This is a genomic window from Gordonia gummivorans (assembly GCF_022513585.1).
In the GTDB taxonomy this organism is placed as follows: Bacteria; Actinomycetota; Actinomycetes; order Mycobacteriales; family Mycobacteriaceae; genus Gordonia.
Genome location: NZ_JAKWBF010000003.1, coordinates 1 through 57,671 on the forward strand (window position 1 = coordinate 1; position 57,671 = coordinate 57,671).

Below are 57,671 nucleotides of genomic sequence, written 5' to 3' on the forward strand. Positions count from 1 at the left end.
TCACCGACGATCTGATCCCGCTCTGCATCCCCTGCCACCAGTTCAACCCTTCGAGACGCTCGCAAGCTCGCTCCTCAGGGCGGCGCCACCTCGACATCTGGATACCCACCCTGGCCGAAGGCCGCGCAGTCATCTGGCAGCACGCAGCCACCGGCAAAACCATCATCACCTGGCCGTGAAAGCGGATACCTGCAGCGCAGCACTGCATACTCAATACATGAACAAGCACGTTCGGATCGCTTCTGATGACGACGAACCTCGGCAGTCGCAGGCCCGAAAACTGGCTGCCGTCCGAAACGCTCTCACGTACGAGTTTCCGACCGGTGACATCGACCAGATTCTCAGCGAGACCGAGGTTGGCTACCGGGAATGAGCCCCGGCCATGTTGACTGACAACTACGAAACCGGTTGCGCCAGTTCCTCGACCACCGACGCGACCACGTCGCGCATACTGCCGGTGCGTGCGTACACGGCACGCTGGCGCTGATAGCTGGCCCCACGCTCGATGATTCGTGAGACACCCGCCAACTCGTCGACGCACTCGAGGTCGCGTGCGATCGGCGCCAGCCGCTCCAGAACGTTCGATAGGTCCTCGGTCACCAGCCGTTCGGTGCAGTCCGAGTCGAGGATGACGATGGCCTCGAGGCCGTAACGTGCTGCGCGCCACTTGTTCTCCTGAACCAGCCACGGCGCCATCGTCGGCAGCGCCTCTCCCGCGGTCAGCCGCCGATCCAGATCGACGACGAGACAGTGGATCAGCGCGACCACCGCCGACAGGTCGGCCACGTTGGTCATCCCGTCGCACACCCGCACCTCGATGGTGCCCAGATGCGGCGACGGCCGGATGTCCCAACGGATTTCGTTGATGTGGTCGATGATGCCGGTGGTCTTCTGGTCGCCGACGAACGCCTCGAACTCCGACCACGTCGCAAACTGGAAGGGCAGACCCGCCGTCGGCAACTGCTGGAACATCATTGCACGGTTGCTGGCGTAGCTGGTGTCCTGCCCGGCCCACATCGGCGAAGACGCTGAGATCGCCAGCAGGTGCGGATAGTAGTTGAGCAGGGCGTCGAGGATCGGTAACACCTTGTCGCGGTGGCTGATACCGACATGCACGTGCAGACCCCAGATCAACATCTGGCGTCCCCACCACTGGGTCCGCTCGATCAGCTCCGCATACCGGTGCCCCTCGGTGAGCAGCTGCGTCGACCATTCGGCAAACGGATGCGTACCCGCGCCGTACAGGTCGACGCCCAGTTCGTCGGCGATCCTGCGCACCACCGCCAATGTCCCGGTGAGGTCGTCGACCGCCTCGGCTGTGGTCCGACAGATACCGGTCACCAGCTCGACGGTGTTGCGCAGCAACTCCTTGTGGACCTGCCCGGTCCGCTCGGGGTGCTGCTCGGCGACGGCCGCAAACAACGCCGCAGCCGAGTTCGAGAGGTCACCTGTTTGCTTGTCGGTGAGTGCGAACTCCCATTCGACGCCGAGCGACGGGGTCGGGGATCCCTGAAACGGGATGGACGTCACCACGTCTGGCCTCGGGGGTTGGTATCGCTACGCGCCGAGCTCGATGACGCCGCAGGCCAGACGAGCGCCCGCATCGCCGGTCTTGAGGGTGTTGGGGCTCGGGTTGGGCACGTTGCCGAAGTTGTCGGGCTTCTCGTGGATGATGATCGACTTGCCGATGATCTGCTGCAGGGTCACGGCGTCGGTGACGGTCACCGTCTCGCCGGTGCCGTCCTTGAGGATGTTCATCGAGATCAGGTCGCCACTGGACGGATGCGCGTTCGCGTCTCCGACCTGCAGGTGACCGCCCGCCGCGCTGAAGGCCTCACCGTCGGGGCCCGGCGCACACTGGCCGTTGGTGTGGATGTGCATGCCGTGGAATCCCGCCGGGATGTCACCACCGGTGACCTTCACGGTCACGGTCACCGGACCGCCCGCCCCGCGGGCCACGAACGTCGCCTCACCGACCCGGTCGCCGTCCTCGTTCTTGATCTCGGCCTTCGCCTGCTGTCCGGTCGGGACGTTGTCCTGGTTCTCGACCGAGCCCGGAGGCAGTGGGACGTCAGAGATCACCGGGGGCGTGGTGCCCTTCACGTCCGACACCGGCTCGTCGGGGGTACAGCCCGCCAGCACGACGCCGAGCGCACCCGCCGAGGCCAGTGCCGCGGCGATGCGCAGGGTGGTCGGACGAGATTTCCTACTGCCGGTCATGTCACTCCTTGGTCGATCCTGGTGAGGGCTGCGGGCGGCACCGTGGTGCGTGTTCGTATCGGGCCGCAATCGTACCGGGTCCGTTCATTCGGACCGCTCGAAGGCGATGACGGGGATGCCGTCCTCACATCGGCCGGCAAACGCGGGTGCACGTTCTTCCACGACGTAGCTGCCACCGAGTGCCGCGGCGATCTGGTCGGCCTGCGCCTTGGACGCGGCGTCGTCGTAGAAGATGGTGTTCTCGCTGAAGGTGCCGTCGGTGTAGGTCTGCGGCGCACGGGTCTGGAAACCCTTGGCCTTGAGCTCGTTGGTGACCTCGCGGCCGAGACCGTTGATGCCACCGGCGTTGTAGACGCACACAGGCTTTGCGGCGGCCGCCGCCGTGGTCGAGGTGGGTGCCGCCGACGTCGTGGTCTGGGTCTTGTTCGCAGCTTCCAGCGCGGCTTCCGGGTCGTCGGACGACGTTGCTGCCGAATGCCATCCCAGACCGATGAAGACCACGGCGACAGCGAGCAGCAACATGGCCCCGGCACGCAACGGAAGGCGATTGGGCTCACGATCTGCATTCATCAACGACGACCTTAACGCACTTCGCGAGGTGGCCCGGCGTCAGACGTCAGTGATATCCGCGGCACGCATTGAGAGCTCGCAGCCACGCATCACGTGATCTCGAAGCCCAGCCGACGGGCCGCGCGGGCCTTCTGCCGGGAGGCCCGAAGCCGACGCAGGCGCTTGACCAGCATCGGGTCTGCAGCCAGCGCTTCGGGGCGGTCGACGAGCGCGTTGAGTACCTGGTAATAGCGGGTCGCCGACAGGCCGAACAGCTCCTTGATGGCTTCTTCCTTGGCTCCCGCGTACTTCCACCACTGACGTTCGAACGCCAGGATGTCGTGTTCGCGCCGCGACAACCCGTCGGCCCCGACCTCATGCGGGTCCACCGCTGACTGATCGGCGGCAGCGTTTTCGGGGGTGGGTTGATCGCCCTGCTTCTGGCTACGCGCAGCTGCGCCGTCCATCTCGCTCCCTCACGATTCGCCCTACCGTCGACCCGCACGACCACCGCGTCGGGCAGCTCTGCCGGGAACACTTGGCCCGCTCGCTTCGCTCCCGGCGCCGCCGCCAAATCACAATGGTGTGGTTCGTAATCATCTAACCACGCACCCCAACCGCGAACGCGGTGTGACTCGCCCGGTTCGTGCGGCATCAATTCTCTCCCAGGTCGCCGCGATGCGGGCAACGAGAAAGGACGCGGAACCCACCCAGTAATCTGAGCCGCATGGCCATTCTCCCGATCTGCATCATCGGCGAGCCGGTGTTGCACGAGCCCACGGCTCCCGTGGCGCTCGACGATGCCGGCAAGCCGTCGGCCGAGACGATCACCCTGCTCGACGACATGTACGACACGATGGACGCCGCACACGGTGTCGGTCTGGCGGCCAATCAGGTCGGAGTCGGGCAGCGGATGTTCGTCTTCGATTGCCCCGAGGGTGAACGTTACGAAGCCCGACGCCGCCGCGGCGAGGTGATCAACCCGATTCTGGAGACCTCCGAGATCCCGGAGACCATGCCCGACCCGGACGACAACGACGAGGGCTGCCTGTCGGTCCCCGGCGAACAGTTCCCCACCGGACGCGCCGACTGGGCGCGAGTCACCGGCGTCGACCGCACCGGCGCCGAAGTCGTGGTGGAGGGCACCGGGTTCTTCGCCCGCATGCTGCAGCACGAGGTCGGCCATCTCGACGGCTTTCTGTACGTGGACGTGCTGATCGGGCGCAACGCCCGCGCGGCCAAGAAGTCCATCAAGAAGCACAAGTGGGGTGTGCCCGGTCTGACGTGGATGCCCGGCGAGGTCGAGGATCCGTTCGGCCACGACGACGACTGACCACGCCCACGGTGACCGAGCCAGCTGACCTCTTTGCGGGCGACCGTGTCGTCGTGCGCTATCGGCTCGGCGAGGCCACCCCTGCGGACTGGCGCGGTGACCGGGACGCGGCACGCTCGGATGTGACGGGCTTCCTCGTCGACGACGCGGACCCGCTCGTTCTCGAACGCGACGGCACACGCGAATCCATCCCCCGCTCGGCTGTCACCTCGGTGCGGCTGCTCTCGGCAAAGCCGGTACGCAACAGCGAGATTCGCAACCTCGAGCATGCCGCCGCGCTCGCCTGGCCCGGTGTCGAATCGGCGTGGATCGACGGCTGGCTCCTCCGGGCCGGCGGCGGATTCACTCGACGCGCGAATTCCGCACTGCCACTGGAGCCTTCGGCCCGATCGGCGCAGAGCCTACCGCAGATCGCGGCGTGGTATCGGCGTCGCGACCTGCCGGTCCTGCTGTCGTTGCCGGACCGCCTGATGACCGCCGGGGTGATCGACGGCGAACGCGGCGTCGAGGTGCAGGTCCTGACCGCCGACCTCGAAACATTGCTGGCGCGTGGAGCCTCCATGCCGAACCTCGAGATTCGCCTCGATGACGAACCATCGGATCAGTGGCTGCACGCCTACCGCCCCGACGCCGACGTTGAGCTCGCCCGGAGGGTGACGACGGCCGCCCGCGGACCGGTCAGGTTTGCGACGATCGGCACCGATGACATCTCGGCGATCGGGCGGGCCGCGGTCACCGCTGGGCCCGACGGCGTTGCACGGCTCGGTCTCACCGCGTTGTGGACCGCCCCGGACCGACGACGCTCCGGACTGGCCGGCGCAGTCTCGAGACGTCTGGTCGAGTGGGGTGCCGCAGAGGGCGCCGCGTCGGCCTACGTGCAGGTCGAGACCACCAATCGTGTTGCCGGCGCGTGGTATCGGCGCCGGGGCTTTGCCCTGCACCACACCGCGCACTACCTGACCCCGACCATCGAAGGAAACGCGATCTGATGCCACGATCGGCTCCGACTGCCGCGGCCCGACGACGCCAGGCACTCATCACCGCCATCGCCCTCGTCGTGATCGCAGCGGTCTTCGGTGTCACCTGGCTGATCAACAGACACGACGATTCCACCGCGTCGACAACGACTGCCGCCACGTCCGTGACCAAGTCGTCGGCAGCCAAGACGTCAACAACCAAGACGTCAAGGTCGGCCAAACGGTCCTCCACAGCAGCCGTGTCCACGTCGAGGTCGACGAGCACGTCGTCGCGGGTGCCTGCCCGAGTTCGACAAACCCTGGCGCTCATCGACTCCGGCGACTGGCCAGAAGCCGCCAACGCACCCGGCACACACGGCGGAGATGTGTTCCGCAACAACGAAGGAAAGCTTCCGCGCACCAACCCGGGCGGAACGCGCATCACCTATCGGGAGTGGGATGTGAACCCCAAGAAGCGCGGTCAGAGCCGCGATGCCGAGCGGATCATCACCGGCAGCGACGGTTCGGCCTACTACACCGCCGATCACTACGTCAGCTTTGTCGTCATCCGGAACCGGCGATGAACCCGGAGACGCTGCGCGACTTCCTCGCCGATGCCGGCGGTCACGGACCCGTCGTCGGCATGCTGCGCGACGACGCGCTGACCCGGACCCCGTCGGGCCTGCGAGTACGCAACGTCGACGCCACTGCGGCGACCACGCTCGACGACCTGTTCACCGCGTTCGCTGCGGCCTGGCATTTCCCGGATCATTTCGGCCACAACAAATCCGCCTTCGACGACTGCATGCGCGATCTCGACGGCTCCGCCGAACCCGGCTCGGCACCCGCCGGATTCCTGACGCTGATCACCGATGCACATATGCTGCTGACCGACGATCCCGACGGATTCGACTGGTTTGCCGAGTCGATGCCGTTCTATCGTGACCACTACCGCGACCACGACAGTCAATCGGTGTTCGCCGTTCTGCTGTGCACGCCTCGGCGCTATCGCGACACGGTCCGAACACGCTGGCGCGCAGCCGGTGTGCGGGTTGCCGAGGTGCGGTGACGATGCGAATCGCCACCTGGAACGTCAACTCCATCCGCGCCCGGTCGGAAGCGGTGGTCGCCTGGATGGACTCCAACGACATCGACGTGCTGGCCATGCAGGAGACCAAGTGCCACGATGACAGCTTTCCCGTGATGAGTTTCCTCGCAAGCGGTTACGACGTCGCACACATAGGTCAGGGGGCCTACAACGGCGTGGCGATCGCATCCCGCGTCGGGCTCGACGAGGTGGAGATCGGCTTCGAAGGGATGCCGACATTCCCCATCGACGGTCGCGAAACCGCCGAAGCGCGAGCGCTGTCCGCACGCTGCGCCGGCGTGCGGGTTTGGAGTCTGTACGTCCCGAACGGCCGAGCCCTCGACGACCCGCACTACCGCTACAAGCTCGATTGGCTCGACGCGCTCGCCGGCATCACGTCACTGCAGCTCGCCCACGACCCCGCCGCGGAGATCATGCTCGCCGGCGATTGGAATGTCGCCCAGCAGGACTCCGATGTCTGGGACCCGGGCTGCTTCGAGGGCAAACCACACGTCTCCGACGCCGAACGATCCGCTGTGCGCGCCTTCCTCACTGCCGGGCTGGCCGATTCGGCACTTCCCTACGCGCCGGGCTACACGTTCTGGGACTACACCGCGCTGAGGTTCCCCCGCAACGAAGGCATGCGCATCGACTACGCACTCTGCTCCCCCGCACTCGACACCCGCGTCATCGGCGCCACCGTCGACCGCAATGCCCGAAAAGGCAAGGGCGCCAGCGATCATGCCCCTGTGATCTTCGACATCACCTGACCGGTCGGGCGCACTGAAAGTAGGGGAAGAAACTTCTTCCCCTACCCTTGGAGTCCTCCCCCAGAAATTTCGCGGGGAGGACTTGGAACTTAGGGGACGAAGTTCTTCCCCTAGATTTTTCGGCACGACGCAAGCGCATTTGCGCAGGTCAGCCGGATTGGTCACCGAACTCTTCGGATCAGCGACCCACCCGCCGCCTGCGGTGTCGATCGTGGAGGCGGGAAGAGCGGAGCCGTCCAAAGCGGTCGTCCTCAGGTGCCTCCGAGGGCACGTTCCCCTCGGAGACACGTCACGGCGACCGTTTCAGACGCCAACTCCCGCAGCGATCCTCAAATTCTCCGTAGGTCGAGGAGCGATGCGCGCGGACCGTCGGCAACCCGGTCAGAGATGTGGTCGCCGTGCTCGTCGAATCAGATCGACCGCTGTGCGGCTTTGCGATAGCCGCGAACGGCGAGCACACCGAACACGACCGAAAGCCCTACGGTCCAGACAATTGTCAGCGCAAGCGGACGCGCGACGGGACCTCCTTCGGTGAGTCCGCTGAGTGCGTCGACCGCCGGACTCATCGGTTGGTACTCGACGATCGGCTGCAGCCAGCCCGGATACTCCGACAGCGGCGCGAAGCCGGTATTGAAGAACATCATGAACAGGAACGGGATCGCCGTCTCCTCCATCAACGACCGCGGGGCCACGGTCGCGCACGCGATCATGACGAACACGATTCCGGTCCCGGCGATCACCGGAACCAAGAGGGCGGCGACACCCGCGAGCCAGCCCTGAGTGAAGCGGAACCCCATGGGGATTGCCACTGCGAACAGGACCACCGTGGCGATCGTGATCCGCACGACCTCTGCCAGCACCCGGCCCAGAAGGTAGCCCGATCGCGGTACCGGCAGGGTCGACAGGCGGGCGAGCAACCCCGTCTCGCGTTCGCTGATCAGTTGCAGCCCGGTCATGATCGTCCCGAACATCGCGCCGACCAACGCGACCAACCCGGTGTTGCGATAGATGCTGTCGCCCAGACCCAGGTTGGTCGTCGACTGTCCGAGCACGAGGTGGAAGACACCGAGCAGAAATGCCGGGAAGACGAGCGTCTGCACCACCACACCCGGATCGCGAACCCAGGTGCGTAGCAACGCCGAGGCGTGCACGACGGCCTGGGTACCGAGCAGAACCGTCTGGCGCAGGTATGGATCGATGGCCGAATGGGCCGGAACGGCAGTGGCGGTCATCGTGACACCTCCCGACGGTTGGCAAGAACGGAAGCGAACAGTCCCAGTCCGATCAGGATCACCGACCACGCGACGACCGACGTGATGTCGACGTCGGTCCCGGCCGCGAGCGCGCGCATCGCGTCGACGAAGATCGTCACCGGATTGTTGCTCACAAATGGGTGCACCCACTCCGGAAATGACTGCACAGGAACGAGTCCCGTCGAGACGACGACGAGGATCAGCTCCGGGATCATCAGCATCTGCGCGATGCTGTCGGGATGATCGGCCACCGATCCCGCCGCATCCGCCATGAGACTGAGGCTGACGGCAAAGATGACCGCCAGCAACACGAATCCGACGAGATCCCACACAGATCCGTGAAAGCGGAAGCCGAGGGCCGCGCCGAGCGCACAGGTCGACGCCAACGAGATCGTCACGCGTATTGAGGCATTGATCATCCGGCTGATCGGCGGCGCGCTGCGCGCCATCGGCAGCGATGCCAACCGGCCCCGGACCCCGCTCTGCGCGGCCCGACCGGCGATCTCGCACGAGATGATCGAGACGAAGATGGCGGCCTGGATCACGACCAACGGCACGAGGTTTTGGGCATAGTCGATACCCATTCGGTCGAACCGGCTGTGCAGGGGTACATAGAAGCAGATGAAGAAGACGATCGGCGAACCCACGGCGAAGACGAACTGTCCCTCGCGTGCACCGGATTTCAGGCTCTGCCGAGTCAGTTCGCCGATCGCGACCAGCGCCGGGACCGCGGTTCGTATCGCATCACCGCCGACCGAGGCCGGACGAGCGATCAGCGGGGCGACGCTCATTCGGCGCCCTTCCCGGCCATCACCGCGTCGCCCGATTCCGACTCGTCGGCCGATTCCGGTGTCTGCCCGGTCAACTGGAAGAACACCTCGTCGAGAGACGGACGTCGCAAGGCGATTCGAAGACCGGGATCGACGCCCGCTGCAGAGTGGCAACCACGGTGCCGACCGTTCCCAGTTCGTCGGGCGCAGCGACGGACAGCCGCGGACGCTGGTCGCCACCACCGGTGGCCGCCTCGATCTCTTCGAACTCCCGCAGGGCGGTACGGGTCCGGTCGAGATCTGCGGAGTCGAGCAACGTGATCTCGCACACCGCCGATCCCGCACGCTGTTTCAGCTGCTCGGGAGTGCCCTGCTCGACCACTCGCCCGTGGTCGAGCAGGACGAGATCGTCGGCGAGGCGATCGGCCTCCTCGAGGTACTGCGTGGTCAGCAGCACGGTGATTCCCTCCGTGCGCAGCGTCGACACGGTCTCCCACACCGACGCGCGACTCCGCGGGTCGAGGCCCGTGGTTGGTTCGTCGAGGAAGAGCACCTTGGGCCGGGTGACCAGCGCCGCCGCGATGTCCACGCGTCGTCGCATACCGCCGGAGAGCTCAGAAACCTTGCGATCCATGAATTCCACGAGACCGAAGGTCTCGGCGACCTCCTCGAGCCGCGACCGTGTCTCGCGCCGCGGCAGGCCGGTGAGCCGACCGAACATCGCGATGTTCTCCCGCGTCGTCAGCGACCCCTCGAGCGCCGCATACTGACCGGTGAGCGAGATCAGTTCGCGCACTCTGCCGGCGTCGTCGACGACGTCGTATCCGGCCACCGAACAACGGCCCGCTGTCGGGCGCTGCAGCGTCGACAGGATCGAGACAGTGGTGGTCTTCCCACAACCGTTGGGCCCCAACAGTCCCAGCACCGAACCCTCGGGGATCTCGAAGGAGATGCCGTCGAGCGCGCGGACGTCCCGGTACGACTTGGCCAGATCTTCGACCACGACCAGCGACATGGTGGTCACCCCATCCTTGAATCGTGAGCATAGCTGACGGTATATGGGTCACCCTGACAAACGTCAGGTGATGGAACCAGAGAATTGTTGGTAGGCATCGAAATCCGGCTTCATCGATGCGGCCACGAGCTCCCACAGGACCTCGTCGGTGCCGCCGCCGACGCGCGCGAGCTTCATGTCCCGCCACCACTGCGCGAGCGGGGTCTCACCGGTCAAGAAGCCCGAACCGCCGAAGATGTGCATACATTCGCCGATGACCTCTTCGCCGAGCCGCGCCGCCGACACCTTCATGGCAGCAGCGCTGCGCAGATCGAGCTTGCCTCCCGCTGCGATACCGGTCAGCGCTAGGCGCAGCATGTCGACACGGGAGACGAGGTCGGCCATCCGAAGCCGCAGCGCCTGGTGGTCGATCAGTGTCTTGCCGAACTGGGTGCGCTCGTGCATCCGCGCAAGCGTGACACCCAGGGCCAGTTCGCATGACGCGGCGACCTGCCCGGCAATCGACAGCCGCTCGTGGGCGAGGCCCCAGCTCACCGCCGCCAGACCGGTACCGGCACGCGCGATCAGATGGTCCGCGGACACCACAGTGTCGATCTCCACCGCAGCGGTATCCAGTGGCCCGGCACTGACTTTCGCGTAGGGCGGCATGATCGTCACCTGATCGGTCGGAACCAGGATCAACGCCACGTTTCCGTGCCGGCTCTCGGAGTCACCCTCGACGGTGCGCGCCACCACCAGGATGTAATCGGCGATCGGCGACAGCGAGACGAACTTCTTGCGGCCTTTGACGCGGAATCCGTCGCCCTCGGTGGAGATCTCGGTCTCCACGATCTGCAGATCCGAGCCGCCCGACGATTCCGAGGCTGCCAGGCACAGCACCGCATCGCCGCGGATGGCGCGCTCGGCGACGTCGGTCAGCAGCGGCGAGCGCCCACCGAAGCGACGCAAGATCGCGATGGCCGAATCGTGCAGGCTCACGCCCACACTGATGCCCGCGGAACCCTGGCGACCCAGCGCGTAGGCGAGTTCGACGAGCTTGGCGACGTCGGGCGTCTTTCCGTCGCCCCACTTCTGGGCGAACACACCGGCAGCGCCGAGACGCTCGAGCAGCTTGCGCGGAAATCGCTCTGCGGCTTCGGCTTCGGCGGTCCATCCACGGACCTCGTCGTCGAAGACCGATTCGAGCAACGCCCGATACTCCTCGACGGTGGTCTGTTGCGTGATCGTGGCGGTCACTTCATCTCACCGACCTCGACGAGTCGCTTGGTCTCCAGTCGGCGAATCTTGCCGGAGGTGGTGCGCGGCACCGAGCCGGGAGCCACGAAGATGACATCCGACGGCATGACACCACACTGTGCGGCGACTTCGGCCTTGACGGCGCTCTTCGCGGATTCCTCGTCCTCACCACGGAATTCGGCCACGATCACCAGTCCGGGCCGGGCCGACTGCTCGTTGCGGGCCATCGCAACCACGCAACCGCTGCGCACTCCCGACACCTTGGCCGCGGCACGCTCTATCTCGATCGGGAACAGGTTGCGCCCGGCGACGATGACGATCTCCTTGGCCCGGCCGCAGATCACCAGCTTGCCGTCGACGAGGTAGCCGATGTCACCGGTGGGGAACCACTCGCCTGCTGCCAGCGGCGGGTGCCCCAGGTAGCCGTTCATCATCGAGGTGCCTCGGATCTCCACATGTCCGACGGCGCGGTCGTCGATCTGCGGAATCTCACCATCGGCAGGTTCGACGATACGAAGTTGCATTCCCCCCAGCGGTTTACCGAGGATCGCATAGCGGCGGCGGATCGGAACCGACCCGTCACCCGGCGGGGTCACCGTCACCTCGTCGTAGTTGGCGCCGCTACCGACCGACGGAATCGTGACGGCACACGTCGACTCGGCCATGCCGTACGACGGCGCCGCTGCCCCCGGGTCGAAGCCGAATCGTTCTGTGACTTCGAGGAACTTGTCGAAGGCATCGGGATCGATCGGTTCGCCACCGCTGATCGACACACGCAGCGCCGACAGGTCCGCGTCCTTGATGAGCGAGCCGTACTTGCCCAGGATGTCGTAGGCGAAGTTGGGAGCCGCGGTCAAGGTGGCCCGCGACTCGGTGAGCCACTCGAGCCACTTGAACGGTGCCGCAGCAAAGGCCGAGTTCGGCACCAGCCACAGCGGGAAGCCTGCGCCCATCGTGGCGAGCAGGAAGGTCAGGCCCATGTCGTGATACAGCGGAAGCCAACTGAAGCCGATGTCGCGGGTGCGATGCACACCGAGTCGCACGATCAGTTCGGTGGTGTTCGTGTGCACTGCCTTGGTCGACAGGACGGCGGTCTTCGGGTCACCGGTGGAGCCGGCAGTACCCTGCAGCACCGCGGGCGCATCCTCGCCCACGCGACGCGGCTCGAATCCGGTTGTGTCGATGCCGGCGCCGTAGACCGCGACCTGCTCGACGCACATCCAGCCATCGACCTTGGCCAGCAGGTCCAACTGAGGTCCGCTGCCGAGAACCGTGCCGACGCCGATATCGGCGAAGCGCGCGTACGTTGTCTGGGCCCAACGCTCTTCGTCTGCTCCTCGGATCGGACCGGGCAGGATCGACACGGCGACGCCGGCGAGCCATGCGCCCAGCACCGCGGCAACCAGGTCGAAGCTCGGGTCGCCGATCAGCCCGACGTGGTGCGGCTCCACGCGCTGGCGATCGGCGAGGATCTGCGCCGCGACCTCCTCGGCCCGGGCGTGTACATCCGACCAGGGTCGGGTATCCCATGTCCCCGTTTCCGGATCGAGGACCGACAGCGAACCGTTTCCGGACAGCATTCCTTCGCTGACCGATTCCGCCAGAATGCTGGCTGTGCCAGCCTCATCGAGCGCCGTTACCATGCCCAGCCTTTCTCTTCGAGCTTTGCGATGAATTCAGTGATCAGGTCGCCGATCTCGTCGGCGTTCTGCAGATGCGGATGATGACCATGCCCGGGCAGTACCCGCCGGGTGACGTCGCCGCCGGCCGCGCCGACGATCCGGTCGAGTTGTGCGACGCTGCCGTACTGGTCGTTCTCACCCTGTACGAGCAACAGCGGCGCACCGATCCGACGGCACTGTTCGGTGATGTCGAAGGTTGCGAACTCGTCCGACAGCCACACGCCAGACCATTTGCGGAACAACGCATCCGGGTCGTCGTGGAACAGTGCAAGCGAGGGCCGGACCTTCGTGTCGAGCGACTCGGCGGTCTGCCGGATGCCGTTGAGGGTGACGTCTTCGACGAAGACGTGCGGAGCGATCAGCACCGCGCCGGCCACCGGATACTCGCTCGCATAGATGGCGGCAATCGACGCGCCGTCACTGTGGCCGACGAGAAACGGACGCTCGATTCCGAGTGTCGACAACACCTCCGGCAGGACGGTGAGCGCCTCGCTGTGCAGATAGTCCGGACCCGTCGGCCCGTAGCCCGCCGAACTTCCGTACCCGTGGCGCGAATAGACGAGGGTGGACATCCCGGTCCGGGCGCTGATCAGCGCGGGCAGACGACCCCACTGCCCCGCAGAGCCGAGACCCTCGTGCAGGAGGACCAAGGTCGGGAGATCTGGGCGATCACCTTCGTACACAAGGTATTCGAGCTCACCTCGGTGGTGTGCGAGAACTGGCATCGCGCCCTACCAACTGTGGTTGGAGACGTCCAGCATGTTCGCACCGAGCTGGGCCCTCCCCACGTAGTTGAGGCAGTCGATCGGCTTGGCCGGCATGATGGAGCAGAACTGCACCTCCCGCAGCAGTCGCTGCATCGGCCCATCCACCGCCATCGACGCCGAGCCGACGAGGGCAACTGCCTGCGCGGCAAGGGATTGTGCAGTCTCACCCAGGTGATACTTGGCGGCATAGACCAGCGAGTTGGTTGCGGTGTCCGAACGGTTGTCGGCGACAGCTCGCGCTGCACCCAAGGTCAGCGCGCGAGCGGCCTGCAGGTCGACGGCCATCGAGCCGAGACGCTGAATGCTCGGCGCGTCGTCGCGGCGGCGCGCGTCGTCGCCGATGCGCTCGCTGGCGAAGTCGACGATCGAGGTCGCAAGTCCCAGGTATGCGCCGAGGTAGCCGGCCGCCATCCAATGCGGTTCGCGGACAGCCTTGAACAAGGACATGCCCTCCACGCCGAGGAACAGGCGATCGAGGGGAATCGGTGTGTCCGCCAAGAACATCTGGGCGGTGGAGGTGCCACGCAAGGCAGTACCGCGCCATTCCTCTGAGAACGACACCCCCGGATCGTCGGCGCGAACCACAAAGTGCGAGACCTCGTAGTCGCCGTCCGCGTCGTCGGGCCGCGCGGTCACGACGTAGTAGTCGGCGACCCCGGCCAGCGATACGAACGACTTGTGTCCAGACAGGACGAACCCGTTGGCCTCACGCCGATAGGTGGTGGCGATCCCGCGCAAACGGGCACCGGTGCTGGGCTCCGAGGCGGCCGAGGCGAACATCCGCTGCCCGTCGACCACCTCTCCGACGACCCAGTCCCGGAACGCAGCACCGGTCGCACCGAGAGCATCACCGTCGGCCTCGAACAGCGAGCCGATGGCGACGTTGTGCATGTTGTAGCCAAGGGCGATGGCGCCGTTGGCCTTGGCCAGTTCGGCGAGCACGGTGGTGTAGCCGGCGAAGTCCAGACCGAGTCCACCCCGGTCCGGCGGCACCATCGCCGCGAGCAGACCGGACTCACGCAGCAGCGCGTACGCCTTGGCCGGCGCCTGGGTTCCCTCGTCGATGGGACCGGCGAGATCGGCGAGCTCCGGCAGGATCTCACCTGCGAGATCGAGTGCCTTCTGCAACGGCTCCGAGGTGGTTGTGTTCATCTCAATTCTCCACTGGTAGACCGAGATCGCGGGCTATCACCACGCGCAGCAAGTCATTGGTCCCGGCGTAGATCGAGGCGGCGACGGCACTCGAGAAGTTGATGGCGTATCCCGAATCCGCGACCACTGCCCGGGCACCGAACAGCGGTGCCGCAGCGGTCTCGAATGCGACGAGATCCTGTGCACACGAGATCTTCACCTGCGCCGCCTCCGTGGCCAGTGCGCTCAGCGGGGTACCCGCATCGATGCGGCGAGCCATGTCGTAGACCAGCGTGCGAACGCGGTGCTCGATGATCGACAGATCAGAGACCCGAGCCGCGACAAGAGGATTGGAGCCGAGTCCACGGCCGAACTGCTTGCGTTCGCGCAGCCACGTCACAGCCCGCTCCACGGTTGCTCGCATCAGGCCGACCGAGTAACTCATGAGCAGCGCCCGTTCCCAGGCCGTGGTGCTCGACAGGAAGGCCAGGCCGGATCCCTCGGTAGTCACCATGTCCGCGTCGGTGGCGGCCACGTGATTGAAATCGATGGCGCCCATGGGAACCTCGGTGAGTGCGGTCTTGTCGAACGGCTCCGACCGCACCACCCCGGGCCGGTCGGCCGGAATCAGGAAGGCGCTCAACGCAAACGGATGGCGCTCGGCCTCGGTGCGGGCGAAGGCCAGCACGAGATCGGCGGCCGGTGCTGCCGTGACATAGGCCTTGCGGCCGTCGATGCGCAGACTGCCGTCGTCGAGCCGATGCGCCGCGGTGTTCATCGACAGGGGGTCGGACCCGCCGGTCTCTTCGGTGAGTGCGTGGCACAGCAGCATCGAACCGTCGAGAAGACGATCCGCATAGGGCGCCAGCGGCTGCCGAGGCAACGCCGACAACGGCCACTGGATGCCGAAGAGTTGGGAGGCCAGCGCATAGCAGAGACCGGCCGGCACACCGGCTCGTCCGGCTCCTTCCACCACGGCCACCGCATTCTGGACAGCGCCGTCGCCGGTCGTGCCACGCAAGGAATCGGCCATCGCGGACGATACCGATGCAGTGGCCACCAGCCGACGCCAGGCGTCCCGGAACGGCACACCGGTCAGTTCCGGTGCAATCTCCGCGATTTCGGCGGCGGCATTGGCAGCACGGTCCACCGGCGGCGCGACGAGGGTCATCGGGTCGATCCGTCCAGCACCTCGGCAACCGTGGCGTGCAGTTTCGCGGGAGTCCGGAAGTTGCGGGCAACCACGATGTCCTCGGGCAGCTTCTGTCCGATGCGCTGCTCGAGAACGGCGACGATGTTCACGAGGGTCAACGAGTCGAGCAGGCCGGTGAGCAGCAGTTCGCTGTCCGGCGTGACGGCGTCGGCATGACCGTGACGGCGCGCGATCGCCCCGGAGACGATCGTGCAGACGTCCTCGACGGAGACTGGCGCCGTATCGACGTTGTTACTGGTCATGAAGATTCCTTCTCCTCTGTGTGTCCTGGCTGCGCAGCCAATGTCTTCAGGTGCTCGCGGTCGATCTTTCCGCGCCGGTTCGTCGGCAACGGCGAGCAGATGACTATCGAATCCGGTTGTGAGGCAACGGGGAGTAGCGCGCGGATGGCTCCGTCGGTTGCGGTGATCGCGTCGGCCGACTCCGTGGTCTCGGCGCCGGCGCCGGTGTCGAGGAACAGGGTGATCCGGTTGTCGGGCCCGGTGGCCACCGCGGCCGCGGCCAGCACGGACGCCTCTTCGCAGGCGATCGTCTCGATGCCGGCCAAGTCGATGCGATATCCGCGGCGCTTGATCTGGCTGTCGACCCGTCCGGTCAACACCAGTTGACCGTCGGCGTCGCGATAGGCGTGATCGCCGGTGCGATAGGCCCGCCGCACACGACCGTCGGGGAAGGCCAGTGCGACTGTGGGATCGACTACCTCGCCGCCGATCACATAACCCGTCAGCAACGGTGCGCCTGCGACCACCAATTCGCCTGCCTCCGCGGCGTTGCACTCCTCGTCGACGAGGAGGATCTCGACACCCGGCAACGCTGACCCCACCGGGACGGGTTCTCCCGTACGCCAGTTCCGGACATCGGCCGCTGTGCACACGTTGGTCTCGGTGGGCCCATACCAGTTCCGCACGTGGATGCCCGGGAAGGTGTCGAGCAGTTCGCGCAGCGCCGCAGGCGGATAGGGTTCGCCGGCAAAGGCAATCGCACGCAGCGCCGACAACGGTTGTTCCTGGCGTCGAACGGCCGAGACGATCCCACGCAGCAGGCTGGGCACCGCGTAGATCACCGAGATCTCGTTGTCCGCAAGCCATTCGGCGGCATCCTGCGGAAATGCCTTCAGCCACTCGGGCAACTGCACCGCGGTGACTCCGGCGATGGCGGTCGAGAAGATGTCAAAGGTGCTCAGGTCAAAGGTGAGCGCCGCCTGAGCTGCCACCCGTTCTCCCGCACGAAGTTCGAGAGATCTTGCGGCCCACTGCGCGAAGAACGCCACCGCCGACGACGACAGCAACACTCCCTTCGGGAGTCCGGTACTGCCGGACGTGAACAGCAGGTAGCCGGGTTCCGCGGACGGACCGTGGGCGTCGTCCTCGCCGCGTGCCGCCAGCAGCAACCCGTCCTGGGGCAGCTCGACGACGCGGCCGGCCGGGTTCACCCGGTCGATGCCGGTGCGGTCGGAAAGGACGTGGGTGATGCTGGCCTGGTCGAGCAGTGCAGCCGTGCGATCGGGCGGATCGGCCACATCGATCGGTGCGACGACAGCGCCAGTGGCGATGACCGCGTGGATCGCGATCGTGGCCGGTGCGGATCGCGGCAGGTACACCGCGACCGCACTGCCGCCACCCACCCCGGCAGCGCGAAGTCCGGCCGCCAGCTCGGTGACGCGTTCGGACAGTTCCGCATACGACAGCTCACCGAGTTCGGTTCGGATGGCACAGCGGTCGCCGTGTTCGATGGACGCCGCGGTGAGGATGTCGGCAAGCGGATTCGACGCGTCGGCTGTGGTGGTGGCAGACGCGCATGACGTTGACAGTGTGTCCATGGTCCTCAGCCTCGTCGGAGCAGACTCACGCGCCGGCAAGCTGCTGCCGCAACGCGTTCTTGTCCATCTTTCCCAGGGGAGTGAGCGGCATCTCGTCGATGATCCGCACCACATCGGGCGCCTTGTACGCGGCGAAACCTGCTTCGTCACCGAGGAAGTCGGCGAGATCACGCCGGTTGGGCGCGGATTTGGTGCCGCTCTCGACCACCACGAAGGCAACCGAACGTTCGCCGAGGGTTTCGTCGGGCTCGCCGATCAGCGCCACCGCCCGGATTTTCGGGTGCCTCAGCAGCGCACCCTCGATCTCGGTCGCGGCGATCTTCTCGCCGCCCCGGTTGATCTGGTCCTTGATGCGGCCCGACACGATGAGGTGGCCACTCTCGAGACGACGCACCAGATCACCGGTGCAGTAGAAGCCATCAGCGGTGAACGACTTCCGATTGTGCTCCTCGGCGTCGAAATAGCCACGCGGAGTGTACGGTCCGCGGACTGTGAGCTCGCCCACCTCACCGGTCGGCACCTCGTTGCCCTCGGTGTCCACCACTCGAATCTCGTCGTAGACGGAGACCGGTACTCCTTGCGTGGTGGCCAGCAGCTCCGGTTCGTCGTCGAGATGTGTTGCGCAGAACAACCCTTCGGACATACCGAGGATCTGCTGCAGGGTTGCGTCGAACTCGTCGATGATGCGACGCGCTTCGTGATCGGACAGGCGCGCCGATCCGATCTCGATGATGCGCAAGGAACTCAAGTCATTGGAGGTCCATGACCGCTCATCGAGCCACAACGGCGCCAGTTGCGGGTTGATCGCGGTCATGGTGACCCGCTCGCGTTCGATCAGCTCGAAGCAGATCGCCGGATCTTGGTGTGACGCAAGGACAACCTTGCCTCCGACGCGGAGCGTGGCCAGGATGCCCGGGCAGTTCCAGGTGTAGTTGAAGGCGATCGGCAAGACGGCGAGGTACACGCTGTCCTTGTCGAGCCGGCTCCGCTCGCCGGCCGCGCGCGAGTTGTATTGGTAGTCATCGTGGGTGCGCCCGATCAATTTGGGCATCCCGGTGGTGCCGCCGGAGAGCAGCAGCAGCGCGATGTCCGACGGCTTGGCAACATCTTCGATCGGATCGTCGCCGGCCGTCGACAACGTCGAGTACGGGACAAATCGGTCATCGGAACCGTGGTCGCCGAGATCGCCTGCGACGATGACCGTGCGAAGCGACGGCGACGTATCCAGAATGTCGCGCGCAAGTTCACGGTGATCGAAACGATTGAACACACCCGTTGTCACATAAGCGACCGCGCCCGTGGCCCCCGCCAGGTGCCCGACCTCGGCGTGCCGGTGGCCGGGTTGTGTGTGCACCGGGATCGCCGCAAGTCGCTGAAGAGCGAACCACGTCACGATGAATTCTGCGGAGTTCGGCAACTGGAGCAACACCGCGTCGCCGGCCCGAATCCCAAGACTTCGTAAACCGTTCGCAACTAGCGTTGCTCGATTCGCAAGATCCCGGTACGAAATCCGTTGTTCACCATCGACAATCGCCGTCGAGTCACCATAGGCGGCAGCCCACTCGTCGACCCGGGTACCGAAAGTCTTTCCCTCCCAGAGGCCCAGCTCTCGATACCGCTCGGCGTAGTCGGCCGGCCAATTGGGTATCCGGTCACGGATCGAGGTGGTCGGCGTCTCCAGATTGCTTGTCGTCATGCGCTATCCCTCTACGTGCACTTGAAGTTTGGTTCAGCGGCGCGGTGGCGAACACCACACTCGCAAGAACTCTCCGCGATCCCCCAGAGCGCCTGATCGAGTTCTCTTGGCGCTCAACAGGAGGCCGGTGGTCGGTTCACCGAATATCGTCATTCGGGTGGCCACGGCCTGCTGATGAGGGTAGCCTAACATGAGTTGGTCCCCGAATTAAGCCGAGGTTCGAGGCCCCGCCCGGGTATCTGTGCCTGCATTTCACCTCAGCACCGCGATGGGTTAGTGTGTGTAGCCTAACCTAATCTGCGTCGATCCGCGAGAGGGTCCTCTCCATGGTCAAGCCAGGACAACAAAATCCGAACTTGCCCGGCCAGCGCGTCGACCTGCGCCATCGAACTCAAGACGTAAGCACGAATCGCGAATGAAGTGGGTACCGCAATGACCTCACCCTTGACGTCAACTTACCGCCTCGACTCGTTGCGGATCGATCCGCAACGAGATGGCGCCACCGTGCACCAATGGCTCGTGCATCCGAAGGCGAAGTATTGGGACATGTTGGACAGCACGGAGACTCAGGTTCGCGACTTCCTCGCCGACAACATTGCCGAGGCCGGCGACAGCGATTACGGACTCCGGATCGGGTATTGCGACGATGCCCCCGAATTCATGTTCGAGCTCTACGACCCACTCACCAGCGACCTCGCGGCGCCGGGCACCGGATATGTGCACACCGAAGGTGACATCGGGATGCACCTGCTCGTCGCCCACTCCGACCGGCAGCTGTCCGGTTTCACCGGAAATGTGATGCTCTTCATCATGCGCACGGCCTTTTTCGAGGTCGGTGCCGCCCGGGTCGTCGTCGAACCCGATGTCCGCAACACCGCGGTGCAGAACCTCAACGCCGCGGTCGGCTTCCGCGTCGACGGCGACTACCCGGTTGCCGACAAGATCGCCCGCCTGAGTTATTGCACGCGTGAGGATTTCATCACAGTCACCGACAACGGCCGGACGATCGGATCGGCCGCGGCCGGCGAACAAGAGGTTGCACGTTGACCAGTTCACCCGCGCTCGCCACTCGGGGGTTGCGCGACGTCTACGACCGTCGCATCGCGAAGAAGATACTGGCGGAGTTCTGCCACGAGCAGGCCCTGTCGCCCGTCGAGGACTCCGCCGGTCGCTTCGTCGTGACGTCCGACGACCGGCAGACGCTCTACACCTTTGCCGCCGAGGTGCTGGCCCTCGACAACTGGGCGATCGACGAGGCGTCGATTCGACGGGTTCGCGACGGTGTCGAACTTCCCCTTCGCGCTGTCGAATTGATTGTGGATGTCCATGAGACACTGGGCATTCCGACCGAGTCGCTGCCCGAGTACATCGAAGAACTCATCAATACGGTCGCCATCAGCGCGCACCGTTCCGACTCCCGGCGCGTCGCCGCGGCTGCGCTGGCGGTGGCGGATTTCCAGACCGTCGAGCGCACCCTCACCGAGGGACACCCGTGCATCGTCGCGAATGCCGGCCGGCTCGGGTTCAGCTCCGACGACGTCGAGCGCTATGCCCCCGAGTCTGCTCGCCCATTCCGACTGACGTGGGTGGCCGTCTGGCGCGATCACTGCGACTTCGCGTCGATGAGTGGGCTCGAGTACATGACGCTCATGCGCGAGGAACTCGGCGACCGGACCCTCGAACGCTTCAGCGACACCCTTGCCGACCTCGGACTCGACCCCGACGACTACTGCTACCTGCCGGTCCACCCGTGGCAGTGGATCGAGAAGATCAGCAAGCTCTACGGTCCCGACATCGCCGACCGCAAGCTGGTGCGACTCGGTGAAGGACCGGATCTCTACCAACCTCAGCAGTCGATTCGCAGCTTGTTCAACATCTCCAATCCCACCCGGCACTACATCAAACTCTCGCTCTCCATTGTCAATATGGGATTCACGCGAGGAATGTCGGCCGACTACATGCGCACCACCCCGCTGATCAACGAGTGGGTCCGCAAGCAGGTTCAGGACGACGAGTACCTCGCGTCCCTCGGCTTCCAGCTGCTCTACGAGGTGGCCGCCATCGGCTACCGCAACCCGACATTCAACGCGATCACGCAGCCGGGTTCGGAGTACCGAAAGTTCTTCTCGGCGCTGTGGCGGGAGAGTCCGGTCCCGCTGACGACCGGGGACGAGCAGCTCATGAGCATGGCTGCGTTGCTTCACGTCGATCACCACGGCGATCCCTTTGTCGCCGCGCTCGTCGAACGGTCCGGACTGAGCGCCGACGAGTGGGTACGTCGATACCTGCGGACCTACCTGCATCCGATCACCTACCTGCTCTACCGCCACGAGCTGAAGTTCTCTCCGCATGGCGAGAACCTGATCCTGGTGATCGACTCCGGCGTTCCGGTGCGCGCCATCCTCAAGGACATCGGCGAGGAGGTCAGCATCTTCGCCGAGCCCGACGACCTACCCGAATCGTGCCGGCGGGCCCTCACCGAGGAACCCGACGAGATTCGTAACCTGGGCATTCTCTCAGACGTGTTCGACGACTTCCTACGTCCCCTGGCTGCCATCGTGCATTCGGCGGGGCTGGTGTCCGACCGGGATTTCTGGGAGTTGGTCGGGGACAGCATCCGCGAATTCATCTCGCAGCAACCGGATCTCGCCGATCGCTTCGCGAAGTGGGATCTGTTCGCGCCGACCTTCGGCGCGGTTCACATGAACGGGCTGCAGCTGGCGAACAACCGACGCATGGTGAACGTGGGGCACTCCTACGCGTCGCTGGTCGCCACCGACCACAAGCTGCTCAACCCCATCGCGCTACCCGCGCGCTCCGAAATAGTCTCTTCTACATCTCATCTGGGGGATCACCTTGCCACATGACCACAACACCTCATGGGGCGGAGCACGATTCGCCCGCCCCGGAAGCGGTTGGACCGATGTCAGCGGCGGCCTCGCGCAACTGGCGGACGCCGTCGAGAACCATCATCATCGTGCGCCACTCCCTCCCGGAGCACCAGAAGAGACGCTGGCCTCGGTTTCGAATTCTCTTGGTCCGGAACAGATTCCCGAGAACGGCGTCGGCGAGTCACGTGCCCTGCAGCACGTGGCCGAACTGATCGCCCGCTACGGGCTCGATCTCACCCACGAACTGACCGCGGCTCATCTGCAGCCACCGCCACTCACGGTGTCGGTGGTCGCCGATGCGCTCGCCAGCGCGTCGAACGCCTCGTTGGACACCTACGACTCGGGGCCTGCGACGCTGGCGATCGAGCAGTGGACGATCGCTGCCCTGGCGCGCCTCGCCGGTTTCCCCGACACCGCGGGCGGGGTCTTCGGTCCCGGCGGCTCGTATTCGAACCTGCTCGCGATGCTCATCGCGCGCGACCACACCGCCGCACAGGTCGGCATCGACACCCGGCAACACGGCGTCGCCACCCTCACGCGTCCGCTCGTGTTCTGCTCACGGGTGGCGCATTTCTCCATCAATCGGGCCTGCGCCACCCTGGGTCTCGGTGAATCCGCGGTGATCCCCGTCGAGGTCGACGAACACCACCGGATGATCCCGGCCGCCCTCGAACGCGCACTGCTCGAGAACGCCGGCACCCCCATCGCGATCGTGGCCACCGCCGGTACCACCGATTTCGGCACCGTCGATCCGCTTCCGCAGATCGCCGACATCGCCGAACGCCACCAGGTGTGGCTGCATGTCGACGCGGCCTACGGGTTCGGGTCGCTGTTCTCCGACAATCTCGCTCGACTCGTCCGCGGCATCGACCGTGCCGACTCGATCACCCTCGACCTGCACAAGATCGGCTGGCAGCCGGCGGCGGCCAGCATCCTGCTGCTCGCCGACGAGGGCGAGTTCGCCTCGCTGAACCGAAATGTGGCCTACCTCAACCCCACCGACGATGTCGAGGCGGGTTTCGGTGGGATGCTGGGCCAGACCCTGCAGACCACCCGGCGACCGGATGTCCTCAAGGTCACCGCCACGTTCCTGGCCTATGGCCGAACGGAATTGGGCCGGATGCTCGACACCTGCCACCAACTCGCCCGCCATGCCGAACAGCGCATCGTCACCGAGCTCCAGCTCGAACTGGTCGCACCCGCCACCCTGACGACCGTCGTGTTCCGCTACCGCTGCGAGCAGCTCGACAAGGTCAACGCCGAGCTCCGTCGCCGCCTGATCAGCAGTGGCAAGGCACTCATCGGACGCACCCGCGTACAGATCGGCGGCAGCGAGGAACCGCAGACCTGCCTCAAGCTCACTCTGCTCAACCCCACCGCACGCGAGTCCGACATCGACGATCTCTTCGACGAACTCCTGCGCATGGCATTGGAAGTGGAGTCCGAGCTGGCCGAGGGCTCAAAGCACAACAGCGAGAACATGGTGAAAGTTCATGAGTGACCAACAAACAGTGGACGTCCTGGCGATCGGTTGCGGCCCGTTCAACCTGAGCCTGGCCGCAATGGCGTCCACCGTCGACGACATCGATGTCCTCGCAGTGGACTCGGTTCCCGAGTTCCGCTGGCATCCGGGAATGATGTTCGACGACGCCACCCTGCAGGTGAGCTTCCTGTCCGACCTCGTCTCGCTGGTGGACCCGACACACCCGTTGTCGTTCCTGGCCTACCTCGCCGACGTCGACCGGCTCTATCCGTTCCTGGTGCGGGAGGACTTCTTTCCCACCCGACGCGAGTACGAGGCGTACCTGCTGTGGGCCATCGACAAGCTCTCCTCGTCCATCCGCTTCGGCACCACCGTCGACGAGGTCCACTGGGATGACCACGCAGAGCACTTCCGCGTGACGCTCACCTCCGGTGGTGTGCAGTCGGAGCTGATCGCCAAGCACGTGGTGATCGGCGTCGGTACCGAGCCGGCAGTGCCGGCGGCCCTCGCGTCGAACTCCCCTGCCGTGGTGCACAGTTCGAGCTATCTCCAACACCAGCCAACCGCCCTCGAGGCGGGCGCGGTGACCGTGATCGGTTCGGGCCAGTCGGGCGCGGAGATCGTCGTCGACCTGCTCGAGGCCAATCTGCGCGGCGGACCGGCGGTCCGATGGTGGACTCGCACACCGTGGTTCGCACCGCTGGACTTCACCAAGCTGTCCCTGGAGATGACCACCCCGGCGTACATGGACTACTTCCACTCGCTGCCGGAGGGCACCCGCGATCGCGTGCGTGGCGGTCACTGGCAGTTCCACAAGGGAATCTCGACCGACACCCTCGACCGCTTGCACGACCTGCTCTACCGCAGGCAACTCTTCGACGGTCTCGCACCCGTCCAGCTGCGCAACGGCGTCGAGATCGAAGGGCTGGACGCGCTCGACGACGGCCGGGTTCGAGTGCGGGCACGGCATCGTGACACCGAGACAGCTCTGGCACACACCGCGGACCTGGTGATCACGGCCACCGGCTACCGGTACCGCGAGCAGCCGTTCCTCGTGGCCATCCAAGACCGCCTGCGCCGTGATTCGCTGGGCCGCTTGGTCATTGCCAACAACCATGCGGTGTCGTCGGACCCGGCACTGGCCGATCGGCTCTTCGTGGCTAACGCCGAGGAGCACGCCCATGGCGTGTCGGCACCCAACCTGGACATCGGTGCGGTGCGCAATGCGCGCATCCTGAACACCGTCGCCGGCCGCGAAGTGTACCGCCTGCCCAAGCACACGGCGTTCACCAGTTTCGGTGTCACCGGAACCGACGCAGAAGATGTAGTACCAGAAGCCGCTGTGCCAGAAGACAAGACATCCATCGACGACTTTCTCGCGAACTCGCCCACGGCGAGTTCCAACACCCAATTGACAGCTCTCGGACTTGAGGAGTGACGTGATTTCCAAGGACCAGATTCGTGCCGACGTCGCAGCTTTGCTCGACGTTGCACCGGAGACAATTGCCGACAACGACGACTTGGTGCGTCACGGACTGCATTCGCTGCTGGTGATGAAACTGACGAACGCCTGGCGTCGCCAGGGCCACCTGATCCAGGCGTCTGCGCTCACGCTCGACCCGACCATCGAGGCATGGGCACGTCTGTTGGGCGCCGACACCGTCGATTCCGCCCCGGCCACGGAAGCTCCCGCGAAGCCGGCCGAGCGGACGCCCGACGTCGCGGTGGCCGACCCCGCCGCCGAAGATCCCGATGCAGAAGAGTTCGGTTTGGCCACAATGCAGCACGCCTACTGGGTGGGCCGCCAGGACGGCCAGGCCCTCGGCGGTGTGGCTGCCCACCTCTTCGCCGAGTTCGACGGTCAGTTCCTCGACGCCGGGCGCCTCGAACGCGCCGTCGCGGCGGTCGTCGCGCGGCACGACATGCTCCGCGCCGCTTTCGACGACGCCGGCCAGCAGCGAATCCTCGCCCAGCCGCCGCGACCGGTGTTCAGTGTCGTCGATCTCCGCGACGCCGACGCAAGCGAGGTCGAGGCCGGTCTCGAGAGCACCCGGCACCGGATGAGTCACCAGTTGCTGGATGTCTCCGAAGGCAGCGTCGTCGAATTCGTGCTGACCCTGCTGCCCGACGGCCGCCACCGCCTGCATCTGGACGTGGACATGCTCGCCGCGGACGCCATGAGCTACCGACGCGTCCTGGACGATCTGGCCACCGCCTACGAGTCCGACGCCACGCTGCCGCCCATCGGATACACCTTCCGGGAGTATCTGGCGCAGTTCCCCGAGCAGATCGTGCCCGCGGAGTACGAGGCGGCTCGCGAGTGGTGGGCGCGCAAGGCTCCGACTCTGCCCGAAACCCCTACCCTGCCGACCATTCCCGAGGCACAACGCGCCGACCCGCTGCGGAGCGTGCGCTACCACCACCAGTTGAACGCGACCCAGAAGGACCGTCTCTACTCCGTCGCCTACGACAACGGTGTCACTCCCGCAGTCACTTTCGCGGCGGTGTTCGGCGAGGTCATCGCGCGGTGGTCCACGCACCAGCGATTCCTGCTCAACGTTCCCCTGTTCAATCGGGAGCCGCTGCACGACAACATCGATCAGGTGGTCGGTGACTTCACCAACTCGGTGCTGATCGACAGCGACGCGAGCGAGACCGAGTCGATGGTCGACCGTGCCCGTCGCCTGCAGAAGGAATTGCACAACTGCGCCGCCCACGCCACCTACGAGGGCCTCGACGTCCTCCGCGACCTGGGCCGGATTCGCGGCTCCGCGGTCACACCGTCGCTGGTCTTCACCTCCGGCCTCGGCTTCGGCGAGTTGTTCTCCGACCGCGTTCGACGTCTGTTCGGCGAGCCCGTGTGGATTCTGTCGCAGGGCCCGCAGGTCGATCTCGACGCACAGGTCGTCGAACTCGACGGTGGCCTGCTGGTCAACTGGGATGTCCGTCGCGACGCACTTCCCGAGGGCGTCATGGAGTCGATGTTCGCCGAATTCCAGCGCATCCTCGACGATTTGGTGGCGCCGGATTCCGACTGGAACCAGCTGCTGGCGATCGAACTCCCCGATGGCCAGCGGACCACACGGGATCGCGTGCAGTCGACCGAGGCCACCTCGACCCCGCGCAGCCTGCACGGCGCGTTCTTCGATCACGCTGCCCGCGCTGCCGAGCGCACCGCGCTGGTGACCGCGCAGGGCCAGGAGCTGAGCTACGGCGACGTCGCCGGTCAGGCACTCTCGGTGGCCCGCTCACTGACGGACGCCGGCGTCGGAGCAGGCGACACCGTCGCACTGATCCTCCCCAAGGGACACCGTCAGGTGATCGGCGTGCTCGGTGTGCTGGCGGCCGGCGCGACATACCTGCCGATCGCGCTCGATCAGCCGTCCGCTCGCCGCGACCAGATCCTTTCCCGCGGTGCGGTGACGGCCGTGATCTGCGACGCCGCAGGTGATCTGCCCGCAGGGGTCGCAGTCCTCGGCTTCGACGAGGCAACCTCGGGGCCGCGCGCCGACGCCGCGATCGTCGCCGGACCCGACGAACTGGCCTACGTGCTGTTCACCTCGGGTTCCACCGGTGAGCCCAAGGGTGTCGAGGTGAGCCACCGCGCGGCGGCCAACACCGTCGACGCCATCGCCGCCGAGTTCGGCCTCACCGCCGACGATCGCACGATCGGACTGTCGGCGTTGGAGTTCGACCTGTCGGTGTTCGACATCTTCAGCCCGCTGTCCCTCGGTGGCGCGCTGGTGTGCATCGCGTCGGAGGAGACGCGCGACGCCGATTCGTGGGCAGCAGCCATTGCCGCGCACAAGGTCTCGGTTCTCAACGCCGCGCCGGGCCTCATCGGGATGCTGCTGGACGCCGCGAGCGCCGAGCAGTTGCAGTCTCTGCGCGTGATCATCACCGGCGGCGACCGGGTGGATGCCGATCTCGCCCGTCGGGCCCGGTCCGCGGTTTCCGGACTGCGCTTCGCCGGACTCGGCGGAACCACCGAGACCGCCATCCATTCCACGGTTTACGAGGTCGGCGACGACTTCCCCGCCGACTGGACCACGGTTCCCTACGGCCGCCCGATGGGTGGCGTCGCATGCCGCGTCGTCAACGAGCGCGGCGAGGATGCACCCGACTGGGTCACCGGTGAATTGTGGATCGGCGGAACGAGTGTCGCGGACGGCTACCGGGGTGACCCGGACCGCACCGCCGACCGGTTCGTGACGGTCGACGACCTCCGCTGGTACCGCACCGGCGATCTCGCCCGCTACCTGCCGGACGGCACCATCCAGTTCCTCGGCCGAGCCGACCACCAGGTGAAGATCCGCGGGTACCGCGTGGAACTCGGCGAGGTCGAGGCCGCCGCGCGCACCCTGCCGGGTGTCGGAGAGGCAGTCGCAGCCGTCGTCGCCGGCCGCCTGAGCCTCGCCATCACCGCGCCGTCCTCGGGCGCTGTCGCAGACGAGGATGCGGTGACCGCAGGGCTGCGGGATCTGCTGCCGGACTACATGGTTCCGGCCATCGTCCACGTTCTCGATCAGGCCCCGCTGACCACCAACGGCAAGCTCGACCGCAAGGCCATCCGGGCGCTGCTCGAGCGTGAGGTCGCCGGCGTGAATCCCGACGGATACGTCGCGCCGGCGAATGCCGTGGAAGCTGCGGTCGCCTACATCGCCGAACAGGTCCTCGGGGTGCAGGAACTCGGTGTCACCACCGACTTCTTCGACGCCGGAGCCAACTCGATCCTGGCCACCTCGTTCGTGGCGAACGTCCGCGGCCTCCTCGCGGTCGAGGGCGTCGGCATCACGGCCGTGTTCAGTGCACGCACCGTGCGCGGATTCGCCGAATTGCTCGCCGGCCGGGAGCAGGTGCCCGGTCAGCTCGATCAGGTTGCGCGAATCCTGCTGGAAGTCACCGGTATTCCGGTCCCCGAAGACTCGGCCGAGTTGGCGGGGGTTGCCGACTGATGCCGTCTTTGGAAGAACTCCAGGCGCTCATGCGCTCCCGGCTCACCGCCGTCGGCATCAGTGTCGACGGCGGGGTGCCGACCCGGCGCAATCACGACCGGGCCGCGCAGTCCTTCAGTCAGCGCATCGTCTGGGCCCACCAGCAGCGCGTTCCCGACAGCACCGCCAACAACATCTGTCTCGCGTTCACCTTCACCGGTGTGGTCGACGAGACGGCTCTGCGTCGGGCGCTGCTCGGCGTCGTCGAACGTCACGAGATCCTGCGGACCACGTATCACACCGATGACGACGGCTCGTACTATCAGCAGATCCACACCGATCTCCCGATCCGGGTGCAGACGCTCGATCTCGACGACGCACCGGCGTCCACGGAACGGCTGAGCGAACTCATCGCCGAGGCCGCGACGGAACCCTTTGACCTGGCCGGCGAGTCGTCGATCCGGCTGACCTTTGTTCGGCTGACCGCCGACGCCGACGGGCAACCTCGGTTGGCGGTGGTGATCGCGATGCAGCACATCATCTGGGATGGGATGACCTTGCCCGCGATGGCTCGCGACGTCGAGCGGTTCTACGCCCAAGCGATCGCCAACCCCGATGGGGCACTTGAAATCCCACCACTGTCCCCACAGGTGGCCGACTTCGCCGAATGGGAACAGGACCGGTTTGCAGCCGACGACCACGCCAGCGACACCGCGTTCTGGGAAGACCAGTTCCGCGACATCAGCACCACTGTGCTCCCCTACGACCGTCGTCCCGAGAGTGTGTCCGAGCGCAGCGCCCGCATGGACCGGCAGCTGAGCGATCACGCGGAATCCGTTCTGCGATCGCTGAGTTCGGAACTACGAGTGCCACCCTTCTCGGTGTTCCTGGCCGTGTACTACCTGGCATTGCGCCGGATCACCGGACAGCGTGACATCTTGATCGGAACCACCGTCGCCAACCGCGAGGAAGTCGGCATGGAGGCGCTGATCGGCAATTTCAGCAACTCGATCGCGCTGCGAATCGGCACCGACGGTGCCGCTTTCGCGGATCTGGTCGCCGACGTCCGCGCCGTCACGGACTCGGCCTTCGGTCACCGCACCTTCCCGTTCGAACATCTGGTGGAGGTTGCCCGCCGGATCACCGGCGATCCGCAGGCGCAGCCGTTCGACACCCTGGTGCTCTTCATCGACCAGGAGTTGCAAGGTCCGCAACTCCCGGGAGTGTCGTCGACGTGGGAGCTTGCCCACAAAGGTCGCGCGCTGCTGCCGCTCGCGGTGGAGACGTTCATGCATGCCGACCGCACCGAGGTCCAGATCTCCTACCAGATCGACCTTTTCGAGCCCAGCACGGTGGAGCGAATCCACGACAACATCGAGCAGGTGCTCTCCGACGCGACCGCCGATCGCCCCCTATCCGATCTCCTGCCCGCCGACCTCGTGACGTCCGGTGGTGTGCAGGTGTGACCGAACCGATCGTGACCGGCGAGATCGAGGTCATCCGCGATGCCCACGGCATCCCACACATCAAGGCGGACAGCGCATACGGCGCGCTGTACGGTCAGGGCTACGTCACCGGCGTCGACCGCGCTTGGCAGGTCGAGTTCCTGCGTCTGCGCGGCGAGGGACGCACAGCCGAGGTCTTGGGTCCCGACGCCCTCGGCTGGGACGAGTTCGTCCGCCGCGCCCAGGTCGACCGCGTAGCCCGACGGATCTACGAGGCGTCGTCCCCGCGCACGCAAGACCTCCTGCGCGCCTACGCCGAAGGCGTCAGCGCCGGCTTGCTGAACGAGGACACGACGTCGATCGAGCTCACCGAGCTGGGGCATCGACCCACACCATGGCATCCGTGGTCGCCGATCTCGGTGTTCATCGTGCAGCACATCATGTTCGGACGGTTCACCACCAAACTCTTCCGCCTCCACGCCTGCCGGGCGCTCGGCTCGGTCGCGCTGGACTTCTTCGACAGCGAGGGTTTGGACAAGTCGGATCTGCACGTACCCGAGCATCCGTCCGACGACTTCATCGCCGACATGCTCGACCTGGTGTCCGATCGACCCGCGGAGGCGGTCGGGGGTGACGTCTTCCCCCTCGACGACGCCATCATCGGCAGCAACGCGTGGGGAGTCGCCGGCAGCCGCACCGCCGACGGTTCTCCGCTCATTGCCGGTGATCCCCACCGGTTCGTCGAGATCCCCGGGATCTACCAGCAATGCCACCTCAGCTGTCCCGAGTTCGACGTCGTCGGATTCGCATTCGCCGGGGTTCCCGGTGTCCCACATTTCGCGCACACCCGCAGTGCTGCTTGGGGAATCACCAACGCGATGGCCGACTATCAGGACGTCTTTGTCGAGCAACTCGGCCGCGACGGCGCACACGTCGTGGCACGGACATCGGAAGGCACCGAGCCGGTGTCGAGCCGCACGGAACAGATCTCGGTCCGCGATGGCGACCCGGTGGACGTCGAGGTCATCGAGACCCGCAACGGCTCGGTTCTCTTCGGTGGCGCCGACACGCAATGGGCCATCAGCCTGCGCACGCCGATGATGAGTGACGCCGAGGCCACCTTCGACGCAGTGGTCGACCTGCTGTTCGCCCAGACCGTCGCCGACGTCGAAGAGGCACTGACCAGTTGGGTGGAGCCCGCGAATCGCATCGTCATCGCGGACACGAGTGGACGACTGACCAACCACGCCGTGGGGATGGTTCCGCAGCGCGCTCCGGAGAACTACTGGCTTCCGGTTCCCGGTTGGGACGAGCGGTACCGATGGACCGGATACGCACCGGCCTCGGTCACCCTGTCCTCGGTTGCGGGAGAGGACTTCACGGGCGAGGTGACCGCCGTGTCCGTCATCGCCAACCAACGCATCGACAGCACACCGCCTCTGCAAGCCCTCACCACAGAATGCGCCTCGCCGGCACGGGCCGACCGGATCGGCTCTCTGTTGGCGGACACACCTGTTGTGTCGGCAGAGGATTGCCGACGCATCCAGGGCGATGTCGACAACCGATCGGCCGGCGTCGTCCTAGACCTGCTCACGCCGCTGACCGGCCTGAGTGCGGCCGCCGAGGATCTTCGACGCCGAATCCTCGGCTGGGACAGCGCGATGCACGCCGACAGTGTGCAGGCATACCTGTTCGCCGAGATCCGCACCCGGCTGGTGGCGGCGATCGCCGCCACCCCCGCTCTCGCCGGTCTCGCAGCGCCGCATCCCTTCCCGCGCTGGCTGGACCCATGGTTCTTCGCCGCGACACGCATCGGTGCGGGCTTCTCGTCGGTGGTCGAGCTCTCCGACGCCGTCGGTGTGGACATCCACACACTCGCTTCCGAGGTACTGGAATCGGTGGCCGCCGATACTGCTGCAGCAGAGAGAATTCCGACGTGGGGCGAGGTTCACGTCCTCATCCCGTTCCACCTCTTGGACTTTGCCGGCGTGACCGCCAACCACCCCGAACTGTCCCCACGGGTACGACCGGAACCACTGCCCCTCGGTGGCGACGCCGAGTGCGTGTTCGCCAACGCCAGCGCGGTCGGATTCGCACACGTGTGCCGTCAGGGACCTGTGGCCCGCTACATATGGGATGTCGCAGACCGCGACGCCGACCAGTGGATCGTCCCGTCCGGAGCCGCCGGGGACGCGCAATCACCGCACTTCTCCGATCAGGGGCCGATGTGGGCCCGTGGCGAGCTGATCAGCGTCGTCAGTGATTGGTCAGCGCTCCGCGAGGAGGCAACAACCCGGGAGGTAGTGCGTCCCGCCCTCCCCGAGACCAACGTAGTTCTATCCCAAGGAGAATCGTGAACATCCTGAGCGACGCGCAGCGTGAACTCATGCGAAAGAGGCTTGCCGACGCCGGAATCGCCGCCGACGAAGCAGCTCTCGGCACCACGACACCGGAAGCCACACCGCTCCCGACGGACGGCACTCTCGCCACCGCCGAACGGCGTATGTGGAAGATCTACGAACTCGAACCCGGTTCGGACGCCCACAACTTCGCGGTGCTTCTCGAGTTCGGTCCCACATACTCGATCGACACGGTCGTCGCCTCGATGCAACGCCTCGTCGACACCTCGTCGGTGCTCGGTTCGGTCATCGAGGTCGGCGACGACGGCGCCCCGCGCCGCAAGGCGACCACCTGGGAAGGGCGCTGGGTTGTTCCCGGCGAGATCTGGGAGTGGGGCACCACCGACGCGACCTCGAGTCAGACGCAACGTCCGCAGACACATGACGCCGTTCTCGCCGCTGCCGCCGAGCTCGCCAAGCAGCCGTTCGACCTGCGTCGCGAGGCACCCGGCCGCGCACGGATCTACAAGCACGACAACGGGTTGTCGATGATTCTCGTGCTGCACCACCTCGCCGGCGACGAGACCATCCTCCCGCCGGTTATCGGCATTCTCGTGTCCGACGATCCCGAAGCCGGACTCCCGCCGGCGCCCGCCGGCGATCCGTCGGCGCGACCGGAGTCCCTGGTCGGCGCTGCCGTCGACCATGCACGCGCAACCTGGGCCGCCGAGGGTATCCGTTACCCGATCTCCGGCGCGCTGCCGCAGACGAGTCCCGAGGACAGCTGGTTCTCGGTGCTCGGCGAGGGTCCGGGCCGGTTGATCAGCCAGCCGATCGACAGCGACGACGTTGCGGCACTCGAGCGGTTCGCGCGGGAGTCGGGCGCGACATCGAACGCGATGCTCATCGTGGTGTGCGCACTGACCGTCTTCGCGCTGACCGATGCGTCGGACTTCAATCTTCTTGTCCCAGCCGATAACCGGCGGCCGGAGGAGACGATCGATCGCGTCGGGTACAGCGGCAACGTGGTGCCGATGCGCTTCACCTTCGACCCGACCACCCGCGCCGACGAGGCGGTACGCGCCGCGGTCTCGACCGTGTACTCCGCGATGGAGTACTCGTCTGTCGACTACGGCACGATCCTCACCGCGCTGCGCAACAGTGGCGGCCGCTTCCCGGTCGCCGAGGTGATGGCCCTGGCCAAGAACGCCCCGCTGCGCGGTGTCCCCACCCCAGACGGCGCCGAAGTGAGCTGCGAGACGATCTTCAAGGACATCGTGCACTATCCCCTGTCTTTGGCCTTCGAGACCGGCGAGAACGACGATGTGCACCTCGAAATCGAGTACCGCACCGACGTCCTCGGCGAGGACGTCGCACGACGCGCCGCTCAGGTCGCCTCCGCACTCGTCGCCGACCTTCCGAAGAAGTCGCACCTGTCACTGCGAGATCTGTTGACACAGAGTGCGAATGTCAGTGTTGTTCAGGCTGCCGCACGGCAGTAGCAAAGGAGTTACACATGTCCGATTCGATTCACGAGGCGCTGCAGAGCATCCTCGAAGAAGACCTCGACCTCTCGCTCGGTGATGTCACCGAGTCGTCCCTGCTCATCGACGATCTCGGCCTGGACTCGGTGGCGTTCGCCATTGGTGTCGTGGCCATCGAAGAACGTCTCGACGTCGCATTGACCGAGCGTGAGATCTACGAATGCAAAACGGTCGGCGATCTCGAGAACGCGATCCGCGCCAAGATGGGCAGCACGACGATGAGCGGTGCGTCACAATGAGTTCGGCAACAGTTCGGCCCGCTCGCTCCGCTCCCGGCGCCGTTGTCTCCACCGCCCCGGCCGTGACCGACTTCGGTCCGACCGACTTCACCTACCTGCACACCGACACCGATAGTCGCCACGGACACTGGGCGATGGCGCTCGAATTCGAGCCCGGCGACCCGGCGTTGACGCTCGACGCAGTGCGAGCCCGCGTGCGCGAGCGTGTCTCGCTGTTCGATCTGTTCCGGATCGGTGTGCGCGAGGGTCGCGAGCTCGAGCCGGAGATCGTCCTGCACGACGACGTCGATGTCGATCGGCACGTCACCGAGGATCGGTTCACCGACCGCGGCGATCTGTACCGACGGATCGCGGCTCTGCTCGAACAGCCTCTGCCACGGCCGGATCCGTTCTGGAGCGTCACGCTTCTGACCTCGTCGGAGACCGGGGATCAGGTGATCCTGCTGAAGGTCCACCACAGTCTCTCCGACGGGATCGCCGGTGCGGCCTTTGCCGGACTGCTGGCCGATGTCAAGGACGGGGACTTCTCCGAGTTCGAGCGTTTCGCCACGAGCCCGCGCTTCCGCACGGGGCCGATCGATCCGGACCTCTTGCACTCCTCCCGCGTCGCCTTCGAGAAGCAGTGGATGGACGGCGAGGCCGGCCGCGACTGGCCTGCACTGACAGAATCCGGGAAGCGGGAGATCGCGCTATATCGCGCGTCGACCCGCACGCTGCGTCGGGCCGCCAAGGCGCACGATGCGTCGGTGCACGAGTTCCTCCTCGGCGCGATCGCCAAAACCCTGAGCGTCGCGGCGCCGAATGGCGAAGGGCCGCAATCCGAGAGCATCCGGGTCACACTCCCGGTCACGCTCGACCAGTCCTTCCGGCACACCGGCAACGCGGTCGCGATCTCGCTGCTCAACCTGCTCGGTTCGGAGTCCGACCTGAATCGTCACATCGATCGGGCGCGTGCCGAACTCGCGATCGTCGAATCGTCGCGTATGGAGTTGGCGCTGGTCGCCAACGATCAGGAACCGGCTCCGCCATGGGCGGAGATGCGGGAGATCGTCGCCGCGTCGATGGACCGCATGAGTCCCGACATCCACATCGGCATCAACCCCGGATTCACCCGGGTCCGGTCGGCTTTGGGGCGCAAGATCGCCGCCCTGACACCGCTGTCGCCGTTGGTCGGTTATTCGTTCTCGGTGACGTGCCTGATCCTTGGTGGCACAACCACCTTCGGTATCGTCACCGATCCCGCGGCGCTGCCGGGTTACGCGGCACGCTTCATCGAAGCGTTCGACGCGGTCATAGCGGAGGCAACACCCGCGCAGTGAGTCTTGCTGCATCGAGATCTGTCCACAACGTCGGGGATTGAGGAAAGTGCATGCCCACAAGTAGAAATCGTCCCAGATCACGCACCCGGACGCTCACACCGATCGCGGCCCTGTTGGCCGCGTTGCTGGCTGCCGGACTGTTCGCGGGATGCAGTGCGCCGGAGGAGAACGACACGCCGGCCAGCGTCTCGCCGGTCACCATCGCCGACCTGCCGGGTCAGAAGCCGGTGGTGATTCCCGCTGTGCCGCAACGGATCGTGGCCGTCGGCACGCAATGGATCGACACCGTACTCGCCTTCGGCGTGACGCCGGTCGGCTATCTGACCGGGCAGACCGATCCGGCGCAGAAGGCGCCCTGGACCGGCGACAAGCTGAACTCGTCGACGGCGATCACCTCGCCGACCGACCCGAGCGCGCAGATCACCCAGATCGCCAAGCTCAACCCCGATCTGATCCTGGTCCCGTCGTACGCCCCGGCCGCGCTGCGCGACCAGTTGGCGGCGTTGGCGCCGACCATCGGCGCGGTCAGTGCCTCGTCGGTGGACCCGTGGGACAAGCTCGTGACCGTGCTCGGCACCGCGCTGCGGGAACCGGAGAAGGCCACCGAGCTCATCAACGGAGTCAACGAGAAGTACTCGTCGGTCAAGACGGCCAACCCGGGGCTGGCCGACAAGACGTACTCGCTTTCGTTCATGTACACGCCGACACAGATCTCGGTTCTCGGCGACCCCAATGACGGTGCGGGACAGATCTTTACCAGCATCGGACTGAAGGTTTCGCCGACGGTGGCGGCCGAGCGCGCTCGCCAGGGCAACGCACCTCGGTTCACCATCGGGCTCGAGAACGTACCCGTCCTCGACGCGAACCTGGTGCTGGCAACCGGTGCGACACCACAGCTCGACCAGCAGTTCCGCAGTCTGCCAGGCTATTCGAACCTCGCTGGAGTGAAGGCCGGCGCCGCGCCGGCGCTCACCTCCGACGAGATCAACGCGCTCAACACGCCGAGCGTCCTGTCGATCCCGTGGGTCCTCGACCGCCTGAACCCGGCCCTGGCCGCGACGGCGAAGCAGAGCTGAACTTCAACACTCAAGGGCGGGGCCGCAATTGCGGTCCCGCCCTTGTGTGTTGCAGCTGCGAGCGCAGATCCCTTCCGGCTCAGCCGAAGGACTTCCCCTCGATCCAGTAGGCCATACCCTTGACGGCCTTCTTACCCAAGTTGAAATCGTTCTTGAAGGCTGCAGTCACAGCCCGTGTACTCGCCGAATCGAGTGCGACCCAACCGAAATGGCCACTCGCGTCAAAGGCGGCCGCCTTCACCTTCTCGACCAGGGCTGCCCCGGAACGCTCGCGGGCGATCCAGTGCACGGTGTCCTGAGCGCGCGATCGCAGCGGCAACTCTTTGTCGGACTCATGCTGGTATTCAAACCAGATGGTGGCCGGCGTTTCCGGCGCCGACGACGCCGAGATCGCGTCGAGAATCGAGTTGATCGCGGCCATCGACGCCGTGTCGCCCGCGATCAGGAATCCCTTCGCGGGCGGGTCGGGCATCTCGAACTTCGACCCCATCACGGTCGCATTGATCGTGTCTCCGGGTTGTGCCTGCTGCGCCCAGCGTGCCGATGCGCCGTCGTGGATGGCGAACTCGATGTGAAAAGTGTCTGACGCCGGATCGGGGTCGACCAGCGTGTAGCCACGCTGATGCAACTTGCCGTTGTCCTCGAACCACATTCGCACCCACATCGTCGGGTGTTGCTTGACCTCCGTCAGCAATCCGCCACCGGTGAATCCGAGGCGCACGTAGTGATCGGTGACGGTTTCCGTGCTGGTCACGGTGAACGCGAAGTCGTCGGCACGCAGCAGTTTGAGCACGGCACCCTGCCAGCCACGCCCCTTGGTGGACACCTCTGTCATCATCAGCCTCCCGTCGACAGCAGTCTCGAAATTAGCCTACCCTAACTTGCATTCGACTTCGGTGGCCACCGTCGACCCCGATCCGCCGCCACAAAAGCAGGGGAGGAATCTTCTTCCCCTACCCTTGGAGTCCTCCCCCAGAAAATTCTCGCGGACGACTACGAACCCCGGGGAAGAAGTTCTTCCCCTAGATTTTGCGGGCACGACGCCGTCGTGTTTCCCCAGTTCAGAAGGCTGGTTGCCGAACTTCGGATCAGGCCGGCGCGAGCGCGACGATCCCCGGATGGGCGTCGACGTAATGCTTGGTGAACGAACACACCGGCTTCAACCGCGCGTTCTGGTCGCGGACGTATCCGATGACGCACCGCGTCAACCGTGTCCCCAGACCATGCCCGGAATACTCGTCGTAGAGGACGGTGTGCAGCACCGTGACCGTCGTCTGACCGTCGGTCGTCTCAGTCGAATAGCCGAGCACGCCGACAAGGTCGCCGGCCACCCACAACTCGAATCGATCCCGTTCGGGATTGTGCACGACCTGTGAGATCTGCTGGAGAATCGCCTGCGCGGACTGCGGCGGCGGTTGCCGATGTTTCCTGTTCAACGGATTCCCTCCCGGAAATGCTCAGACGACTACGCACGGACCACGGCGTGTGCGCCTGATTCCCCAGCCAGGCGCCTCAACTCTCTGCTGTGATTCGAGTCACACAGTACCTTACGGAACCGTAGCCCTGCCATGGCTACGGAGGCACAGCAAACAATCCTGTCCGATCGGATAGGGCGTAGAGTGTCGGGCGATGCGTTCGCATCGCTGGGGTTGACTCACAGCCACAACTCAACATCGCGGGGGCTCTCACGACACCGAGGGCTGAGATGGCGACGGGCGGTCGCCGACCGCCTGAACCTGTCCGGGTAATGCCGGCGTAGGGAGACATCTCATGGGCACTCGTATACCCACATCCGGTTCGCGCACCGACATCACCGTCGACGCCGACCTGCTGACCACCGGCCCGATCGAGGGCAGCACCAAGCACTACCGCGAACTCGACCACCTACGCGTTCCGCAGCGCCGCATCCACCTCACCAACGGCGAACACCTCGACGTCTACGACACCTCCGGTCCGTACACCGATTCGACGGCGCACATCGACGTCGAAGCCGGCCTGCCCCCCATCCGTGACGCGTGGCAGCGACCCGACCCCATCGATGGCGCCGCCACCCAGCTCGCCTGGGCGCGAGCGGGGATCATCACCGACGAGATGCGCTACATCGCCGCTCGCGAAGGGGTCGACGCCGAGTTGGTCCGAGCCGAGGTTGCCATCGGGCGTGCGGTGATCCCGGCGAATCATCGGCACCCGGAATCGGAACCGATGATCATCGGCAAGGCCTTCGCGGTGAAGGTCAACGCCAACATCGGCAACTCCGCGGTCACCAGTTCCATCGCCGAGGAAGTGGAGAAAATGGTGTGGGCCACGCGCTGGGGGGCCGACACCATCATGGATCTGTCCACCGGCAAGGACATCCACATGACGCGCGAATGGATCCTGCGCAACTCGCCCGTCCCGGTGGGCACGGTGCCGATCTATCAGGCTCTGGAGAAGGTGAACGGCGATCCCACCAAGCTGACGTGGGAGATCTACCGCGACACGGTGATCGAGCAGGCCGAGCAGGGCGTCGACTACATGACGGTGCATGCCGGGGTGCTGCTCCGATACGTCCCGCTGACGGCCCGACGGGTCACCGGCATCGTCTCCCGAGGCGGGTCGATCATGGCCGCGTGGTGCCTTGCCCATCATCAGGAGTCGTTCCTGTACACGCACTTTGACGAGCTGTGCAAGATCTTCGCGCGCTACGACATCACCTTCTCGCTCGGCGACGGCCTGCGTCCGGGTTCGATCGCCGATGCCAACGACGAGGCGCAGTTCGCCGAACTCCGAACGCTCGGCGAGCTCACGAAGATCGCGAAATCCCATGGCGTGCAGGTGATGATCGAAGGTCCGGGCCACGTCCCGATGCACAAGATCGCCGAGAACGTGCGGCTCGAGGAAGAGCTCTGCGAGGAGGCGCCGTTCTACACCCTCGGCCCGCTCGCGACCGACATCGCACCAGCCTACGACCACATCACCTCGGCGATCGGCGCCGCGATGATCGCCCAGGCGGGCACCGCCATGCTCTGCTACGTCACGCCGAAAGAACACCTCGGGCTGCCCAACCGCGACGACGTGAAGGTCGGTGTGATCACCTACAAGATCGCCGCGCACTCTGCCGACCTCGCCAAGGGACACCCGGGTGCACAGTCCCGCGACGACGCACTGTCCAAGGCGCGCTTCGAGTTCCGCTGGACCGACCAGTTCAACCTGGCCCTCGACCCGGACACCGCCCGCGAGTACCACGACGAGACACTGCCCGCCGAACCGGCCAAGACCGCCCACTTCTGTTCCATGTGCGGCCCCAAGTTCTGCTCGATGCGCATCTCCGCCGACGTGCGCGCCTATGCCGAGGAGAACAATCTCGTCACCGCCGAGGACATCGACCGCAAGATCGCGCAGGAGATGGCGGCCAAGTCGGCGGAGTTCGTCGAGGCCGGCAACCGCGTCTATCTACCCCTGGAGGCCACCACCACATGACGGACGTCCCGCTGTTACCCACCGCCGCACCGGGTTCCACCCCGATCCGGGTGATGACCATCGCCGGGTCGGACTCCGGTGGCGGCGCGGGCATCCAGGCCGACTTGCGCACCTTTGCACTACTCGGTCTTCATGCCTGTGTTGCGGTCACCGCGGTCACGGTGCAGAACTCGCTGGGTGTCAGCGGTTTCCAGGAGATCACTCCTGACGTGGTGGCCGCCCAGATGCGTTGCGTGATCGACGACATCGGCATTGGTGCGGCCAAGACCGGCATGCTGGCGTCGGCCCCGATCATCGACGCGGTAGCGGCGCAGTGCCGAGAGTCCGGTCTGGGCCGCGGCTCCGACGTACCGCTCGTCGTCGACCCGGTATGCGCTTCGATGCACGGCGACCCGCTTCTCGCCACCGAGGCCTTGGACACGTTGCGTGACACGCTGATTCCGCTGGCCACCGTGGTGACGCCCAACCTCGACGAGGTGCGGCTCATCACCGGAATCGACGTCGTCGACGATGCCACCCAACGCGATGCGGCCCGGGTTCTGCACGGCCTGGGTGCGCAGTGGGCATTGGTGAAGGGCGGACATCTGCGGAGTTCCGACCGCAGCACCGATCTGCTCTACGACGGCACCGAGTTCCACGAGTTCGACCACGTGCGCATCGACACCCCCCACGACCACGGCGCCGGCGACACCCTCGCCGCGGCCATCACAGCCGCACTCGCACACAGCTATTCGGTACCCGACGCGGTTGCCTTCGCCAAGAGTTGGGTATCGAAGGGTCTCGCTGCGGCGTACCCGCTGGGTGCCGGGCACGGTCCCGTCAACCCTCTGTGGCGCGTGAGCCGGCCGTAACGGCCACCGTCACCGATTATGGTGGCCGAATGAAGCTGTCACGCGCAGTACCCATTCTGACCGTCGACGATATCGCGGCCGCCACCACCGCCTACCGGCAGACCCTCGGCCTCGAGGTGCTGATGGACCATGGCTGGATCGTCACGCTCGGCTCCGGTGACGTCGCCCAGTTCAGTCTGATGACCGAAGATGCGACCGCGTCGTGCATCCGGTCGCCTCCCTCCAGGTCGAGGACGTCGACGCCGCACACGCGGCCGCCGAGGCCGCCGGGCTCGAGATCGTCCACGCGTTGTCCGACGAGGAGTGGGGCGTTCGCCGATTCTTCTTCCGTGATCCGGCCGGAAACGTCGTCAACGTGCTCGAGCACCGGTGAGGCCGCCCTCCTACTTCTGCCAGCCGATGTCCTCGACCGGGCCGACGAAGAACTGCCCCGCACCGTAGTTCGCGAGTCCCTGCTTCACGGCGACCATGGTGGGCCCGTTGGTGAACGGAAGCATCGCGTACTGCGCGAAGGCGGTGCGCTCCACCTTGTTTCCCGCCGCGATCTGTTCTGCCGGATCGGCGATCTGCCCGACCCGTGCGATCTCGGCGTCCAACTGCGGCGAACCGGCACCACTCTTGTTGAAGGATGACTTCTCGCACCAGATCTGGCAGAAGTAAGCCATTCCGAACGGATCACTGGACTGGAAGCCCATCAGGAAGATGTCGAATTCCTTGTTGGTGACGACCTTTGAAAAGTCCGACGACGGACGCTGGATCACGTTGAGGTCGACGCCGATGGTCTTGTACATCGCTTGCAAGGCCCGCACTTGGGCCTGCCCGGTGGGATCGTCGCCGAGCGTCGGCAAGGTCAGCGTCAGCCGCTGACCGTCCTTGGTTCGGGTGCCGTCGCCCCCGACCGTCCAACCCGCCTGGTCGAGAAGCTGTTTGGCCTGGTCGGCATCGAAGTCGACTACGCCGGAAAGGTTGTCCTCATAGCCTTTCTCGAAAGAGTAGAGCAACAACGAGCCGGGGAGTGGCTCCGAGTAATTGAGCCCGTTGAACTCGATCTTCGCCAGCGTCGCCCGGTCGGTGCCGCGCATGATCGCCTCACGAACTCGGACATCGGCGAGGATCGGCGAATCGGTGTTGATCACCATCAGGGATTGAGCCGGCGTGGCCGACGTCCGAATGTCGATGCCACTCATCGATTTCACCTGCGCCAAACGATCTTTGGTGCCTACTCCGGTGGCGTCGATCTCCCCGTTGCGGAAAGCATTGATCGAGGCCTGGGACTCCATCTGCCGGAACACCCGCTGATCGAGCTTCCCGGGATTGCCCCACCACTTGGGATTCCGTTGGAACACGACGGTGCCCTGATTGCGGTCGTAGGACGCGATCGTGTACGGCCCGGCGCCGAGTTCGGGATGGGGTTGTTGGAGATAGGCCTTGTTGTAGAAGTCCGGATTTGCGACCTTTGGGTGCAGAACATTGTTGAACAGCCCGTCGGGCCAGGCGTAGACACCCTTGAAGCGGACGACCACCTGGCGATCGTCGACTCCCCGGGTCACCGAGTCGATCTTGTCGTATCCGTCGGTCGAACTCGTGACGTAGCGGGCATCTCTACCGGAGTTGGCCTGCCAGGTCGTCACGAAGGAGCGGTAATCGAAGGGCGTGCCGTCGTTGTAGGACGCCTTGGGGTTCAGCGTGTAGGTCACCACGGTGTTGCCGTCGACCAGGGTCTTGTCCACCTTCGTCACGAAGTCGGTGTTGGGTCGATACTCACCGTCGGGTGAGAAATACGCCAGGTTCGGGTTGTACCAACGCCACAACAACTGCGTGTAGGCCGTGCCGTCGGCTTGGAAGGTGTTCCACTGCGGTGAGACCTCCACAAGCGCAGTAGTGAGCGATCCACCCTCGCCGATGTTGTCGCGCGGCTGTTCGTTGATCTGGGCGCCGGTCACCGAGATGGGAGCGCCAGTGTCGGAGTCACTCCCGCATGCCGACACCAGTGCCACACCCATGCACGCCGCGGCCAGCACGACCAACAGCCGTGTCTTACCCAAGCCGCTCTTGCCCGAACCCCTCATACGCTGACCTCCATGTAATGACAGGACGCTGCGTGGTCGTCGGCGTCACCGATGACGCGCAGCTCCGGGTGATGGCTCCGGCACCGGGTTTGGCGCTCGTCGTCGAGTGTTGCATACAGCGGGCATCGCCCGGTGAAACTGCAGCCCACTATCTCGGCGGTGGGGCTCGGCTGCTCGCCGCTCAGCACGATCGGCGTGCGGGCGCGTTCGGCGGCCGGGTCGGGGATCGGCACCGCCGACAGCAACGCGCGCGTGTAGGGGTGGGCCGGGTTGTCGAAGACGCGATCGGTGTCGCCGACCTCCACGAACTCGCCCAAGTACATCACCGCAACCCGGTCGGCCAAGTGCCGTACCACCGACAGATCGTGTGCGACAACGAGATAGGCAACATCGCCGTCGGACTGCAGTTGCCGGATCAGGTTGACGATGTCGGCCTGCACCGAGACGTCGAGCGCCGACAGCGGCTCGTCGAGGATGATGAGTGACGGATCGGTCGCCAGCGCACGCGCGATGGCGAGTCGTTGACGCTGGCCACCCGAGAACGCGGCCGGGAAGCGATCCGAATGTACCGGGTCCAAGCCCACTCGTCGTAACAGCCCGGCCACTTTGGCCTCGGTGTCGGAACGTGAAGTGCCGAGTGCGCGTAATGGTTCGGCGACGATGTCGTAGGCGGTGAAACGCGGATCGAGAGCCTCGGAGGGGTCCTGGAACACGATCGAGACGTCTTGGCGAAGCGAGCGCGCCGCCCGCTTGCGGACCGACGCCGGATCCACCCCACCGATTCGCACCACGCCGGCAGGCTGCGCGAAGTCCATCACTTCAAGGAGCGTCGTCGACTTCCCGCTGCCAGACTCGCCGACGATGGCCATGCACTCGCCGGCGCGGATGTCGAAGCTCACGCCCTTGACCGCGCGCACCGTGCCGATCCGACGCTTGAGGAGACCACTGGTGAGCGGGAAGAACTTCCGCATCCCGACGACGTCGAGCACCACGGGTCGATCCTCACGTGGCACTGCGGATTCCGACGACGACACGTCTGATACGGGAAACACCGGCTCGCCGGAAACGGTGCCGGCCCCGGTGATCTCACCCGAGCGCACACACGCCGCGTCGTGGCCGTGTGCGGACATCTCCCGCAGCGGCGGCTCGCTGCTCCGGCAATCGTCGATGGCGATCGGGCACCGCGGCGCGAACATGCACTCGTCGAGCGGGTCGATCAGCACAGGCGGCGTACCGGGGATGGGGGTCAGCATCTCGACGCGGCGGTCCACGCGGGGCACCGCGCCGAGAAGCCCGATCGTGTAGGGCATCCGCGGCTCTTGGTAGAGCGTGTCGACGTCGGCGCGTTCGACCGGCCTGCCCGCGTACATCACCACGACGTCGTCGGCCGTGCCGGCCACCACCCCGAGGTCATGCGTGATGAGCAAGACCGCCGCACCGGTCTCGCGCTGCGCGGTCTTCAACAGGTCGAGGATCTGCGCCTGGATCGTGACGTCGAGCGCCGTGGTCGGTTCGTCGGCGATGATGACCGCCGGGTCGTTGGCCATCGCCATCGCGATCATGACGCGCTGTCGCATACCGCCGGAGAGCTCGTGCGGAAAAGCCTTGGCGCGCCTGGCCGGATCGGGAATACCGACCAGGTCGAGCAGTTCCACCGCGCGCGACCACGCCGGCTTCGACGCGATCCGCTGATGTGCCTGCAGAGCCTCGACGATCTGCGATCCGACGGTGAACACCGGCGTCAACGACGACAACGGATCCTGGAAGATCATCGAGATCTCCTGGCCTCGTATCGACGACATGTCCTTGTCGGACAGTCCGATCAGCTCCCGATCGCGCAGCCGTACCGATCCGTCGATGAGCGCTGTGTCAGGCAGCAGCCCGAGGACGGCCATCGCCGACACCGACTTCCCCGAGCCCGACTCGCCCACGATCGCCGTGGTTTTACCCGAACGCAGCTCATACGACAGCCCACGAACGGCCTCCACCCGACCGGCTTCGCTGCCGAAGGACACACGCAGGTCACCCACCTCGAGCACCACGTCGTTCACGAGGCGGCACCCTTGGTGGAGGTGGGGTCGAAGGCGTCGCGCAAGCCATCGGCGATCAGCGCCATCGAAATGGTCAGCAACGCAAGGGCTCCGGCCGGGAACCAGAACAACCACGGCGACGACTCGAGTGAACCACTGCCCGATTGCAGCAGCGAGCCCAACGAGACGTCGGGGATCTTGACGCCGAAACCGAGGAACGACAGGCCCGTCTCGGTCAGCACGGTGGCGACCACCCCGAGCGCGAGATTCAAGACGAGCAACGACGCCATGTTCGGCAGGACATGCCGGACGATGATCACGAGCGCAGGCACACCGAGGTACCGGGCGGCGGTGACGTAGTCGAGTTCCCGCAGCGACAAGGCCATCGAATGGATCACTCGGGCCAGCATCATCCAGCCGAAGGCGATCAGCACCACCACGAGCCATCGCCAGTCGCCGCCGGTGCTGGTCGACACCAACGCCAGGATCAGGAATGACGGCACCACCAGCAGAATGTAGATGGCACCCAGGATGATTCGCTGCGCCCAGCCCCCGAAGTACGCCGACAACCCGCCGAGCAGGGCGGCGATCACCGCGGTCCCGACCGACACACAGATCGCGATGGTCAACGACCGCTGCAGGCCGTGGACCACCTGTGCGTACAGGTCGTTGCCCGCGTTGGTGGTCCCGAACCAGTGCGCCGGCGACGGCGGCAAGGCGATCGCGAAGAAGTCGACGTCGGTGTAGGAGTACTTGGCCACCATCCCACCGAACAGCGCGAACAGGACGAGCAGCACGAAGATCACCAGGCCGACCATCGCCGACCGGTTTCGCATGAATCTCTTGGCGAGGATCTTGGTGCGACCCGACCGACGATGCGCGAGCGGGGCCGTCGAGTTGTCGCTCTCGGCGAGCAGGCCGCCGCTCTCGCCCATGATCGGCACGGATGCGGCGTCGTGGCCGCCCGATCCGGTGCGATTCGGTTCCTGGGGAAGATTCGACATGTCAGCTCACCCGCACTCGAGGGTCGAGATACACGACGACGATGTCGGCCAGGATCGCGCCCACAGCCGTCGCCGCGGCACCGAACGCAGCGACCGCCACCACTCCGTTGATGTCACTGGTGTTGATCGAACTGACAAAATACCGCCCCATGCCCTCCCAGGCGAAGATGGTCTCGGTCAAGACAGCACCGGTGAAAACCGCGGGGATCGCAAAGGCGATACCTACCGCGACCGGGATGATCGCGGTCCGCAGTGCGTGCTTGCGCACCGCTTGTCCCCGCGTCAGGCCCTTGGCGCGTGCCGTGCGGACGTAGTCGGAGTTGATGGTGTCGAGCAGCAGCGACCGCTGCAGCAGGTGCAATCCCGCGTAGCCGCCGATCACCAAGGTCAGCGTCGGCAAGATCAGGTGTTGCGCACGGTCGCCCGCGACCGCCCAGAACCCGCTGATCCCCAGACTCTCCGACCCCGATACGTAGACGACGGTGTTTCCGAGTGCCTGGTTGACCGAGATTCCGAGCAGCACGATGCCGAGTCCGAGAACAGGCACCGGCAGGTTGATGGAGGCGAGGGAGACTAACTGCCAGGCACGGTCGGACAGCTTGTACTGCCGCAGAGCCGTGTAGACGCCGACCGCGATACCCAGGAGCGTCGAGAGGATCGTCGCCGCGGCCAGCAACTGTACCGACGACATCATCCGGAAGCTGATCTGCTCGTTGACGCTCAATCCGAGGGGCGTCCTGCCCCAATCCCAGTGGAAGAGGATGCCGCTCAGCCACGTCCACCAGCGTTCGAGAATCGGCACCTTGTCGTTGAGGTTGTAGCCCGACAGTGTCGCGTCGACCTGAGCCTCGGGCAGGGGTGGCCGGCGCGCGGCGTAGTTGGATCGCGGGTCGAGCATCGCGTTGGCCAGGAAATACGTCAAGTTGGTGGCCACGAACACCAGCAAGGCCCATACAGCGATGCGCTTGCTCAGGTACGCGATCACATCCGCTCCACGTTGATCATCGGTGGGCGCCGACTCGATCGACCCCCGGACTGACAGACATTGTGTCAGCGCGACGGCGGTTGCGCCCTGTTTCATCCACCGATGCCATAGACGCGACGATAATCGGCTGTCATGGACTGGACTTACTTGATGGACATGGACGGCGTGCTGGTCCGTGAGGAACACCTGATTCCCGGCGCCGACACCTTCCTCGCCGAACTGCGATCCGCCGGCACCCCGTTCACCGTGCTCACCAACAACTCGATCCGCACGCCACGCGATCTACGCGCCCGGCTTCTGCGCTCCGGCCTCGACATTCCCGAGGAGTCCATCTGGACGTCGGCCCTGGCCACGGCCCGGTTCTTGGAATCACAACGACCGGAAGGGACGGCGTACGTGGTCGGCGAATCGGGGCTGACGACCGCGCTGCACGAGATCGGCTACGTCATCACCGACTCCGACCCCGACTACGTGGTGCTCGGCGAGACGCGCACCTACTCGTTCGAGGCGATCACCACGGCCATCCGGCTGGTCGAACGCGGCGCCCGGTTCATCGCGACCAATCCCGACGCGACCGGGCCGTCGACGAGTGGGTCGCTGCCCGCAACCGGTGCGGTCGCCGCGTTGATCACCCGGGCGACCGGCCGCGAACCCTACTACGTCGGGAAGCCCAATCCGTTGATGATGCGGACCGCGATGCGACGCATGGGCGCCCACTCCGAGCATTCGCTGATGATCGGCGACCGCATGGACACCGACGTCATCTCCGGCATGGAAGCCGGCATGCAGACGATCCTGGTGTTGTCCGGAATCTCCACGGCCGCGTCGGTGGAGATGTACCCGTACCGTCCGACGATGGTCATCGAATCCGTCGCCGACCTCGTCGGGCGTACGCAGGATCCGTTCCCGGCGCCACCGACCTGGTGAGAATCCGCCACTCTTGATCCGAAGAGTTAAGCGACCACCGCGCTGACCTGGGGAGACGCAGTCTGCCGCGCGGAGGCGGTCCAGACGCTCTGTGTCCTGTTGGAGAATCTGTGTGCTGCAGCACACAGTTGGGCCGATTCGGCACAGGGTGTGGTCTGAGGGCACCCCGGGGCGCATCACCGGCCAGGTCGGGTGCGGCCCGGGTTTGTGTTTGGTCACGTCCCGCGTCGAGCTGTGAGAACTCGAGTTGAGTTGGAGAATGCGATTGCTGCAGCACTCGCATTCTCCAATTCGGCTCTGGTTGTCGCGGTGCCGGCCGCGCGGAAGCTCCCCAGCCGCATGGGCGGCAACGTTCGTCCCGCCTCCACGATCGCCGACGAGGTCGGCGGGTGGGTCGCTGATCCGGACGAGCTCGTTGCCCCGCGCTTTGAGCTGAATAAACGGATCTGCCCGAAGCGCCCCGCCCGCTGGCTAGGTGCGAGCTTGCTCGCCTCGAAGGGCGTGGTGAGACAACGATGTCATCTCGCCGGGGGCTAATGGCTCGCAGGCTCGCACCTAGCCAGCGGAGGGCAGGCTCGCATGCCAGCCAACGGAGGGCGAAGCAAAGGCGCCCACACATCGAGTGTGCGGGCGCCTTCGGTGAAGCTGGGTCAGCTGAGTGCTTTGGCCTTCAGTGCCTCGAACTCCTCGGGCGTGATCGAACCCGCGTCGAGCAGGGACTTTGCCTCGGAGATCTGCTGTGCGGGCGTAGCGCCGGCAACCGACTGAATGTAGGCATCGGAGGCCTTCTTGGCCTCGGCGTAGGCCTCGCGCTGACGCTCGGCCATCCCCTTGCCCTTGGCGAGGAGATACACGATGGCCGTCAGGTACGGGAAGATGATCAGGAAGATCACCCACGCGGCCTTGGCCCAACCGGAGGACGCCTTGTCACGGAAGAGGTCGGAGATGATGTGCCAGAGGACGATCAGGTAGGCGACGAACGCGAAGATGACGATCGTGTACCAGATGAAGTCCCAGAACGAGTCCCACATTGGGCTAGCTCCTTCTTGCTGAAGAGTCGGGTCGCCAACGAGGCTCGTTGACTGCGGCAACAGCATGTCACACGCTCGGGCACCAGGCGATAGATGCCCGGCGTAAACAGGGCTTTGTGCCCAGACATTCATCCCGTATAGGTGAGGACATGGCAACTCCAGAGAACGTAGAGCTCGGCCTCGACACCTTCGGCGACGTCACCGTCGACGAGAATGACTCGCTGATCTCCGGTGCGCAGACGCTGCGCAACCTGCTCGACCAGGCAATTCTCGCCGATCAGGTGGGTGTCGACTTCCTCGGCGTCGGGGAGCATCACCGCGACGACTACGCGGTGTCGGCGCCGGAGGTGGTGCTGGGCGCCATCGCCGCCCGCACCCGTCGCATACGTCTCGGTTCGGCGGTCACCGTGCTGTCCTCCGACGACCCCATCCGGGTTTTCGAACGGTTCTCGACGCTCGACGCCCTGTCGTCGGGCCGCGCCGAGGTCATCCTCGGTCGCGGTTCGTTCACCGAGTCGTTTCCGCTGTTCGGGTACGACCTCGCCGACTACGAGGAACTCTTCACCGACAAACTGGCACTGTTCGACGCCTTACGTGGCGGTGGGCCGGTCACCTGGTCGGGTTCGACGCGGGGTCCGCTGCGCGACCAGATTGTCTACCCGCAACTGGAGAACGCACCCCTGCCCACGTGGATCGCGGTCGGCGGGAGTCCCGAATCCGTTGTCCGCGCTGCGAGTTACGGCCTTCCGTTGATGCTCGCGATCATCGGCGGCGACCCGTTGCGGTTCAAGCCGTACGTCGACCTCTATCACCGGGCTCTGCGTGAACTCGAGCACGACGGGCTCCCGGTGGGCGTGCACTCCCCCGGTCACGTCGCCGACACCGATGAGCAGGCCCGTGAAGAACTGTGGCCGCACTACCGGACCTACGTCGCACGTATTGGCCGTGAACGTGGCTGGCCACCGCCGACGCGGATCGAGTTCGACCGCTCCACCGGACCCGGCGGGTCCCTCTACGTCGGGTCACCGGAGACTGTGGCGCGCAAGATCGCGGCCACCGTTTCCGCACTGGGCCTGAGCCGCTTCGACCTGAAGTACTCACACGGCACACTTGGTCATCCCCAACTGATGCGCAGCATCGAACTCTATGGCACACAGGTGATCCCACGTGTGCGCGAGCTACTCAGCGACGGCTGAGCACCAGGAGGAAATCCCCGGCCGGATCGGTCCAGGACGCGACGACCGGCAGGCCCGCGTCGCCCAACTCCGACGCGAGGTCGGCGGCGTCGAACTTGGTGCTGATCTCGGTGAGGATCTCGGTTCCCGCAGAGATCCGCCAGGGCCGTTGCAGCACTTCGAAATACGCAGCGACGTCGCGCCGCGCCCGCAGCCACATCTCGATGCGGTGGTCGACCGGATTCCAGCGTGCGATGTGGTCGAAGTCGTCGGCGTACAGCCCACGGGCGTCGAGTCCGGTGCGCAGCACCTCGATCATGTTCCGGTTGAAATCGGCTGTGACACCGGCCTTGTCGTTGTACGCGGCGACGAGCCGGCCGGTGTCTTTGACGAGATCGGCACCCATGAGGAAGTAGTCGCCGGGCGAGAGTGAGCCGGCCAGCCGCTGATAGAACCGGGCGCGGTCCTCCGGGTAGAAATTGCCGATGGTGCCGCCCAGGAACACCGCGACCCGCGGCCCCGACGCCGCGGGCAGGGGCAGATCCGGTTCGGTGAAGTCTGCGACCACCGGAACCACGTCGACCGACGGGTAGTCGATGGACAGGATCTCCGCTGCCGTGCCCAGGATCTCGTTGCTGACGTCGACGGGGACATAGCGGAGCCGGGTGGTGCACTTCTCCCAGTGCGCGGCGAAGGCGTCGAGCAGCAACCGCGTCTTGGTGGAGGTGCCCGACCCCAGTTCGACCATCATCTCGGCCTGGGTGACCGCCGCGATCTCGGCGGCGCGCGCTGTCAGGATCGCCGTCTCGCGCCGGGTGGGGTAGTACTCCGGGAGTCGGGTGATCTCGTCGAACAGCTTGCTGCCGCGTTCGTCGTACAGCCATTTCACCGGCAGGGTCGGCGGGTCTTGCCATAGACCGGCAAGTGCGTCGGCCGCGAGCGGACTGCCGAGTTCGACGGTCATCGGGCCAGCCGCAGGCCGGAGAACACCCAGCGCGAGGACGCCGGGAAGAAATTGCGGTACGTGATCCGCTCGTGTCCCTTCGGGGTCACCGCGCTCGCGCCGCGCAGAACGTGCTGGTCGGACATGAACTTTCCGTTGTACTCGCCGACCGCCCCGTTGGCCGGGACGAATCCCGGGTAGGGCAGGTAGGCGCTCGCGGTCCACTCCCACACGTCGCCGACCATGGTGACCCCGGCCCGCCCCGGGTGGCATCGGGCCGGATCGAGCAGTTGCCCGCGCACCGATCCCGTTGCCGCCGCGGCGATCTCCCACTCGAACTCGGTGGGCAATCGGGCACCCGCCCAACGCGCGTAGGCGTCCGCTTCGTAGAAGGACACGTGCGCCACCGGCTCGTCGAGCACCACCGGGCGTCGGCCCGACAGCGTGAACGTCGACCACTCACCATCGTCGTGATGCCAGTAACCCGGTGCATCCCAACCGGTTTCACGGATGCGGGCCCACCCGTCGGACAGCCAGAACTCGGCCCGGCGGTAGCCGTCGTCGTGCATGAACTCCAGCCAGTCGGCATTGGTCACGGCACGATCGGCGATCTCGAAGTCCTCGAGGAAGACCCGGTGCCGTGGCCCTTCATTATCGTAGGCGAATCCCGTTCCGGCATGGCCGATCTCGTGCACGCCTCCGGCGAACGGACGCCACGACAGCGGATGAGCCGACGACGACTCGTCGGGGGCACGATCGACGTAGACCGGCGCGAACGCATGCGTGGAGAACAGGTGCTTGATGTCCATCAGGATCAGTTCCTGATGCTGCTGTTCGTGATTGCAACCGAGTTCGACGAGATCCAGTGCAGCCGCGTCGAGACGCCCCCGCTCGAGAGCCGACACGATCGCGGCGTCGACATACTCGCGATAGCGCGTGACGTCGGTGACGCCGGGCCGGGTGACCAGGCCGCGGTCGGGACGGGGGTGTCGGGCGCCGACCGCCTCGTAGTAGCTGTTGAAGAGGTAGCGAAAGGTCTCGTCATAGACGACGTAGTCCGGGTCTTGCCGCAGGATGAATTCCTCGAAGAACCACGTGACGTGGGCGCGATGCCATTTGGCCGGGCTCGCGTCGGTCATCGACTGCGGAGTCTGGTCCTCGGGTGAGAGGCTCGCCGTCAGCGCGTCGGTCGTCGACCGCACGTCGAGAAATCGTGAAACGACAGACGGCGTGAGGCCGGGACTGGTCACTCCGTTGGGCGAATCGGTGGAAACGTGCTCGGTAATGCTCATTGGGCATCCTCGGGGTGGCGACGGTTTCAAAGGCGGCGGTACAGGTGATACCGGCGGACTGGCGTCGAGCTCCACCTTCCATCGTGTCCGCGCGGGTGGGACGTGTCAACGACGGTCGTTGCAACGAACGACGCGACACGCACCCATACCCAGTCCACCAGAGACCACCGACAAAACAGCGTCACTGCTGGTCAGGAGCCCTACTGTCGCGCGTCGGGATCGATGTAGTGCACGGCAGCTTCCTCGGCGGAGGCACCTGCCCCGTCGATGCCGGCGTCGGTGGCGAACACGTCGGAGTCGGTGTCGATGCCCGAACCGGCGTCCGGTGCGATCAGCCGTCCCGCGCGGGTCGCGCCCACCTCGTCGTTCTCGGGGAACTCGTCGTCGCTGTCGGATTCGTGTGATTCCCAGTTCGATTCGTCGCGCCGGTCGGCCTCGATGTCGTCGAGCGGATCGGTGGCGCCGACGTCGGGCTCCTCTTCGGCGAGCCGCTCGTCGAGGGTCTCGCCCTCACGCATCTCCTGAGCGGTGAGCCCGTGCACGGCACCCTTCGGCGCGAAGTCCGGAGGCGAATATCCCTCGTCGAGGACATCTTCGACGCCGCGGTCGTCGAGAGTGTCGCCCGGTTGCAGCTGATCGTCGTCGTCGAGGCTGTACTCGCCGTCCGAACCTTCTGGTGTGCTGCCGATGTCGTTCATACCCTTCACGATATGCCCGGGGCCCTCGCTGCTCGGCGATACCGCGCCATCAATGTCATGGCGTCCGTCACCCTCGCACAACGATCCCTCATCGGTTCGCCCGAATCGGGGTATCAACCAGGCCCGATCGGCGACAATGCACAGGGTGATCGAGGAAATGCAGGCCGAGGCCCAGGCCTTGCTCTCCGCGGGCGAATACACTCACGCACTGGCCGAGTTCTCGGTGCTGCGGGAGATCCGTGCGCGACGGGAAGGGCCCTATTCACCCAGATATCTGTCGAATCTGCACGACTGCGTGCGATGCACATCCGAACTGCAGATGTGGTCGGATTGCACGCCGCTGTGCAGCGAACTGCACGGCAAGTACGTGCGGACCCACGGACGCGCCGAGGCCGACACCGTCGACGTCGCCAAGCATTGGGCCTGGGCGCTGGTGCACCTGCACGATTACCCACCTGCCCTGCGGCTCTACCTCACCACCGCCGACGCGCTGTGGGACACCGACCCGCAGCAGGCCGCGCGACTGCTGGGCGCCGCCGCGGTCTACCGGCGCGACGCCGACTACAGCGCGATGATCGAACCCGGGCTCATCGACGGCGTGCGCCTGCGCCACAGCGCGGACCTGCTGGCGTCGCTGAACAGCGTGATCGCGGGCCTGCCCGTATCCGACGCCGCGATCACGCGCGAGGGCCTGGCCATCGCCTGAGGCGGACGTCCGGAACGCCTTGTGCCGTAGATCTGAGTCACCAGGTGGCGCAGATCTACGGCACTGACGGTCGGCTTCTATCGCAATCGAAGGATCAGCCGTCGACGGTCGCCCGCGATCGCCGCCTGCGACTCATCACGAGACCGTCCACCGCGGCTCGTCCCGACGGCGTGAAGCCGACGGCCAGGAGTCCGGCGATCAGCGCGGCCGGCCATTCCCAGCCGCCGTTGGTTGCCCAGAATCCGTTGTCCCAGTGGACGTAATAGATGGCGCCGAGCATGTCGAGGATCAGCAGGACGGCCACCAGCGGGAGCAGCAGTCCGATGATCAGGAAGATCCCGCCGACCAACTCGACCCACGTCGCGACGTAGGCGGCTGTCGTGGGCATCGGGATATCGAGCGACTTGAAGAACGTCGCGGTGGCATCGATGCCGTTGGTGTGCAGTTTCTGCCAGCCGTGTGCGATGAAGATGACACCGAGAATCAAACGCGCCAGAAACTGCGCGACCGTGCTGAAGCCGACCATGTACGTCTCTCCTTGGGTTCGGTCCCGACCGAATGGTTTAACCGGACCACGGTCCGATTATTCCCCACAGTAGCCATGCGCACCGTCTTCACGCATCCCCGGACCGGTACCGGTGCAACCGGGGGTCGGCGGGTACTCTGAGTCTGGTTGACGGGCGAATCCACTGTGGCGATTCCACACAATCGAGACGCCGCCGGCACAACCGCAATCAACCCGTGACCACCGGAAGAGGAGAATCAGTGCCGGGAAAGTCTGGCTCGGGTTCGCGTGGTGCGTCGGCCCGGCAACCCGTTCTCGGTACGCCCGCAGACACTCTCGATCCGTATCTGCCGCACAACGGCAACCTCGGGTATCGCATCTCCCGCTACGATCTCGAACTCGAATACAAGGTCGCCAGCAACCGGCTGACCGGCGTGGCCACCCTGACCGCGACGTCCTACGTCGAACTGGCCCGATTCACCCTCGACATGGCCGCGTCGCTGCGCGTCGACCGAGTGACCGTGAACGACAAGCGCGCCCACTACAGCCACCGTCGTCACAAACTCACGATCACTCCCGACAGCGCGGTGCCCGCCGGCGGCGCGCTGACCATCCTCATCCGCTATCACGGTGGACCGCGGCCGATCCGCGGGCCGTGGGGCGAGGTCGGCTGGGAGGAACTGTCCGACGGCGCGCTGTGCGCCAACCAGCCCAACGGCGCGGCGTCGTGGTTCCCGTGCGACGACCACCCGAGCGTCAAGGCGCCGTACCGATTCGCCATCACCACGGACAGTCCGTATCACGCCCTCGCCAATGGCGTGCTCGAGTCCAAACGTGCCCGCGCCGGCCAGACCACCTGGGTGTACCAGCAGGTCGAGCCGATGCCCACCTACCTCGCGTCGATCCAGATCGGCCAGTACAAACCGGTTTCGTTGAGTACCAAGCCGATTCCGGTGTCGGCGCTCGTCCCGCCCCGACTGGTGCAAACCTTTCGCCACGACTTCGGCAGGCAGACCGAGATGGTCAACGCCTTTGTCGAGATGTTCGGGCCGTATCCCTTTCCGCAGTACACCGTCGTGGTGACCGACGACGACCTCGAAATCCCCATCGAGGCACAGAGTTTCTCCACCTTCGGCGCCAATCACTGCGACGGTCACCGCACAGCGGAACGCCTCGTCGCACACGAACTCGCCCACCAATGGTTCGGCAACTCGGTCACTCTCGCGCGGTGGCGCGACATCTGGCTGCACGAGGGTTTCGCCTGCTACGCCGAATGGTTGTGGAGTCAGCGGTCGGGCGGACGCAGCGCCGACGAATGGGCACGCCACTACTACGCCAAACTCGCGGCCGCGCCGGTGCGGGTTCCTCTCGCCGACCCCGGTCCGCGAAAGATGTTCGACGACTGGGTGTACAAGCGCGGCGCGATGACCCTGCATGCATTGCGACTGACGATCGGCGACGGCAACTTCTTCGCGCTGTTGCACCGGTGGACCGACAAATACCGCTACGGGTCGGTGACCACCGAGGACTTCATCGCACTCGCCGCGAACTTCTCGACCACCTCGCTCAATCCGCTGTGGGATGCGTGGCTCTTCACTCCTGCGCTGCCGCCGTATCCGGGCCCGGCCTGACGTTCGCCGCGACATGAGAGCCGCACCATGACAGCCGCACCATGAAACAGGACGGAGCCGAAGAAGGGTCGATGGCCGGCACCCTCGGCCGGGTCACCGTCGCCACCATCATCGCCGCGGCATCCGGGTACCTCGTGCTGCTCATCGCGGCACGTCATCTCGGCGCAGCGGGATACGCCGTGTTCGCGGTGTTCTGGGCGGCATACGGCATGGTGACCGGCGCGCAGAACGGGCAGTTGCAGGAGACGACGCGGGCGGTGCGGTCGGCGCTCGGGTCGGCTTCGGATTCGTCGCGTGGCGCGTCCGGGTCACGTCCGCTGAAGGTCAATGTGGCGATCGGACTCGCGCTCGGCGCGCTGGTGGCGATCACTGCTCCACTGTGGAGCGGGCAGGTGTTCGCCACCGACCGCTGGCTCTCGGTGCTGCTCCTGGCCGTCGGCGTGGCCAGTTTCGCGGTGTATGCGCATCTGTGTGGCGTGCTCGCGGGCGCCGCGTCGTGGACGGCCTTCGCGACGCTGCTCTCCGTCGATGCCCTGATCCGGCTGGTTGGCGCGATCCTTGCAGTCGCCCTCGGCTGGGGCATCGTCGCATTTCTGCTCATCACGGTGATCGGATCGGTGTCGTGGTGCCTGCTGCTGCTCGGCTCATCGGCGGCGCGCGGCGCGGTCGGGTTGCCGGGCGACGTCACCGACCGGCGACTGACCACCAACACGCTGACCGCCATGGCCGCCGCCGCCGCGAGCGCGGTCCTGGTGATGGGTTTCCCGGTGCTCATCAAGCTGACCAGCGAGATTGGACTGTTCGACCGCGACACCGACGACGAGCGCGTGGTCGGGGCACTGATCCTCGCTGTCACGCTCACCCGCGCACCACTTCTGGTGCCGCTGAACAGCTTCCAGGGCGTGCTCATCACCCGTTTCGTCGAGGCACGGAACCGGCTGATGGCTTCGTTGGCGGCGCCGCTGGGCGTCGTCGTTGCTGTGGGTGTCATCGGGTCGGCGTTGGCCTGGGTCATCGGGCCGTGGCTGCTGAGTTCGGTCTTCGGTGCCGAGTTCCGACTGGGCGGCGGCGTGGTCGCCGCGCTCACCACGGGTGCGACCCTCCTCGCCATGCTGACCGTGACCGGTGCGTCGACGATCGCTGCCGGCGCCCACCGCTGGTACGCCGCAGGTTGGTGGGTGGCGACGCTGGTGTCGATCGTCGTGCTCACCCTGCCGTTCGACATCTCGGTCCGGGTCGGCGCGGCGCTCGTCGTCGGGCCACTCGTCGGTGTCGGCGTGCACCTCGCGGGTCTCGCAACTCGCCGTTGACGGTCAGCGGCGGAGCCGGGCGACGGTCGCGCCGACTCGCGCCTGGGTGTGATGCAATCTCGACGTGGCGTGCAGCCGTGCGGCGCGCGCCGCACGATTCCAGCCGAGTTCGACGCAGCGTCGGGCCTCGTCGGCGAAGAAGCGGTTCTCCTCGGCAAAGCGTCGACCGTCGACCGCCTGCACCGAACTGACCGACGCCTCGTGGCGGCGGTAGCGGAACACGACGGTCGGGTCGTAGGCCAGCGACGCACCGGTGGCGGCGAGGTCGACGAGGAGTGCGAGGTCGAG

49 protein-coding genes, 3 pseudogenes and 1 riboswitch (1 of these 53 running past the window's edge) are annotated in these 57,671 nt (G+C 65.8%); of the genes and pseudogenes, 25 read left to right on the plus strand and 27 right to left on the minus strand.

Features of this window, described 5'->3' with window-relative positions; genetic code table 11:
- Nucleotides 1-217 precede the first annotated feature (217 nt).
- Entirely contained in the window at nucleotides 218-373 is a 156-nt protein-coding gene (locus MKW15_RS03005) for a hypothetical protein (protein WP_240856074.1), read from the plus strand.
- A 23-nt stretch (nucleotides 374-396) separates the two neighbouring features.
- Here the strand turns inward: MKW15_RS03005 and MKW15_RS03010 are convergent, their stop codons facing one another.
- From MKW15_RS03010 to MKW15_RS03025, 4 genes are all read right to left on the minus strand, one after another.
- Nucleotides 397-1,530 carry a glutamate--cysteine ligase gene (locus tag MKW15_RS03010; RefSeq protein ID WP_240856075.1) on the minus strand — a complete coding sequence of 378 codons (1,134 nt, stop codon included), beginning with the start codon at nucleotides 1,528-1,530 and terminating at the stop codon, nucleotides 397-399.
- Between the two features lie 27 nt (nucleotides 1,531-1,557).
- Entirely contained in the window at nucleotides 1,558-2,220 is a 663-nt protein-coding gene (locus MKW15_RS03015; protein WP_240856076.1) for a superoxide dismutase family protein, read from the minus strand.
- Between the two features lie 84 nt (nucleotides 2,221-2,304).
- Nucleotides 2,305-2,790 (minus strand): LytR C-terminal domain-containing protein, encoded by a 486-nt coding sequence (locus MKW15_RS03020; protein ID WP_240856077.1) that lies wholly within the window; start codon nucleotides 2,788-2,790, stop codon nucleotides 2,305-2,307.
- An 89-nt stretch (nucleotides 2,791-2,879) separates the two neighbouring features.
- Nucleotides 2,880-3,236, minus strand: a complete 357-nt coding sequence (locus tag MKW15_RS03025; protein WP_012832574.1) for a DUF3263 domain-containing protein — start codon at nucleotides 3,234-3,236, stop codon at nucleotides 2,880-2,882.
- Nucleotides 3,237-3,496: 260 nt separating this feature from the next.
- Here MKW15_RS03025 and MKW15_RS03030 point away from each other — a divergent pair, with 260 nt between their 5' ends.
- The 5 genes from MKW15_RS03030 to MKW15_RS03050 are packed head-to-tail and all read left to right on the plus strand — an operon-like array spanning nucleotide 3,497 to nucleotide 6,915.
- A complete protein-coding gene (locus MKW15_RS03030) occupies nucleotides 3,497-4,102 on the plus strand; it encodes a peptide deformylase (protein ID WP_240856078.1) in 606 nt (201 codons plus the stop codon).
- Nucleotides 4,103-4,113: 11 nt separating this feature from the next.
- Entirely contained in the window at nucleotides 4,114-5,091 is a 978-nt protein-coding gene (locus tag MKW15_RS03035; RefSeq protein WP_240856079.1) for an N-acetylglutamate synthase, CG3035 family, read from the plus strand.
- A complete protein-coding gene (locus tag MKW15_RS03040; RefSeq protein WP_240856080.1) occupies nucleotides 5,091-5,642 on the plus strand; it encodes a guanyl-specific ribonuclease in 552 nt (183 codons plus the stop codon). The genes MKW15_RS03035 and MKW15_RS03040 overlap by 1 nt, the downstream gene beginning before the upstream one ends.
- Nucleotides 5,639-6,127 carry a barstar family protein gene (locus tag MKW15_RS03045; protein WP_240856081.1) on the plus strand — a complete coding sequence of 163 codons (489 nt, stop codon included), beginning with the start codon at nucleotides 5,639-5,641 and terminating at the stop codon, nucleotides 6,125-6,127. The genes MKW15_RS03040 and MKW15_RS03045 overlap by 4 nt, the downstream gene beginning before the upstream one ends.
- A 2-nt stretch (nucleotides 6,128-6,129) precedes the next feature.
- Nucleotides 6,130-6,915, plus strand: coding sequence for an exodeoxyribonuclease III (locus MKW15_RS03050; RefSeq protein ID WP_240856082.1), 786 nt, complete (start codon nucleotides 6,130-6,132; stop codon nucleotides 6,913-6,915).
- A 410-nt stretch (nucleotides 6,916-7,325) separates the two neighbouring features.
- On the opposite strand, the gene MKW15_RS03055 is transcribed toward MKW15_RS03050, so the two are convergent.
- From MKW15_RS03055 to MKW15_RS03105, 11 genes and pseudogenes are all read right to left on the minus strand, one after another.
- Complete coding sequence (locus tag MKW15_RS03055) at nucleotides 7,326-8,147, minus strand: ABC transporter permease (RefSeq protein WP_240856083.1); 822 nt, start codon at nucleotides 8,145-8,147, stop codon at nucleotides 7,326-7,328.
- Nucleotides 8,144-8,959, minus strand: a complete 816-nt coding sequence (locus MKW15_RS03060) for an ABC transporter permease (RefSeq protein ID WP_240856085.1) — start codon at nucleotides 8,957-8,959, stop codon at nucleotides 8,144-8,146. Before MKW15_RS03060 ends, MKW15_RS03055 begins: the two co-directional genes overlap by 4 nt.
- A pseudogene (locus MKW15_RS03065) lies at nucleotides 8,956-9,953 on the minus strand (ATP-binding cassette domain-containing protein). Before MKW15_RS03065 ends, MKW15_RS03060 begins: the two are co-directional and overlap by 4 nt.
- Nucleotides 9,954-10,016: 63 nt before the next feature.
- Complete coding sequence (locus MKW15_RS03070) at nucleotides 10,017-11,189, minus strand: acyl-CoA dehydrogenase family protein (RefSeq protein ID WP_308221007.1); 1,173 nt, start codon at nucleotides 11,187-11,189, stop codon at nucleotides 10,017-10,019.
- Entirely contained in the window at nucleotides 11,186-12,832 is a 1,647-nt protein-coding gene (gene mbtM, locus MKW15_RS03075) for a long-chain-fatty acid--ACP ligase MbtM (protein WP_240856086.1), read from the minus strand. The genes MKW15_RS03070 and mbtM overlap by 4 nt, the downstream gene beginning before the upstream one ends.
- Nucleotides 12,826-13,596, minus strand: coding sequence for an alpha/beta fold hydrolase (locus MKW15_RS03080; protein ID WP_240856087.1), 771 nt, complete (start codon nucleotides 13,594-13,596; stop codon nucleotides 12,826-12,828). Before MKW15_RS03080 ends, mbtM begins: the two co-directional genes overlap by 7 nt.
- A gap of 6 nt (nucleotides 13,597-13,602) precedes the next feature.
- The gene (locus MKW15_RS03085; protein ID WP_240856088.1) at nucleotides 13,603-14,790 is read right to left on the minus strand and encodes an acyl-CoA dehydrogenase family protein; all 1,188 of its coding nucleotides are present in this window, start codon (nucleotides 14,788-14,790) and stop codon (nucleotides 13,603-13,605) included.
- Nucleotide 14,791: 1 nt separating this feature from the next.
- On the minus strand, nucleotides 14,792-15,940 hold the full coding sequence (locus MKW15_RS03090) for an acyl-CoA dehydrogenase family protein (protein WP_240856089.1): 1,149 nt from the start codon (nucleotides 15,938-15,940) through the stop codon (nucleotides 14,792-14,794).
- The gene (locus MKW15_RS03095; protein WP_240856090.1) at nucleotides 15,937-16,224 is read right to left on the minus strand and encodes a phosphopantetheine-binding protein; all 288 of its coding nucleotides are present in this window, start codon (nucleotides 16,222-16,224) and stop codon (nucleotides 15,937-15,939) included. Before MKW15_RS03095 ends, MKW15_RS03090 begins: the two co-directional genes overlap by 4 nt.
- Nucleotides 16,221-17,801, minus strand: a complete 1,581-nt coding sequence (locus MKW15_RS03100) for an AMP-binding protein (RefSeq protein ID WP_240856092.1) — start codon at nucleotides 17,799-17,801, stop codon at nucleotides 16,221-16,223. Before MKW15_RS03100 ends, MKW15_RS03095 begins: the two co-directional genes overlap by 4 nt.
- Before the next feature lie 25 nt (nucleotides 17,802-17,826).
- Nucleotides 17,827-19,497, minus strand: coding sequence for a (2,3-dihydroxybenzoyl)adenylate synthase (locus MKW15_RS03105; RefSeq protein WP_240856093.1), 1,671 nt, complete (start codon nucleotides 19,495-19,497; stop codon nucleotides 17,827-17,829).
- Nucleotides 19,498-19,929: 432 nt separating this feature from the next.
- Here MKW15_RS03105 and MKW15_RS03110 point away from each other — a divergent pair, with 432 nt between their 5' ends.
- From MKW15_RS03110 to MKW15_RS03160, 11 genes and pseudogenes are all read left to right on the plus strand, one after another.
- Nucleotides 19,930-20,544: a GNAT family N-acetyltransferase gene (locus tag MKW15_RS03110; RefSeq protein WP_308221008.1), complete on the plus strand. Its 615-nt coding sequence runs from the start codon at nucleotides 19,930-19,932 to the stop codon at nucleotides 20,542-20,544.
- The gene (locus MKW15_RS03115; protein ID WP_240856098.1) at nucleotides 20,541-22,364 is read left to right on the plus strand and encodes an IucA/IucC family protein; all 1,824 of its coding nucleotides are present in this window, start codon (nucleotides 20,541-20,543) and stop codon (nucleotides 22,362-22,364) included. The genes MKW15_RS03110 and MKW15_RS03115 overlap by 4 nt, the downstream gene beginning before the upstream one ends.
- Complete coding sequence (locus MKW15_RS03120; protein ID WP_240856101.1) at nucleotides 22,354-23,889, plus strand: pyridoxal phosphate-dependent decarboxylase family protein; 1,536 nt, start codon at nucleotides 22,354-22,356, stop codon at nucleotides 23,887-23,889. Before MKW15_RS03115 ends, MKW15_RS03120 begins: the two co-directional genes overlap by 11 nt.
- Nucleotides 23,882-25,309, plus strand: coding sequence for a lysine N(6)-hydroxylase/L-ornithine N(5)-oxygenase family protein (locus MKW15_RS03125; protein ID WP_240856103.1), 1,428 nt, complete (start codon nucleotides 23,882-23,884; stop codon nucleotides 25,307-25,309). Before MKW15_RS03120 ends, MKW15_RS03125 begins: the two co-directional genes overlap by 8 nt.
- A gap of 1 nt (nucleotide 25,310) precedes the next feature.
- Nucleotides 25,311-28,826 carry an amino acid adenylation domain-containing protein gene (locus tag MKW15_RS03130; RefSeq protein WP_240856105.1) on the plus strand — a complete coding sequence of 1,172 codons (3,516 nt, stop codon included), beginning with the start codon at nucleotides 25,311-25,313 and terminating at the stop codon, nucleotides 28,824-28,826.
- The gene (locus tag MKW15_RS03135) at nucleotides 28,826-30,271 is read left to right on the plus strand and encodes a condensation domain-containing protein (protein ID WP_240856108.1); all 1,446 of its coding nucleotides are present in this window, start codon (nucleotides 28,826-28,828) and stop codon (nucleotides 30,269-30,271) included. The genes MKW15_RS03130 and MKW15_RS03135 overlap by 1 nt, the downstream gene beginning before the upstream one ends.
- Nucleotides 30,268-32,607, plus strand: coding sequence for a penicillin acylase family protein (locus MKW15_RS03140; RefSeq protein WP_240856109.1), 2,340 nt, complete (start codon nucleotides 30,268-30,270; stop codon nucleotides 32,605-32,607). The genes MKW15_RS03135 and MKW15_RS03140 overlap by 4 nt, the downstream gene beginning before the upstream one ends.
- Nucleotides 32,604-34,091: a condensation domain-containing protein gene (locus MKW15_RS03145; RefSeq protein ID WP_240856111.1), complete on the plus strand. Its 1,488-nt coding sequence runs from the start codon at nucleotides 32,604-32,606 to the stop codon at nucleotides 34,089-34,091. The genes MKW15_RS03140 and MKW15_RS03145 overlap by 4 nt, the downstream gene beginning before the upstream one ends.
- Before the next feature lie 11 nt (nucleotides 34,092-34,102).
- Nucleotides 34,103-34,372: pseudogene (locus tag MKW15_RS03150) on the plus strand (acyl carrier protein); the annotation flags it as partial.
- A complete protein-coding gene (locus tag MKW15_RS03155; RefSeq protein WP_240856119.1) occupies nucleotides 34,369-35,691 on the plus strand; it encodes a wax ester/triacylglycerol synthase domain-containing protein in 1,323 nt (440 codons plus the stop codon). The pseudogene MKW15_RS03150 and the gene MKW15_RS03155, both read left to right, overlap by 4 nt.
- Before the next feature lie 50 nt (nucleotides 35,692-35,741).
- The gene (locus tag MKW15_RS03160; RefSeq protein WP_240856123.1) at nucleotides 35,742-36,767 is read left to right on the plus strand and encodes an ABC transporter substrate-binding protein; all 1,026 of its coding nucleotides are present in this window, start codon (nucleotides 35,742-35,744) and stop codon (nucleotides 36,765-36,767) included.
- A gap of 79 nt (nucleotides 36,768-36,846) precedes the next feature.
- On the opposite strand, the gene MKW15_RS03165 is transcribed toward MKW15_RS03160, so the two are convergent.
- Both MKW15_RS03165 and MKW15_RS03170 read right to left on the minus strand, forming a co-directional pair.
- On the minus strand, nucleotides 36,847-37,602 hold the full coding sequence (locus MKW15_RS03165; protein WP_240856126.1) for a siderophore-interacting protein: 756 nt from the start codon (nucleotides 37,600-37,602) through the stop codon (nucleotides 36,847-36,849).
- A gap of 253 nt (nucleotides 37,603-37,855) precedes the next feature.
- Nucleotides 37,856-38,203, minus strand: a complete 348-nt coding sequence (locus MKW15_RS03170) for a GNAT family N-acetyltransferase (protein WP_240856128.1) — start codon at nucleotides 38,201-38,203, stop codon at nucleotides 37,856-37,858.
- 229 nt (nucleotides 38,204-38,432) lie between these two features.
- Nucleotides 38,433-38,546: riboswitch (TPP riboswitch) on the plus strand.
- Between MKW15_RS03170 and thiC the strand changes: the two genes are divergently transcribed.
- From thiC to MKW15_RS03185, 3 genes and pseudogenes are all read left to right on the plus strand, one after another.
- Nucleotides 38,538-40,226, plus strand: coding sequence for a phosphomethylpyrimidine synthase ThiC (gene thiC / locus MKW15_RS03175; RefSeq protein ID WP_240856129.1), 1,689 nt, complete (start codon nucleotides 38,538-38,540; stop codon nucleotides 40,224-40,226). Its footprint overlaps the riboswitch before it by 9 nt.
- Nucleotides 40,223-41,077 carry a bifunctional hydroxymethylpyrimidine kinase/phosphomethylpyrimidine kinase gene (thiD, locus tag MKW15_RS03180; protein WP_240856133.1) on the plus strand — a complete coding sequence of 285 codons (855 nt, stop codon included), beginning with the start codon at nucleotides 40,223-40,225 and terminating at the stop codon, nucleotides 41,075-41,077. The genes thiC and thiD overlap by 4 nt, the downstream gene beginning before the upstream one ends.
- A 29-nt stretch (nucleotides 41,078-41,106) precedes the next feature.
- A pseudogene (locus MKW15_RS03185) lies at nucleotides 41,107-41,450 on the plus strand (VOC family protein).
- Nucleotides 41,451-41,460: 10 nt separating this feature from the next.
- Here MKW15_RS03185 and MKW15_RS03190 read toward each other — a convergent pair.
- The 4 genes from MKW15_RS03190 to MKW15_RS03205 are packed head-to-tail and all read right to left on the minus strand — an operon-like array spanning nucleotide 41,461 to nucleotide 47,165.
- On the minus strand, nucleotides 41,461-43,146 hold the full coding sequence (locus tag MKW15_RS03190; protein ID WP_240856134.1) for an ABC transporter family substrate-binding protein: 1,686 nt from the start codon (nucleotides 43,144-43,146) through the stop codon (nucleotides 41,461-41,463).
- On the minus strand, nucleotides 43,143-45,197 hold the full coding sequence (locus tag MKW15_RS03195; RefSeq protein WP_240856135.1) for a dipeptide ABC transporter ATP-binding protein: 2,055 nt from the start codon (nucleotides 45,195-45,197) through the stop codon (nucleotides 43,143-43,145). The genes MKW15_RS03190 and MKW15_RS03195 overlap by 4 nt, the downstream gene beginning before the upstream one ends.
- Nucleotides 45,194-46,180, minus strand: coding sequence for an ABC transporter permease (locus MKW15_RS03200; RefSeq protein WP_240856136.1), 987 nt, complete (start codon nucleotides 46,178-46,180; stop codon nucleotides 45,194-45,196). Before MKW15_RS03200 ends, MKW15_RS03195 begins: the two co-directional genes overlap by 4 nt.
- 1 nt (nucleotide 46,181) lies before the next feature.
- The gene (locus MKW15_RS03205; RefSeq protein ID WP_240856137.1) at nucleotides 46,182-47,165 is read right to left on the minus strand and encodes an ABC transporter permease; all 984 of its coding nucleotides are present in this window, start codon (nucleotides 47,163-47,165) and stop codon (nucleotides 46,182-46,184) included.
- Nucleotides 47,166-47,297: 132 nt separating this feature from the next.
- Between MKW15_RS03205 and MKW15_RS03210 the strand changes: the two genes are divergently transcribed.
- Nucleotides 47,298-48,092, plus strand: coding sequence for an HAD-IIA family hydrolase (locus MKW15_RS03210; protein ID WP_240856138.1), 795 nt, complete (start codon nucleotides 47,298-47,300; stop codon nucleotides 48,090-48,092).
- 650 nt (nucleotides 48,093-48,742) lie between these two features.
- Here the strand turns inward: MKW15_RS03210 and MKW15_RS03215 are convergent.
- Nucleotides 48,743-49,123 (minus strand): SHOCT domain-containing protein, encoded by a 381-nt coding sequence (locus MKW15_RS03215; protein WP_240856139.1) that lies wholly within the window; start codon nucleotides 49,121-49,123, stop codon nucleotides 48,743-48,745.
- Nucleotides 49,124-49,272: 149 nt separating this feature from the next.
- On the opposite strand from MKW15_RS03215, the gene MKW15_RS03220 reads away from it, so the two are divergent.
- Nucleotides 49,273-50,319 (plus strand): LLM class flavin-dependent oxidoreductase, encoded by a 1,047-nt coding sequence (locus MKW15_RS03220; RefSeq protein WP_240856140.1) that lies wholly within the window; start codon nucleotides 49,273-49,275, stop codon nucleotides 50,317-50,319.
- Here the strand turns inward: MKW15_RS03220 and egtD are convergent.
- From egtD to MKW15_RS03235, 3 genes are all read right to left on the minus strand, one after another.
- Nucleotides 50,306-51,262 carry an L-histidine N(alpha)-methyltransferase gene (gene egtD, locus MKW15_RS03225; protein WP_240856141.1) on the minus strand — a complete coding sequence of 319 codons (957 nt, stop codon included), beginning with the start codon at nucleotides 51,260-51,262 and terminating at the stop codon, nucleotides 50,306-50,308. The two genes, MKW15_RS03220 and egtD, sit on opposite strands and share 14 nt — an antisense overlap.
- The gene (gene egtB, locus MKW15_RS03230) at nucleotides 51,259-52,533 is read right to left on the minus strand and encodes an ergothioneine biosynthesis protein EgtB (protein ID WP_240856142.1); all 1,275 of its coding nucleotides are present in this window, start codon (nucleotides 52,531-52,533) and stop codon (nucleotides 51,259-51,261) included. Before egtB ends, egtD begins: the two co-directional genes overlap by 4 nt.
- A gap of 200 nt (nucleotides 52,534-52,733) precedes the next feature.
- Nucleotides 52,734-53,231, minus strand: coding sequence for a DUF5709 domain-containing protein (locus MKW15_RS03235; protein WP_240856143.1), 498 nt, complete (start codon nucleotides 53,229-53,231; stop codon nucleotides 52,734-52,736).
- A gap of 136 nt (nucleotides 53,232-53,367) precedes the next feature.
- On the opposite strand from MKW15_RS03235, the gene MKW15_RS03240 reads away from it, so the two are divergent.
- On the plus strand, nucleotides 53,368-53,937 hold the full coding sequence (locus MKW15_RS03240) for a hypothetical protein (RefSeq protein ID WP_240856144.1): 570 nt from the start codon (nucleotides 53,368-53,370) through the stop codon (nucleotides 53,935-53,937).
- Nucleotides 53,938-54,031: 94 nt separating this feature from the next.
- Here MKW15_RS03240 and MKW15_RS03245 read toward each other — a convergent pair whose 3' ends face one another.
- Nucleotides 54,032-54,463 carry a DoxX family protein gene (locus MKW15_RS03245; protein WP_240856145.1) on the minus strand — a complete coding sequence of 144 codons (432 nt, stop codon included), beginning with the start codon at nucleotides 54,461-54,463 and terminating at the stop codon, nucleotides 54,032-54,034.
- 239 nt (nucleotides 54,464-54,702) lie between these two features.
- Between MKW15_RS03245 and MKW15_RS03250 the strand changes: the two genes are divergently transcribed.
- Both MKW15_RS03250 and MKW15_RS03255 read left to right on the plus strand, forming a co-directional pair.
- On the plus strand, nucleotides 54,703-56,073 hold the full coding sequence (locus tag MKW15_RS03250; protein WP_240856146.1) for a M1 family metallopeptidase: 1,371 nt from the start codon (nucleotides 54,703-54,705) through the stop codon (nucleotides 56,071-56,073).
- Nucleotides 56,074-56,114: 41 nt separating this feature from the next.
- Nucleotides 56,115-57,383 carry a lipopolysaccharide biosynthesis protein gene (locus MKW15_RS03255; RefSeq protein ID WP_240856147.1) on the plus strand — a complete coding sequence of 423 codons (1,269 nt, stop codon included), beginning with the start codon at nucleotides 56,115-56,117 and terminating at the stop codon, nucleotides 57,381-57,383.
- 3 nt (nucleotides 57,384-57,386) lie between these two features.
- On the opposite strand, the gene MKW15_RS03260 is transcribed toward MKW15_RS03255, so the two are convergent.
- On the minus strand, nucleotides 57,387-57,671 hold the 3' end of the coding sequence (locus MKW15_RS03260; RefSeq protein WP_240856148.1) for a glycosyltransferase family 2 protein. The gene runs 558 nt beyond the window's last position; the window shows 285 of its 843 coding nt (coding positions 559-843); its start codon lies off the right edge, out of view — the gene reads right to left on this strand; its stop codon occupies nucleotides 57,387-57,389.

Coding starts and splice junctions, on each gene's coding strand:
- MKW15_RS03005 (WP_240856074.1), top strand. CDS start 218: ATGAACAAGCACGTTCGGATCGCTTCTGATGACGACGAACCTCGGCAG.
- MKW15_RS03015 (WP_240856076.1), bottom strand. CDS start 2,220: ATGACCGGCAGTAGGAAATCTCGTCCGACCACCCTGCGCATCGCCGCG.
- MKW15_RS03020 (WP_240856077.1), bottom strand. CDS start 2,790: ATGAATGCAGATCGTGAGCCCAATCGCCTTCCGTTGCGTGCCGGGGCC.
- MKW15_RS03025 (WP_012832574.1), bottom strand. CDS start 3,236: ATGGACGGCGCAGCTGCGCGTAGCCAGAAGCAGGGCGATCAACCCACC.
- MKW15_RS03030 (WP_240856078.1), top strand. CDS start 3,497: ATGGCCATTCTCCCGATCTGCATCATCGGCGAGCCGGTGTTGCACGAG.
- MKW15_RS03040 (WP_240856080.1), top strand. CDS start 5,091: ATGCCACGATCGGCTCCGACTGCCGCGGCCCGACGACGCCAGGCACTC.
- MKW15_RS03045 (WP_240856081.1), top strand. CDS start 5,639: ATGAACCCGGAGACGCTGCGCGACTTCCTCGCCGATGCCGGCGGTCAC.
- MKW15_RS03050 (WP_240856082.1), top strand. CDS start 6,130: ATGCGAATCGCCACCTGGAACGTCAACTCCATCCGCGCCCGGTCGGAA.
- MKW15_RS03055 (WP_240856083.1), bottom strand. CDS start 8,147: ATGACCGCCACTGCCGTTCCGGCCCATTCGGCCATCGATCCATACCTG.
- MKW15_RS03060 (WP_240856085.1), bottom strand. CDS start 8,959: ATGAGCGTCGCCCCGCTGATCGCTCGTCCGGCCTCGGTCGGCGGTGAT.
- mbtM (WP_240856086.1), bottom strand. CDS start 12,832: ATGGTAACGGCGCTCGATGAGGCTGGCACAGCCAGCATTCTGGCGGAA.
- MKW15_RS03080 (WP_240856087.1), bottom strand. CDS start 13,596: ATGCCAGTTCTCGCACACCACCGAGGTGAGCTCGAATACCTTGTGTAC.
- MKW15_RS03085 (WP_240856088.1), bottom strand. CDS start 14,790: ATGAACACAACCACCTCGGAGCCGTTGCAGAAGGCACTCGATCTCGCA.
- MKW15_RS03090 (WP_240856089.1), bottom strand. CDS start 15,940: ATGACCCTCGTCGCGCCGCCGGTGGACCGTGCTGCCAATGCCGCCGCC.
- MKW15_RS03095 (WP_240856090.1), bottom strand. CDS start 16,224: ATGACCAGTAACAACGTCGATACGGCGCCAGTCTCCGTCGAGGACGTC.
- MKW15_RS03100 (WP_240856092.1), bottom strand. CDS start 17,801: ATGGACACACTGTCAACGTCATGCGCGTCTGCCACCACCACAGCCGAC.
- MKW15_RS03105 (WP_240856093.1), bottom strand. CDS start 19,497: ATGACGACAAGCAATCTGGAGACGCCGACCACCTCGATCCGTGACCGG.
- MKW15_RS03110 (WP_308221008.1), top strand. CDS start 19,930: ATGACCTCACCCTTGACGTCAACTTACCGCCTCGACTCGTTGCGGATC.
- MKW15_RS03125 (WP_240856103.1), top strand. CDS start 23,882: ATGAGTGACCAACAAACAGTGGACGTCCTGGCGATCGGTTGCGGCCCG.
- MKW15_RS03135 (WP_240856108.1), top strand. CDS start 28,826: ATGCCGTCTTTGGAAGAACTCCAGGCGCTCATGCGCTCCCGGCTCACC.
- MKW15_RS03155 (WP_240856119.1), top strand. CDS start 34,369: ATGAGTTCGGCAACAGTTCGGCCCGCTCGCTCCGCTCCCGGCGCCGTT.
- MKW15_RS03160 (WP_240856123.1), top strand. CDS start 35,742: ATGCCCACAAGTAGAAATCGTCCCAGATCACGCACCCGGACGCTCACA.
- MKW15_RS03165 (WP_240856126.1), bottom strand. CDS start 37,602: ATGACAGAGGTGTCCACCAAGGGGCGTGGCTGGCAGGGTGCCGTGCTC.
- thiC (WP_240856129.1), top strand. CDS start 38,538: ATGGGCACTCGTATACCCACATCCGGTTCGCGCACCGACATCACCGTC.
- thiD (WP_240856133.1), top strand. CDS start 40,223: ATGACGGACGTCCCGCTGTTACCCACCGCCGCACCGGGTTCCACCCCG.
- MKW15_RS03190 (WP_240856134.1), bottom strand. CDS start 43,146: ATGAGGGGTTCGGGCAAGAGCGGCTTGGGTAAGACACGGCTGTTGGTC.
- MKW15_RS03200 (WP_240856136.1), bottom strand. CDS start 46,180: ATGTCGAATCTTCCCCAGGAACCGAATCGCACCGGATCGGGCGGCCAC.
- MKW15_RS03210 (WP_240856138.1), top strand. CDS start 47,298: ATGGACTGGACTTACTTGATGGACATGGACGGCGTGCTGGTCCGTGAG.
- MKW15_RS03215 (WP_240856139.1), bottom strand. CDS start 49,123: ATGTGGGACTCGTTCTGGGACTTCATCTGGTACACGATCGTCATCTTC.
- MKW15_RS03220 (WP_240856140.1), top strand. CDS start 49,273: ATGGCAACTCCAGAGAACGTAGAGCTCGGCCTCGACACCTTCGGCGAC.
- egtD (WP_240856141.1), bottom strand. CDS start 51,262: ATGACCGTCGAACTCGGCAGTCCGCTCGCGGCCGACGCACTTGCCGGT.
- egtB (WP_240856142.1), bottom strand. CDS start 52,533: ATGAGCATTACCGAGCACGTTTCCACCGATTCGCCCAACGGAGTGACC.
- MKW15_RS03235 (WP_240856143.1), bottom strand. CDS start 53,231: ATGAACGACATCGGCAGCACACCAGAAGGTTCGGACGGCGAGTACAGC.
- MKW15_RS03240 (WP_240856144.1), top strand. CDS start 53,368: ATGCACAGGGTGATCGAGGAAATGCAGGCCGAGGCCCAGGCCTTGCTC.
- MKW15_RS03245 (WP_240856145.1), bottom strand. CDS start 54,463: ATGGTCGGCTTCAGCACGGTCGCGCAGTTTCTGGCGCGTTTGATTCTC.
- MKW15_RS03255 (WP_240856147.1), top strand. CDS start 56,115: ATGAAACAGGACGGAGCCGAAGAAGGGTCGATGGCCGGCACCCTCGGC.